51 protein-coding genes and 1 riboswitch (1 of these 52 only partly in view) are annotated in these 57,671 nt (G+C 45.4%); of the genes, 49 read left to right on the top strand and 2 right to left on the bottom strand.

From position 1 onward, the window contains the following. The first annotated feature begins 107 nt into the window (after positions 1-107). From BLW49_RS08215 to glnA, 20 genes are all read left to right on the top strand, one after another. Complete coding sequence (locus tag BLW49_RS08215) at positions 108-1,625, top strand: carboxypeptidase M32 (protein ID WP_090724517.1); 1,518 nt, start codon at positions 108-110, stop codon at positions 1,623-1,625. 188 nt (positions 1,626-1,813) lie between these two features. Continuing rightward, complete coding sequence (locus tag BLW49_RS08220; RefSeq protein ID WP_076312813.1) at positions 1,814-2,818, top strand: ABC transporter substrate-binding protein; 1,005 nt, start codon at positions 1,814-1,816, stop codon at positions 2,816-2,818. 31 nt (positions 2,819-2,849) lie between these two features. Further along, complete coding sequence (locus tag BLW49_RS08225; protein WP_090724019.1) at positions 2,850-3,623, top strand: ABC transporter ATP-binding protein; 774 nt, start codon at positions 2,850-2,852, stop codon at positions 3,621-3,623. 9 nt (positions 3,624-3,632) lie between these two features. Next, positions 3,633-4,484: an ABC transporter permease gene (locus BLW49_RS08230; protein WP_090724021.1), complete on the top strand. Its 852-nt coding sequence runs from the start codon at positions 3,633-3,635 to the stop codon at positions 4,482-4,484. A 179-nt stretch (positions 4,485-4,663) separates the two neighbouring features. Beyond that, positions 4,664-5,629: an aromatic acid exporter family protein gene (locus BLW49_RS08235; protein WP_076312810.1), complete on the top strand. Its 966-nt coding sequence runs from the start codon at positions 4,664-4,666 to the stop codon at positions 5,627-5,629. A 129-nt stretch (positions 5,630-5,758) separates the two neighbouring features. Further along, positions 5,759-6,319, top strand: coding sequence for an outer spore coat protein CotE (locus BLW49_RS08240; protein WP_090724023.1), 561 nt, complete (start codon positions 5,759-5,761; stop codon positions 6,317-6,319). Between the two features lie 109 nt (positions 6,320-6,428). After that, positions 6,429-7,664: a putative amidoligase domain-containing protein gene (locus BLW49_RS08245; protein WP_076312808.1), complete on the top strand. Its 1,236-nt coding sequence runs from the start codon at positions 6,429-6,431 to the stop codon at positions 7,662-7,664. Positions 7,665-7,821: 157 nt separating this feature from the next. After that, a complete protein-coding gene (mutS, locus tag BLW49_RS08250) occupies positions 7,822-10,572 on the top strand; it encodes a DNA mismatch repair protein MutS (protein ID WP_090724024.1) in 2,751 nt (916 codons plus the stop codon). A gap of 36 nt (positions 10,573-10,608) precedes the next feature. Then, positions 10,609-12,681 carry a DNA mismatch repair endonuclease MutL gene (gene mutL / locus BLW49_RS08255; RefSeq protein WP_076312806.1) on the top strand — a complete coding sequence of 691 codons (2,073 nt, stop codon included), beginning with the start codon at positions 10,609-10,611 and terminating at the stop codon, positions 12,679-12,681. Between the two features lie 58 nt (positions 12,682-12,739). Continuing rightward, positions 12,740-13,531 carry a class I SAM-dependent methyltransferase gene (locus BLW49_RS08260; protein WP_090724026.1) on the top strand — a complete coding sequence of 264 codons (792 nt, stop codon included), beginning with the start codon at positions 12,740-12,742 and terminating at the stop codon, positions 13,529-13,531. Further along, on the top strand, positions 13,509-14,489 hold the full coding sequence (gene miaA, locus BLW49_RS08265; RefSeq protein ID WP_076312804.1) for a tRNA (adenosine(37)-N6)-dimethylallyltransferase MiaA: 981 nt from the start codon (positions 13,509-13,511) through the stop codon (positions 14,487-14,489). Before BLW49_RS08260 ends, miaA begins: the two co-directional genes overlap by 23 nt. Before the next feature lie 20 nt (positions 14,490-14,509). Continuing rightward, entirely contained in the window at positions 14,510-14,749 is a 240-nt protein-coding gene (gene hfq / locus BLW49_RS08270) for an RNA chaperone Hfq (protein WP_047910668.1), read from the top strand. Between the two features lie 185 nt (positions 14,750-14,934). Next, complete coding sequence (locus BLW49_RS08275) at positions 14,935-17,592, top strand: transglycosylase domain-containing protein (RefSeq protein WP_090724028.1); 2,658 nt, start codon at positions 14,935-14,937, stop codon at positions 17,590-17,592. A 159-nt stretch (positions 17,593-17,751) separates the two neighbouring features. Further along, entirely contained in the window at positions 17,752-18,303 is a 552-nt protein-coding gene (locus BLW49_RS08280; RefSeq protein ID WP_076312802.1) for a ribonuclease FAU-1 family protein, read from the top strand. Between the two features lie 57 nt (positions 18,304-18,360). Continuing rightward, the gene (locus BLW49_RS08285; RefSeq protein ID WP_256209663.1) at positions 18,361-18,957 is read left to right on the top strand and encodes a YdcF family protein; all 597 of its coding nucleotides are present in this window, start codon (positions 18,361-18,363) and stop codon (positions 18,955-18,957) included. Positions 18,958-19,051: 94 nt separating this feature from the next. Then, positions 19,052-20,038 (top strand): AAA family ATPase, encoded by a 987-nt coding sequence (locus BLW49_RS08290; RefSeq protein ID WP_076312800.1) that lies wholly within the window; start codon positions 19,052-19,054, stop codon positions 20,036-20,038. A gap of 76 nt (positions 20,039-20,114) precedes the next feature. Further along, complete coding sequence (hflX, locus tag BLW49_RS08295) at positions 20,115-21,407, top strand: GTPase HflX (RefSeq protein WP_090724032.1); 1,293 nt, start codon at positions 20,115-20,117, stop codon at positions 21,405-21,407. Between the two features lie 76 nt (positions 21,408-21,483). Continuing rightward, positions 21,484-22,737, top strand: a complete 1,254-nt coding sequence (locus BLW49_RS08300; protein WP_090724033.1) for a methionine gamma-lyase family protein — start codon at positions 21,484-21,486, stop codon at positions 22,735-22,737. A gap of 85 nt (positions 22,738-22,822) precedes the next feature. After that, positions 22,823-23,239 (top strand): MerR family transcriptional regulator, encoded by a 417-nt coding sequence (locus BLW49_RS08305; protein WP_047910662.1) that lies wholly within the window; start codon positions 22,823-22,825, stop codon positions 23,237-23,239. Between the two features lie 218 nt (positions 23,240-23,457). After that, entirely contained in the window at positions 23,458-24,786 is a 1,329-nt protein-coding gene (glnA, locus tag BLW49_RS08310; protein ID WP_076312797.1) for a type I glutamate--ammonia ligase, read from the top strand. 266 nt (positions 24,787-25,052) lie between these two features. On the opposite strand, the gene lexA is transcribed toward glnA, so the two are convergent. After that, positions 25,053-25,685, bottom strand: a complete 633-nt coding sequence (lexA, locus tag BLW49_RS08315) for a transcriptional repressor LexA (protein WP_076312796.1) — start codon at positions 25,683-25,685, stop codon at positions 25,053-25,055. A gap of 179 nt (positions 25,686-25,864) precedes the next feature. On the opposite strand from lexA, the gene BLW49_RS08320 reads away from it, so the two are divergent. From BLW49_RS08320 to BLW49_RS08340, 5 genes are all read left to right on the top strand, one after another. Further along, the gene (locus BLW49_RS08320) at positions 25,865-26,233 is read left to right on the top strand and encodes a LysM peptidoglycan-binding domain-containing protein (RefSeq protein ID WP_090724035.1); all 369 of its coding nucleotides are present in this window, start codon (positions 25,865-25,867) and stop codon (positions 26,231-26,233) included. A gap of 161 nt (positions 26,234-26,394) precedes the next feature. Then, positions 26,395-26,598, top strand: a complete 204-nt coding sequence (locus tag BLW49_RS08325) for a DUF896 domain-containing protein (RefSeq protein ID WP_090724036.1) — start codon at positions 26,395-26,397, stop codon at positions 26,596-26,598. Positions 26,599-26,646: 48 nt separating this feature from the next. Next, entirely contained in the window at positions 26,647-27,162 is a 516-nt protein-coding gene (locus BLW49_RS08330; protein ID WP_090724038.1) for a hypothetical protein, read from the top strand. A 43-nt stretch (positions 27,163-27,205) separates the two neighbouring features. After that, complete coding sequence (locus BLW49_RS08335) at positions 27,206-27,988, top strand: HAD family hydrolase (RefSeq protein WP_090724040.1); 783 nt, start codon at positions 27,206-27,208, stop codon at positions 27,986-27,988. A 68-nt stretch (positions 27,989-28,056) separates the two neighbouring features. Next, complete coding sequence (locus tag BLW49_RS08340; protein ID WP_090724041.1) at positions 28,057-28,497, top strand: FixH family protein; 441 nt, start codon at positions 28,057-28,059, stop codon at positions 28,495-28,497. 43 nt (positions 28,498-28,540) lie between these two features. Here the strand turns inward: BLW49_RS08340 and BLW49_RS08345 are convergent, their stop codons facing one another. Then, positions 28,541-29,095: an acireductone dioxygenase gene (locus BLW49_RS08345; protein WP_090724043.1), complete on the bottom strand. Its 555-nt coding sequence runs from the start codon at positions 29,093-29,095 to the stop codon at positions 28,541-28,543. A 259-nt stretch (positions 29,096-29,354) separates the two neighbouring features. On the opposite strand from BLW49_RS08345, the gene metH reads away from it, so the two are divergent. From metH to thiO, 24 genes are all read left to right on the top strand, one after another. Continuing rightward, positions 29,355-32,735, top strand: coding sequence for a methionine synthase (metH, locus tag BLW49_RS08350; RefSeq protein WP_371264546.1), 3,381 nt, complete (start codon positions 29,355-29,357; stop codon positions 32,733-32,735). A gap of 262 nt (positions 32,736-32,997) precedes the next feature. Further along, on the top strand, positions 32,998-33,915 hold the full coding sequence (gene rnz / locus BLW49_RS08355) for a ribonuclease Z (RefSeq protein ID WP_076312789.1): 918 nt from the start codon (positions 32,998-33,000) through the stop codon (positions 33,913-33,915). Positions 33,916-34,044: 129 nt separating this feature from the next. Further along, the gene (locus BLW49_RS08360; protein ID WP_076312788.1) at positions 34,045-34,827 is read left to right on the top strand and encodes a TIGR01457 family HAD-type hydrolase; all 783 of its coding nucleotides are present in this window, start codon (positions 34,045-34,047) and stop codon (positions 34,825-34,827) included. 54 nt (positions 34,828-34,881) lie between these two features. Continuing rightward, positions 34,882-35,709, top strand: a complete 828-nt coding sequence (locus tag BLW49_RS08365; RefSeq protein WP_090724046.1) for an Fpg/Nei family DNA glycosylase — start codon at positions 34,882-34,884, stop codon at positions 35,707-35,709. Position 35,710: 1 nt separating this feature from the next. After that, positions 35,711-36,553, top strand: coding sequence for a deoxyribonuclease IV (locus BLW49_RS08370; protein WP_090724048.1), 843 nt, complete (start codon positions 35,711-35,713; stop codon positions 36,551-36,553). Positions 36,554-36,573: 20 nt separating this feature from the next. Next, positions 36,574-36,915 (top strand): cyclic-phosphate processing receiver domain-containing protein, encoded by a 342-nt coding sequence (locus tag BLW49_RS08375; RefSeq protein ID WP_076312785.1) that lies wholly within the window; start codon positions 36,574-36,576, stop codon positions 36,913-36,915. Between the two features lies 1 nt (position 36,916). After that, positions 36,917-37,231: a thioredoxin family protein gene (locus BLW49_RS08380; protein ID WP_090724050.1), complete on the top strand. Its 315-nt coding sequence runs from the start codon at positions 36,917-36,919 to the stop codon at positions 37,229-37,231. After that, positions 37,228-38,001 carry an ABC transporter ATP-binding protein gene (locus BLW49_RS08385; protein WP_090724052.1) on the top strand — a complete coding sequence of 258 codons (774 nt, stop codon included), beginning with the start codon at positions 37,228-37,230 and terminating at the stop codon, positions 37,999-38,001. Before BLW49_RS08380 ends, BLW49_RS08385 begins: the two co-directional genes overlap by 4 nt. 3 nt (positions 38,002-38,004) lie before the next feature. Continuing rightward, a complete protein-coding gene (locus BLW49_RS08390; RefSeq protein WP_090724053.1) occupies positions 38,005-39,057 on the top strand; it encodes a 23S rRNA (cytidine(2498)-2'-O)-methyltransferase RlmM in 1,053 nt (350 codons plus the stop codon). Between the two features lie 220 nt (positions 39,058-39,277). Next, entirely contained in the window at positions 39,278-40,750 is a 1,473-nt protein-coding gene (locus BLW49_RS08395) for a serine/threonine protein kinase (protein ID WP_090724055.1), read from the top strand. Positions 40,751-40,778: 28 nt separating this feature from the next. Further along, on the top strand, positions 40,779-41,783 hold the full coding sequence (locus tag BLW49_RS08400) for an SAF domain-containing protein (RefSeq protein WP_090724056.1): 1,005 nt from the start codon (positions 40,779-40,781) through the stop codon (positions 41,781-41,783). Continuing rightward, on the top strand, positions 41,780-42,487 hold the full coding sequence (locus tag BLW49_RS08405; RefSeq protein ID WP_076312779.1) for a hypothetical protein: 708 nt from the start codon (positions 41,780-41,782) through the stop codon (positions 42,485-42,487). Before BLW49_RS08400 ends, BLW49_RS08405 begins: the two co-directional genes overlap by 4 nt. Next, the gene (locus BLW49_RS08410; protein WP_090724058.1) at positions 42,484-43,317 is read left to right on the top strand and encodes a hypothetical protein; all 834 of its coding nucleotides are present in this window, start codon (positions 42,484-42,486) and stop codon (positions 43,315-43,317) included. The genes BLW49_RS08405 and BLW49_RS08410 overlap by 4 nt, the downstream gene beginning before the upstream one ends. Further along, positions 43,318-45,141: an ATPase, T2SS/T4P/T4SS family gene (locus BLW49_RS08415; protein WP_076312777.1), complete on the top strand. Its 1,824-nt coding sequence runs from the start codon at positions 43,318-43,320 to the stop codon at positions 45,139-45,141. Next, a complete protein-coding gene (locus tag BLW49_RS08420; RefSeq protein ID WP_256209665.1) occupies positions 45,083-47,206 on the top strand; it encodes a hypothetical protein in 2,124 nt (707 codons plus the stop codon). Before BLW49_RS08415 ends, BLW49_RS08420 begins: the two co-directional genes overlap by 59 nt. Before the next feature lie 86 nt (positions 47,207-47,292). After that, entirely contained in the window at positions 47,293-47,778 is a 486-nt protein-coding gene (locus BLW49_RS08425; protein ID WP_076312775.1) for an ABC transporter permease, read from the top strand. A 91-nt stretch (positions 47,779-47,869) separates the two neighbouring features. After that, positions 47,870-48,217, top strand: coding sequence for a hypothetical protein (locus tag BLW49_RS08430; protein ID WP_090724061.1), 348 nt, complete (start codon positions 47,870-47,872; stop codon positions 48,215-48,217). After that, positions 48,217-48,768, top strand: coding sequence for a hypothetical protein (locus BLW49_RS08435; protein WP_090724062.1), 552 nt, complete (start codon positions 48,217-48,219; stop codon positions 48,766-48,768). Before BLW49_RS08430 ends, BLW49_RS08435 begins: the two co-directional genes overlap by 1 nt. Then, the gene (locus BLW49_RS08440; RefSeq protein WP_090724064.1) at positions 48,755-49,744 is read left to right on the top strand and encodes a hypothetical protein; all 990 of its coding nucleotides are present in this window, start codon (positions 48,755-48,757) and stop codon (positions 49,742-49,744) included. Before BLW49_RS08435 ends, BLW49_RS08440 begins: the two co-directional genes overlap by 14 nt. 136 nt (positions 49,745-49,880) lie before the next feature. Then, on the top strand, positions 49,881-51,083 hold the full coding sequence (locus BLW49_RS08445; protein ID WP_090724066.1) for an S-layer homology domain-containing protein: 1,203 nt from the start codon (positions 49,881-49,883) through the stop codon (positions 51,081-51,083). Positions 51,084-51,102: 19 nt separating this feature from the next. Beyond that, the gene (locus BLW49_RS08450; RefSeq protein WP_090724068.1) at positions 51,103-54,543 is read left to right on the top strand and encodes a DUF5704 domain-containing protein; all 3,441 of its coding nucleotides are present in this window, start codon (positions 51,103-51,105) and stop codon (positions 54,541-54,543) included. A 322-nt stretch (positions 54,544-54,865) separates the two neighbouring features. Beyond that, positions 54,866-56,416, top strand: coding sequence for an ABC-F family ATP-binding cassette domain-containing protein (locus BLW49_RS08455; RefSeq protein ID WP_090724070.1), 1,551 nt, complete (start codon positions 54,866-54,868; stop codon positions 56,414-56,416). A 76-nt stretch (positions 56,417-56,492) separates the two neighbouring features. Then, positions 56,493-56,603, top strand: a riboswitch (TPP riboswitch). A gap of 197 nt (positions 56,604-56,800) precedes the next feature. After that, positions 56,801-57,445 carry a thiamine phosphate synthase gene (locus tag BLW49_RS08460; protein WP_090724072.1) on the top strand — a complete coding sequence of 215 codons (645 nt, stop codon included), beginning with the start codon at positions 56,801-56,803 and terminating at the stop codon, positions 57,443-57,445. Between the two features lie 14 nt (positions 57,446-57,459). After that, a protein-coding gene (gene thiO, locus BLW49_RS08465; protein ID WP_090724074.1) for a glycine oxidase ThiO crosses the window boundary here: on the top strand, positions 57,460-57,671 show its 5' end (the start). Its footprint extends 928 nt past the window's final position; the window shows 212 of its 1,140 coding nt (coding positions 1-212); the start codon lies at positions 57,460-57,462; the stop codon falls past the right edge of the window.

The following is a 57,671-nucleotide window of genomic DNA, read 5'->3' on the forward strand; positions in this document are numbered from 1 at the left end:
AGGGCTTATGTTATAACCCTAGTTAACGCTCTTAAATGTTGATTATAATCTTAGCTAAAAGTATGATCAATAGGTAGGCGAATTAAAATATGGATGGGGTGACACTGATGAGTCAGCAATTACAGGCTAAATTAGAGCAATTTCTGGATCTGAACAAAAAAATTAAAAGCTACAATGAAGCCATTGGACTCCTGCACTGGGACATGAGCACGGGGGCACCGCGTAAAGGAATTGATACCCGTTCAGAAACGATAGGGATGCTGTCATCGGAAGCTTTTAAACTGCAGACATCAGAAGAAATGAAAGATTTGCTCTCTTTTTTGAAACAGGAGAATGAATTTGCCGCTCTGTCTGATGTACAACAGCGATTGATTAATGATTGTAAGAAAGAGCTCGACCGCACACAATCTGTTCCAGCAGAGAAGGTTCGCGAATTCAGTGTTCTTACCGCCCAGGCTCAAGCCAAATGGGAAGTAGCCAAGGAGAAGGCTGACTTTGCGTCGTTTGAACCCTACTTATCTCGAATTGTTGCTATGCAGAGTGAATTTATTGACTATTACGGTGTGAAAGATACACGTTATGACACACTTCTGGATATGTATGAGCCGGATTTGACGGTAGAGAAGCTGGATGAAGTATTTAGCCGACTAAAAGCCCGAATTGTTCCCTTACAGGAAGCAATTAGTCAATCCGTACATAAACCGGACACTTCCTTCCTCAAACAATCCTTTGATATTAAGCAGCAGTCCGAGTTCAGTAAATATATATTAAAGGAAATGGGATATGATTTTGAGGCAGGGCGATTGGACGAGAGTGTACATCCTTTTGCTATGGGATTGAATCCCGGTGATGTTCGTATTACCACTCATTATTATGATACAGATGTGGCGAGCGCCATCTTTAGCTCTCTTCATGAAGGCGGTCATGCCCTCTATGAGCAGAATATTGATTCAAATCTGGCAGGGACTCTTCTTGCCGAGGGAACATCCATGGGAATCCATGAGTCTCAGTCAAGATTATGGGAGAATATGATCGGCAGAAGCCGGGCTTTCTGGGAGCATTATTATCCGGTATTACGGAGCTATTTTCCCAATCAGCTGGAGAACATTTCTCTGGATCAATTCTATGAAGCCATCAATAAAGTAGAGAGCTCGCTGATCCGCATTGAAGCCGATGAGCTCACTTATAATCTTCATATTATTATCCGCTATGAGATCGAGAAAATGCTCTTTAATGAACAGCTGGACGTAAAGGACCTTCCGCAGGTATGGAACGAGAAATATAAACAATATTTAGGCGTTACTCCTCCTGATGACGGAGCTGGTGTGCTTCAGGATGTACATTGGTCAGGCGGAGACTTTGGTTATTTTGCCTCCTACTCGCTTGGTAATATGTATGCAGCCCAAATGATGAACACACTGGCCAAGGAGCTCCCGGAATACGAGAATTATATAAAGGAAGGGAAGCTTGCTCCACTCAAAGAGTGGCTGACGGAGAAGGTTTATCAATATGGCAAGTCCCGCAAGCCTTCCGAATTGATAGTTGCTATTACAGGGGAAGAGCTGAATCCGGATTACCTTGCTGATTATCTGGAGAACAAATATAAAGAAATCTATAAACTATAAAGAGATAACAGATAACCGAAAAGTTCAACATATCTTGTCAAGCTGAAGGATTCTACAAGAGTCCTTCAGCTTTTTTTGTGTGAATATGAGCTTAGTTTAAGAGAGCCTGTACCGGGCTGATTAACCAAATGGGAATGGACTGCATAATTATGGTTCATACATTCTTTATTTCAAGGGAGGGCTATTCAATGAAAGGAAAAGCTTGGTGGAAGCCTGCTGCAATTCTGCTGCTCTTATTCACCGTCGTCCTAAGCGGCTGCAGTTCAAGCAGCAGCGGTAACGTTAAAGTTAACGTTGGCGAAGTAACCCGCTCTGTTTTTTATGCACCAGAGTATGTCGCTCACGCGCAGGGCTTCTTCGAGGAAGAGGGTCTGGATGTTGAGATCCAAACCACGGCGGGGGGAGACAAGACGATGGCGGCACTGCTTGCAGGCTCCATCGACATTGCGCTGGTAGGTTCAGAAACGTCAATCTATGTGTATCAGCAGGGAGCGGAGGACCCGGTCATTAACTTCGCACAGCTGACACAAACGGACGGCACCTTCTTATTTGCGAGAGATCAAACGGCGGAATTTGATTGGGATCAGCTGAAGGGGAGTGAGTTCCTCGGCCAAAGAAAGGGCGGGATGCCGCAAATGGCCGGTGAGTTTGCCCTAGGTAAGAAAGGGATCGATCCACATCAGGATCTGACACTGATTCAGAACATTGATTTTGCCAATATCACGTCTGCGTTTGCATCAGGAACAGGCGATTATGTACAGCTGTTCGAGCCGCAAGCATCCATCTTCGAAAAAGAAGGAAGAGGCAAGGTCGTTGCTTCCTTTGGAGTTGAGAGCGGCAAGCTTCCGTATACCGTATTTATGACCAAACAGAGCTTCATCAAAGACAACAAAGACGTGGTCGGCAAATTTACGAAAAGTATTCACAAGGCTCAATTGTGGGTGGAAGAGCATACGGCAGAAGAAATAGCCGATGTCATCATGCCATATTTCAAAGACGCGGATCGTGACATTATTGTGAGCAGTGTACAGCGCTATAAGGATCAAGGCACGTATGCTTTGGACCCGATTATTGACGATACCGAATGGAATAACCTGCTTGATGTAATGGAGAATGCTGGCGAGCTGCAGGAGAGAGTACCAGCGTCTGCGATAGTAGACAATACTTTTGCTGAAGAAGCTGCTGGAAAGTAAGGTTCGCCGTTCATAAAAAGGATGTGAATAAATGACACGGATAGAACTGGATCAAATTACACATGTGTACGTAACGGAACGGGAGGCAAAGATGGCTCTGGATTCCATTAGTATGGAGGTCGAGGCTGGCGAATTCGTCAGCCTGGTAGGTCCAAGCGGATGCGGTAAAACAACCATTCTGTCCATGATTGCAGGCCTGCTGCAGCCAACGAAGGGGGAGGTGCGTCTGGCCGGAGAAAAGGTCACTTCACCTTCTTCCCAAGTGGGCTATATGCTGCAGCAGGACTATTTGTATCCATGGCGCACAATTTTGGCAAATGCCTCGATTGGACTTGAGCTTACCGGACAGCTCAGCGAAGCTTCGCTTCTAGCAACGCGTGATCTGCTCGCTGAGATGGGGCTTGCAGGTACAGAGGACGCATATCCGCAGGCATTGTCAGGCGGAATGCGTCAGCGTGTGGCTCTGGTAAGAACGCTAGCAACGAACCCTGATCTGCTGCTGCTCGATGAGCCCTTCTCGGCTCTGGATTATCAGACCAAATTGCAGCTGGAGGACCTGATCTCAGATACGCTGAAGAAGCAGGGCAAGACGGCCATTTTGGTTACACATGATCTATCTGAAGCCATTGCCGTAAGTGACAGAGTCATCGTGCTGGACAAAAATCCGGGACGAATCCGCAAGACCTTTGAGGTTCCTGCATCTATCAGGGATGCCCAGCCGTTCCATGCTAGGGAGCAGCAAGGCTTTAACGATCTGTTTAACGAAATTTGGGGAGAGCTTGATGACTCCGGAGGAAAGAGGTGATCATGCCTAATGGAAGCAAAACCGTTGGAAGCAGCACCTCATGAAAAAGCGCAGGAAGAGCAATGGCTTCACAGCATTCATCTCCAGCACAAGAAACGGAGAAGAAGATGGAGAAGATATGTCAGTCTGACGCAGATTGCGATTCTTATTATGATGTTCCTGTATTGGGAGATCGCGGGCAGATTAAGATGGATTGACGTGCTCCTGTTCAGCTATCCTTCCAAGATTGGCGCACAGCTGTGGAAGGATGTAGTCAGCGGCGAAATTTGGCTCCATACCTCAGTCACGGTGTTTGAAACGATTGTCGGTTTCCTGCTGGGCACACTGCTCGGCACGCTCATCGCTGTACTTATCTGGTGGTCCCCTTTCTTATCGAAGGTGCTTGATCCTTACTTGGTAGTACTGAACAGTATGCCGAAGGTAGCCCTTGGACCCATCTTTATCGTCATGTTTGGCGCTGGCTTTACTGCAATTGTCATGACGACCATATCTATTACAGTTATTATTACAACGCTTGTTGTGTATAACAGCTTTAATGAAGTAGACCCAAACTATGTAAAGGTTGTACGCACATTTGGAGGAAACCGAAAGCATATTTTTCGCAAAGTAATCTTTCCTGCATCCTTTCCTGCGATCGTCTCCACACTTAAGGTAAATGTAGGTTTGGCCTGGATCGGAGTTATTGTGGGAGAATTTCTTGTCGCGAAGGAAGGCTTGGGATATTTAATTATATATGGTTTTCAAGTGTTTAATTTCACCCTCGTTATGTCGAGTCTCATTGTAATTGCTGTAGTGGCGACGGTAATGTATCAGCTGGTAGCGTGGCTCGAGCGTAAGCTGATGAATGGCAGGGAGTATTAATCCGCTCTTGACTGAACTATGGATTCTATCTCACATCCGTAAATATGTCTGTGACATGTCACATTGTTCCAGAAGGAAAAATCGTGTACGATTGATACCTACGATCTGATTGGGTACTAATATAATGGAATCATTATTTAATGTACTCGCCTTATAGAGAGAAGAGAGGGTTATCATACATGGGTTTCCGCGTTATCAAAACAGCGATTGCTGCCTTAATGGCTGTGCTGCTGGCTGATGCTATGCAGTTAAAAGGACCAACGTCGGCAGGATTGCTGGCCATTCTGGGTGTCGATGTTACTCGTAAAAGAAGCCTGAAGACGATCTCGGCGCGATTTTTTGCGTCCGTAGTAGGGCTTCTTTTTGCTTCAGTACTTTTTTTCCTGTTTGGATTTCATTATTGGGTGCTGGCCATTTATATCCTGACGGCATTTCCTGCCATTGTGCGGTTTGGCTTTAAAGAAGGCATAGTCACAGGGTCCGTCGTCGTCTTCCGTGTGTTTAGCGGAGGAGAGATGAGCCTCGAAGTCATCTGGACACAAATACTACTGCTCATTGTTGGGCTTGGCTCGGCGATGGTCGTTAATTTAGCTTATATGCCAAAATCGGATAACATGCTCTTCAACATCCGTTCAGAGATCGATGAGCTGTTTTCGGTAATTTTCACCCAGTTTGGCCGCACACTAAGAGATCCCTCATACGTGTGGACGGGTGCTGAATTGATGGAAGCTGAGAAGGCAATAGATAAGGGAGTCGCAGCCTCCAAGCTGTATCTTGAGAATCAAGTGATCCATCCGAACGAGGAATGGACTGCATACTTTTATATGCGCAAGACCCAGCTGGATTCCATTCAGCATATGATGCATTTAATATCACAGGTATATACGACCATGCCGCATGCGGAAATGGTAGCTGAATTGTTCGAGCAGTTAAGCGATGATGTGTGCAATGAGTTCTATACTGGAAGGACCGAGAAACTTCTAAGCATGGTAGAGCAAGAGTTTAGAACGATGGATCTGCCCACAACAAGAGAAGAATTCGAGATTCGTTCGTCGATCCGTCAGCTGTGCCGGGAACTCGCTTTGTACTTGAAGATTGCGAAAAAGGACAAGGCACCGTTCCCTGTCCCTGCAAAAGGAAATTAGCTTATTCAACATCTAAGCCGCTATAAATTAAAAGTTATCTTTTTCAATTATATTTATCTGTAAATTGGTAACAAACGCCCATGTCCTGCATACATATAAATGGAATGATTGTATGGAGGAGGTTCAAAGATGTCATTGAGTCATAAACATCAATGTAGAGAGATTATAACGAAGGCGATCTGCGGCAAGGGTCGTAAGTTCTCTACCGTAACACATACCGTGACTCCGCCACATAATCCTACCAGTATTTTGGGGGCATGGATTATTAACCACGAGTACGAATCGGTCCCGGCAGGAGACGGAATTGAAGTTATTGGTACTTACGATATCAACATTTGGTATTCCTATGACCAAAACTCTCAAACCGATGTAGCGAAGAAGACAGTATCCTATGTAGAGAACATTCCACTATCCTATCTGGATCCTAAGCATCGTGCCTCCACTGTTGAGGTCTCTGCGGATGCAACGCAGGAACCGAGCTGTGTAGAGGCGACGGTAGCTTCGGGCGGAGGCAGTGTTGTCATCCGCGTGGAACGTGAATTTGCAGCCGAAATGGTTGCTGAAACCAAGGTTCGTGTTGTCGTGTGCACGAACAACTGCAATGAAGAAGCAGACAAAGATTATGATTTCGGCTCACTTGATGGTGATTTTGACGAGCTTGATCCTGACTTGCTGGATGATGAGATCTAATTGGTGCTGCAACACCTATATGGCAATATATGCGCCGAACCCTTCGGCGTAGAGGGCGGCAGCCCTCCTTTTTTTATTTCTTTTTTAGGGGAAGGACGGTCTAGGTGCCATGTTAGTAATTCGAAATTCGGAACATTACGAGTCGATGACAATGGAGGAGCGTGAGGCAAGATTAACCCGCTCAGGACTTCGTTCTTCCCTGATTCATCCTAAAGAGAATAAGCTGCAGTTTCTTGTGACTTATGAAGTCTTGATCAGTCAGCTTCATGCGTTAAGAATCGTGAAAAAGAGTTATACCGGAATTCGGGAAGGCAACAGGACGGTGCTGCATAGGGAGGACAACATTTCGCTCTACAATCGAATTGAACGTGCTGCTGTTCGAGCGGCATATGCTCTGAATCTGGAGCATGCAGAGGTTGTGCTGCAGGCTGGAGGACAGCAAGGCATTAGCGTAAGCAGCGTTCATTCACAGCCATGGTTAATTAGAGAAGGGATAGCAGAGTTGTACGAACAGGCGATGATGGAGAAGCAGCTTGCTCTTGAGGCAGAGAGAAATTTACATACGTCTCCGGTACTCGGTATGGATCCGGAATTTCTGCTGATTAGCCAACAGGAGGAGCGAGTTGTGCCTGCTTCCTTATTTCTAGAACGAACGGGCGAAGCCGGGTGTGACGCGGTAACTCGAGGCGGACGAAGATCTTACCCTGTCGCGGAGCTTAGACCTATGCCAAGCTCAGAGCCTCGGGAGCTCCTCGCTCATTTGATGCACGCGTTCTTAACTGCTTCAACGCTGATTACGGATCACACGCTGTTATGGAGAGCAGGCGGGCTTCCGGTAAGCGGTCTTCCGCTGGGTGGACATGTGCATTTTAGCAGAGTGGTGCTAACCTATGATCTGCTCCGTGCTCTCGACAATTACTTGGCGCTTCCGATCGCCATATTGGAGGATCCTCGCAGCAGCGGCCGAAGACCGAAATACGGCTACTTGGGTGATTTTAGAACTCAGCCCTATGGCGGCTTCGAGTACAGGACACTTCCGAGCTTCTTGGTATCTCCAATGATTGCCAAAGGGGTGGTATCCATTGCTTATCTGGTCGCTGCCAATTACCGGCTGCTTCAGCGAAGACCGCTTGATCTTACTGAGAATCATGAAGCATTTTATAAGGGGAATAAACAAGTTCTTCGCGGGCTGGTTCATCCCTTGCTGCAGGAATTAACAGCTCTGCCCGATTACAATCGGCATCATAAATATGTGAATCCCTTGATTACGGCACTCTATCAAGGGAAGACATGGGATGAATCCAAGGATATAAGACCTCTCTGGAATATTCAGCAAAAGCCATGAATAAGAGGTCTCTTTTTGATATAATAAGCGGATGAATCCGTATCATCGTTTTGATGAGCTATAACATTCATTTGGATAACCTAATATATGTGTTACCAGATGTATGATAGGACTCGAAATTATCGATGCAAATTGTGTGGCAGGAGTGGTATAATTCATGGCTCAATACACGCCAATGATTGAACAATATTTGAAGGTAAAAGAACAGGCGCAGGATGCGTTTCTTTTTTTTAGACTTGGTGATTTTTATGAGATGTTTTTTGAGGATGCAACCCTTGCTGCGAAGGAACTCGAGATTACGTTAACCGGTCGTGAAGGTGGTGGCGGAGAACGTATTCCCATGTGCGGCGTGCCTTATCATTCCGCCGATAATTATATTCAGCGATTGATTGAGAAAGGGTACAAAGTTGCGGTATGTGAACAAATGGAAGATCCGGCCGCAACCAAAGGAATGGTACGCCGTGAAATCGTGAGAGTGATTACGCCGGGCACCGTCATGGAAGGCAAGACGATTGGCGAGAAGTCAAACAATTATATGATCTGCTTGACACAAACCAGCGGTGTTTTGGCGATTGCTGCCTGCGATTTATCTACAGGAGAGCTGTATGTTACCTCTGCTCCATATTCTGAAAAGTGGCTTAAGGATGAAATTGGCATCTATGAGCCCTCTGAGCTGATCGGAGATGCTGAGCTGCTGCAGACGGTGCAGTCCGAGATGCTGGCAGGAAACCGGAAGATCACCTACACGGCTTGTGACAAGAGCAAAGCTGAGCTTGTTATAACCCAATTCGGTGAAGCTGCATGGGCCCGTCTGGGGGAAGAACGCAGGCATTGTCTTGCGACGTTGTTTGCCTACCTGAATGAGACCCAGAAGCGCTCATTGGGGCAATTGACTCAAATCCAGACGTATGAACCCGATCATTATATGATTCTGGATCCATTTACGCGAAGAAATCTGGAGCTTGTGGAAACGGTGCGTGACCGCTCCAAGAAGGGCTCCCTTCTATCCCTGATAGATAAGACAGAGACCTCCATGGGAGCGAGAATGCTCAGACGCTGGATTGATAAGCCGCTTCTCCAACGACAGAAGATCGAAGAGCGTCTTGAAGCGGTGGACAAGCTGTACAACCAGTTTATTCTGCGAAGCGACATTCGTGAGCAGCTGAAGGAAATTTATGATCTGGAACGACTGGTTGGACGAATTGCATTCGGCAATGCCAATGGACGGGATTTGAATGCGCTCAAGGTGTCTCTTGAAATGATACCTGCGCTTGCCAAGCTGTGTGCAGATTCTCCTTCTAGCACCTTGCGCCGTATTGCAGAAACGATGGATGATTGCTCCGATTTGCGCGAGATGATTCATCATGCCATCGTGGACGAGCCGCCCGTCTCTGTCAGAGAAGGCGGAATGATACGCGAAGGATATCATGAGCATTTGGATGAGCTGCGTTATGCAAGCGTGAATGGTAAGCGCTGGATCGCCGAATTAGAAGCACAGGAACGCGAAATTACGGGGATCCGCTCACTTAAGATCGGTTATAACAAAGTGTTCGGCTACTATATAGAAGTGACCAAATCGAATATTTCATCCCTGCCTGAGGGCAGATATGAGCGCAAACAAACATTGGCTAATGCAGAGAGATATATTACACCTGAGCTGAAAGAGAAGGAATCTCTCATTCTGGAAGCTGAAGATAAGATGGTAGGGCTTGAATATTCATTATTTATCGAGATTCGTGATCAGCTTAGCAAGGAGATTAAAAGATTGCAGAAGTTGGCTGAGCAGGTCGCAGAGATTGATGTGTACCATTCACTTGCTGCCGTCAGTGCAGAACGCGGTTTTGTTAAACCGAGCATCACGGATGGATTTGACATGAAGCTTATTGGAGGACGGCATCCTGTTGTAGAATCGGTCATGCGTGATGGTGCATTTATGGCAAATGATACGGTGTTAACACAGGAGGATCCACGAATTCTGTTGATTACTGGGCCAAATATGGCGGGGAAGAGTACGTATATGCGTCAAGTGGCGCTCATCTCTATTCTGGCTCAAATTGGCTGCTTCGTTCCTGCTGTGGAGGCTGAGGTTCCGATCATGGATCGAATATTTACGAGAATTGGCGCAGGTGATGATTTGATCGGCGGTCAGAGTACCTTCATGGTAGAAATGGCTGACATTCAGGTGATGACGGAAAAGGCAACTCCGCGAAGCCTGATTATTATCGACGAGCTGGGGCGCGGGACCTCAACGAGCGAAGGTATGGCGATTGCTCAGTCGGTCATTGAATATGTGCATGATCACATCGGGTGCAAAGCTCTGGTCTCTACTCATTTTCATGAGCTTGCCCATCTGGAGGATAGTCTTCCTTCCCTTCGAAATTATTCAATGGCCGTGCAGGAGAAGGAAAATGAAGTGCAGTTTCTACGCAAACTGATCCCTGGTGCGGCAAGCAGCAGCTATGGGATTTATGTCGCAAGACTGGCTGGGCTGCCGAGTTCGATTATTGATCGTGCGAGCAGGCTGATCCACACCATTGAAGAGCACTCATTTGATATCGTTGCTGAAGGGCATAAGGAGCCGTTCCAGAACGATTACCGTCAAGCCGAGAAGGAAGCGGCAGCTTCGTCAGATCAAATGATTCTGAAGGAGACGAAATTAGCTGCGAAGACGTTTGCAAATGAAGAAACGGAAGAGCCCGCTGCTATGTCTAATGAAGTTGTGCAGCTGTCGATATTTGGAGATGAATGGCCTGAGCCGAAGAAGAAAGGTGCGCAGGAAGCTCATGAGCTGGACCCTGTTGTCAAGCAGCTGATAAAACGGATTAGGAACGCGGATTTAATGAACATGACGCCGCTTCAAGCGATGCAGCTTGTAAATGAATTGAAAATGAAAGTAACAGATATGTAAGGTTATGAACCTATAAATAAAAGGGAGGGGTAAAAGGTGGCTAGAATTCATGTGCTGGACGAGCATATTGCCAATCAGATCGCTGCCGGTGAAGTGGTGGAGAGACCCGCTTCTGTCGTTAAGGAGCTTGTGGAAAATTCCATTGATGCAGGAAGCACCCGTATCGATGTATCCGTACATGAAGGAGGGCTCCAAAGCATCCGGATCACCGATAATGGAGGCGGAATTGATGCAGAGGATATGGAAACCGCCTTTTACCGCCATGCGACGAGTAAAATTGCCAACGGTCGGGATTTATTTGAGATCACGAGTCTTGGTTTTCGGGGCGAGGCCTTACCGAGTATTGCTGCCGTATCCAAAGTAAGGCTGATCAGTGCGACTGAATCCGACGGACGTGGGCGTGAGATTGTCATCGAGGGCGGCAAGCTGATCAAGCATGACGATATTACTGCCTCTCGCGGGACCGATTTTTTGGTTGAGGAGCTGTTCTACAATACCCCAGCCAGATTGAAATATATGAAGACGATTCAGACGGAGCTTGGGCATATTTCGGATGTCTTGTACAGAATGGCGTTATCTCACGCCGATATCGCATTCACGCTAAGACATAATGGCAACCTGCTCTTGCAGACCCTAGGCAATGGAGATCTGCTTCAGGTCATTGCTGCGGTATACGGAACCTCCGCTGCCAAAGCGATGCTCCCGATCAGCGGCGAGAGTCTGGATTATCGAATCAGCGGTTATGTAAGCAGGCCAGATCTTACAAGGGCTAATCGCAATGGCATATCGACCATCATTAATGGCCGTTATATTAAAAATTATGGGCTGAACCAAGCTCTGCTTAAAGCCTATCATACGCTGCTTCCGATTAATCGGTTTCCGCTTGCCGTACTGCAGCTGGACATGCATCCGTCATTAGTGGATGTTAACGTCCATCCGGCCAAATTGGAGGTTCGATTCAGCAAGGAGCCTGAGCTGTATACTTTTGTGGAGGAGCACACTCGCGCTGCACTTAAGCAGGAAGTGCTCATTCCCCAAGTAATTAAACAGAGTATTGGAAAGCCGGAGAGTAAATCGTTTATACAGGAGCAATTTCATTTTACAAAATCGAAGCCGCATGAAGTGCATGCAAGTGCAACGAATAAGGAGATATCTGGAACCTCATCCTTATCAAGCCCTGTGAAGAAGATGTACAATCCGACGGATAAGCAGGGCATTAGCCCACCTATTTATGAGAGGGATATGACCCGTTCCCAGCCTCAGCCAAGCAATGCTGAGAAAAGGGAACGTTTAAGCACAGCCAATACTGATCGTGCAGCAGGGAGTTCTTCTGCTGCACCGATTGAAGATATAGATGACAATTACACTGTGCGCGATTCGTTCAAGCAGCAGGTCATCAGAGAAACGAGAATGAATCGTGCGAATGGGGATTATTACCGGGACAGTGCTGCGCTTAAGTCAAAGAATGTACAAGGAATGATCAAAGATCATTATGGACAGCTAGCGGGTACAAAGGCAGAGCTGCCACAGTTTCCTGAGCTGGAGCTGATCGGTCAGCATCACGGAACTTATTTGATCGCACAAAATGAGAACGGGCTGTATCTGATTGACCAACATGCTGCACATGAGAGAATTAACTATGAATTCTACTACAACCAATTCGGCAATCCGGTTGAGGCATCTCAGGAGCTCCTGCTCCCGATCACTTTGGAGTTCACACCCTCGGAGACAGAGCAGCTAAAGGACAAGCTTCATTGGTTTGAACAGGCTGGAGTTTACCTGGAGCATTTCGGTGGACAAACCTTCCGTGTTACATCCTATCCTTATTGGCTGCCCAAAGGCGATGAAGAGTCAATCATTCTGGAGATGGCGGAATGGGTGCTGTCAGAGCGGGGAATTGATCTGTCTAAGCTCCGTGAAGCCGCGTCCATTATGTGCTCATGCAAGGCATCAATTAAAGCCAATCAGAAGCTGACAGATCAGGAAGCGGTCGTGCTGCTGGAGCGGCTCGCGGGCTGCAAGCAGCCGTATACTTGTCCACATGGAAGACCTATAGTCGTCTCGTTCTCAACCTATGATCTGGAAAAGATGTTTAAAAGAGTGATGTAATGTGGAACAACATGAAGTAGTTGAACTAAATCAGATGATAATGACTAGGAGAAAATAAATGATAATTACAACAGGCGATACGAATGCAAAGACGCTTGCGGAGCGTGCGGTTCGTCTTGCCGAGGTTACCCATTCAAGCTATGTTCAGCGAAATAAAGCTTCCCTGGCCAAGCTATCGGAACAATATGGCGATGAAGATATTATCGTTGTTGTAACCAATGGTGTTCGTTTGATCAGTCCGGGGGAGCCTGTGCTCGAATTTCATCCAAGCATGGGATTCGTTCGGGCGAAGCGCGTACTAAAAGGAGAGAGCGATCCTATGCTGGAAGCTGCGAAGTTCCAGAAGGGTGACTCTGTGCTGGACTGTACGGCAGGTCTTGGTACGGATTCGCTGGTCTTCGCCGTCGCTGCAGGAGGAGAAGGGCATGTCACCGCTTGTGAGAGTTCACATACTTTGTACACCGTACTGCTAGAGGGCATGAAGTATTATCGGAGCGGCAACAGCCGTGTGGATGAGGCGCTAAGATCCATTCAGGTGAAGCACAGCAACCATCTAGAGCTGCTCCGCGGCATGGGTGACAATAGTGTCGATGTCGTATATTTTGACCCGATGTTCCGTAAGCCTGTTATGGATTCAAATGCGATTCGTCCTTTGCGAAGATATGCGAATAGTTCGCCCTTGGCGCTGGAGAGCATCACAGAGGCCAAGAGAGTGGCTAGAAAGACAGTGGTTATGAAAGAAAAAAGGGACAGTGGTGAATTTGCGAGACTCGGTTTTAGTGCCGTGAATCGTGCCCATTCAAAAACAGTGTACGGAGTGATTGAACTTGACAGAAACTCGAAAGCCTAAGCTGCTTGTGCTGGTGGGACCTACCGCAGTAGGCAAGACAAAAATGAGCATCGAACTGGCTAAGACCTTTCAATGCGAAATTATCTCAGGCGATTCCATGCAGGTCTACAGACGGATGGACATCGGGACGGCGAAGATCAAGCCAGAGGAAATGGGAGGTATCCCACACCATCTTATCGACATTCATGAGCCGGATTACCCATATTCTGTCGCGGAATTTCAAGAGGAGAGCCGCAGGCTGATTCGAGAGATACATGAGCGGGGCAAGCTGCCTTTTATCGTAGGAGGGACCGGGCTGTATGTTGAATCGGTATGCTATGATTTTCAATTCTCTGAAGCAGGCTCTGATGAACAATTTAGAAAAGCCCAGTTTGATTATGCGGAAGCAAACGGAGCGGAGGCATTGCACCAGAAACTACAAGAGGTAGATGCAGACAGTGCCTCAAGACTTCATCCAAACGATGTGCGCAGGGTGGTGCGATCCCTTGAAATATATCACATGACCGGAGTCAAACAATCCGAACAGCTGGCTGCCCAGAATAAGCAGTCTCCCTACGAACTCTGTATCGTCGGTTTGACAATGGATAGAGAAATGCTATATAACCGTATTGAAGACCGAATTGACGAAATGATGAAGGAGGGGCTGGTAGAGGAGGTTGCTTCACTTCTCAGCCAAGGTGTGGGTCCCGGCTTTATTTCCATGCAAGGCCTCGGTTACAAAGAAATCGCTGCCTACCTGCGTGGAGAAGTACCACTGGATACAGCAGTAAGTGAACTGAAGAGGGATACGCGTCGCTTCGCCAAACGACAGCTGTCCTGGTTCCGTCATATGAAGGATATTCAATGGGTGGATATGACGGACACAGCAAATTTTTCTACGAACTTCGCTACTATACGTGATATAATAGCAGATAAGCTGAATTTGGAGCATGATTATTCTTCAAATCAATCTAATTGAACTTATTGGGGGTACGGCTAATGACCAAGTCCATCAACATCCAAGATACGTTCTTGAATCAAATGCGCAAAGAAAATATTCCAGCTACCATTTTTCTCGTCAACGGTTTTCAAATTCGCGGGACTGTCAAGGCATTTGATAACTATACCATTGTTGTCGACAGTGACGGACGCCAGCAAATGATTTACAAACATGCCATATCCACCTTTACACCACAACGGAATATTTCTCTTATGCAAAATGGCAGTGGTGAAGAATAAAATCAATCATTGAAACTTTTAAATTGTCCATTTCGTTTAATACGTATAGGATTGAGGCGGAGCAACCTGTAAAGGTTGTTCTTTTACTTCTCAGGAGAAAGTTTACAAATTGGTTTCAATTCTATGAAAAAAGATTTAAAGACTAGCATGAAGATGCTACACCTACAAGGGAGTCAGGAGGTACCATGTCAAACGATACATTGTCTAGGTCCGGGAATCGTAAGAATAATCAAAAAAAAGAGAAGAAACCAGGACCTCAGAAAAAGAAAAAAATATCGGGTAAACGTGTAGCCTGGACATTGTTTTTTACAGCTGCTTTTGCTATCTTTGTTGCGCTTGCCGGCTATCTGTTTATTATGGTGAGCGGAGAACGGATCTTACAGGCCAACTTTGACAAAATGACGGTGAATGAAACATCCAAGGTATATGACCGAAATGGTGAGGAGATCAGTGAGCTCTCTATTGAGAAGCGTGATCCTGTAGAAGGTGAGGAGATTCCTCAGATCTTAAAAGATGCCTTTATTGCGACAGAGGATAGAAGGTTCTACGAACACAATGGTGTTGACCTATGGGCGATCGGTCGGGCAGCAGTAACGGACATTATGGCCCGTTCTCTGGTTGAGGGCGGAAGTACAATCTCTCAGCAGCTTGCCAAGAACGTGTTTCTGACACGAGACAAGACGTTCTTCCGTAAGGCGACAGAGATGTCCATTGCGCTCGCGATCGAACGGAACTATTCAAAAGATGAAATCTTGACGATGTATTTAAACCGTACCTGGTTCGGATACCAGAATTATGGGATTCAAACCGCTTCGGAGTTTTATTTCGGCAAGAGTGACCTGAATGAGCTGGAGATTTGGGAAGTTGCAACGCTGGCGGCGATCCCTAAGGGTCCTTCTGCTTATAATCCAGCAGGTAATCCTAACGACTCCAAAGAAAGAAGAGGGGTTGTCCTTCAGTTAATGTATGATCAAGGATACATTTCGAAGGAAGAGATGGATGAGGCCAAAGCAGTGGATTACGCTTATGAGCGCCCGGAAGAGGAGAAGAAATACGTTGCTTATGTCGATTACGTGCTGAAAGAGGCTGAGCGTGTAACAGGTAAAACAACCGATGATCTGAACATCGGTGGTTATAAGATCTATACAGCGATGGCTCCTGAGGCTCAAGAAGCTGTAGAAGCCGCTTTTAAGAATGATGAATTGTTCGAAGAAAGTGCATCGGACCAGAAGGTGCAGGGTTCCATGGTCATCATGGACCATGCAACGGGCGGTATCGTTGCGATGCAGGGAGGCCGAGATTATCAGCGTCAAGGCTGGAATCGGGCGACAAGCAGTTATCGTCAGCCAGGCTCTGCGTTTAAGCCGATTGCTTCCTATGCACCGGCACTTGAAACCGGTGATTTTACAATGAATACACCACTCAGTAACTCGGAGCAATGTTTTGGTGATTATTGCCCTCGAAATCTGCACGGTTATTCAAATACGATTGGAATGGCGGATGCCATTACGACGTCTGAGAATATTCCTGCTGTATGGCTGCTGAATGAAATCGGCGTAAATACGGGATATGAATTTGCCGAGAAGCTGGGTATTACGATGACGGATGGTGATCGCAATCTATCCATGGCGCTTGGCGGCTTGGATAAAGGAACGAATACACTTGAGATGGCTGCGGCATACAGTGCTTTTGCGAATCGAGGTCAATATCAGGAAGGTCACGCCATTACACGGATTGAGAACAGCGATGGCAAGGTGATTTATGAATATGAATCAAACGCGGAGCAAGTGATGAGTGAGCAAACGGCGTATCAAATGACAGAAATGATGCAAGAAGTTGTCAATAGCGGTACAGGAACAAGCGCGAAGCTGGATCGTCCTGTGGCAGGTAAAACAGGAACGACACAGAGCGGTTACGAAGGAAACAGCTCGAACCGTGATGTATGGTTCGTCGGCTATACGCCTGAATATACCGCCGCAGTCTGGATGGGATATGATAATCCGGATCAGCAGCATTTGCTGAAGAACAGCAGCCGGCTTGCAGCTACTTTCTTCAAGACAGTGATGGAAAAAGCACTTGAAGGAGTAGAACGCAAGGAATTCTTTGTGCCGGATAGTGAAATTCCAGAAGTGACTGAACCGCCAGTTGAAGAGGAAGAGCCCGAAACGGATCTGACGGTTAGTGGACTGAGTGCTTCTTACGATAAAGAAGCTCAAGCCGTATCACTGAGCTGGAGTGGGTCATCAACTGAAGGTTTACAATACCGAATCTATCGTAAAGAGACGTCAGAAGGAAGCTTCAGTCGAATCCAGGATCAGATCTCGGGAACATCGGCAACGGACACGGGAGCTCTACCGGGTCTGACCTACGAATATTATGTCACCGTTATTAATCCGGAGAACGGGGAGGACGCAAGTGAGTCCAACCATGTGTCACTGTTTATCGAACCGGAAGAGGAAGCTCCTGTTACTCCGGAGCAGCCGGAAGTACCAGAGAATCCAGGTACAGATCCAGGTCAAGGTGAAGAAAACCCGGATAATAACGGCAACGGTAATGGAGAAGGGACCGGAGCTGAGACCGGTGAAGGAAACGGCCCAGGTAATGAGGGTAACGGTGGAAATGGTTCCGGCAATGGCAATGCGGGTAATGGCGAGGGTCAAGGAGGAAATGACACTGGCAATGCTGGTAATGGTACAACAGAGCCTCCTTCTAATGGAGGGGGAGGTAATAACGAAGGTGGAGAAACTCCACCGGAGGAAACTACACCTCCATCTGGTGAAATCTCACCTCCAGGTGAAGATAGCCCGCCAACCACTACAGTTCCCGGTACAACGACACCTTAATAATATTAGCGAAAAGACCTGCTGTCACAGTGACGGCAGGTCTTTTTTTCGCTCAAGGGTACTGATTTTATTGGATACGAGTAAATTTTGAGTGTATAACTTAAATATGGTAAGCTGTTTTTATTAAAGCGGATATTGGATGAGTAAAGAGGGATGAGGATGAAGAGAAAATTTGGAGACAGGGCGAACTGGCGCCGGATTACGAATCGGCAATTCACCTGTCGATATGTAGAGAGCGAGGAGTTTACTGGCTATTTATCCCTTTATACCATCCATGAGTTAAAGGAACCACTATGGAAAACATATGGAGGGTATACGTTCTGCACAGCGGATAAAGGGTATTCCTGGCTTCAGTATTTTCCAAAGGATGAGCACTTTGTTGTGACGGCGATGTTTGATGACCAGGAACGGATTATTGAGTGGTATATTGATACTTGCCGCAGTCAGGGAGTCACAGATCAGGGTGTTCCGTGGTTTGATGACTTGTATTTGGATGTTATTGTTCTCAAGGATGGTGAAGTATTCCTACTGGATGAGGATGAACTCGACGACGCTTTGGATAAGGGACATATTACGACCACAGATTACGAATTGTCCATGCGGACAGCGCAGTACTTGCTGCATTCAATTGATGCGCATTCGTTCCCTTATTTCCAGATGTCATTGGAACACCGTTCTACTTTGTTCGAGAATGGGGAATTCAAGGAGTGAGCTATGGCATTTGAGCAAGCAAAATCTATAAATAAAAAACCCAGGAACACGAAATTTTTGCAACATGCATTTAGGATATTAGCAGCACTCGTGATTATCGGACTGATCTGGGTTGTTTATGTACAATGGAAGATTTTTAATCCGAATGAGACAACGGAATTTGCGGATCCTGTTGATGTGGGCATTGTGCTGGGGGCGTCGCTGTGGGGCGACGAGCCCAGCCCGGGTCTCGCTGAACGGTTGGACAAGGCACTTGAGCTATATGAAGCAGGAAGCTTCCGATACTTTATCGTTACCGGCGGATTGGACAGTCCAGAGCATCGACTTACCGAGGCCGAGGGCATGCAGCGCTATCTTGTAGAGCACGGGGTAAATGCCTCTCATATTTTCCTAGAGAACGAAGCGACCAGTACTTACGAGAATTTACTGTTCAGCCAGAACATTATGACGGATCAGGGCTTCACTTCATCGATCATAATTACACATGATTTTCACGGTATGCGATCACTTGAAATCGCTGAGTTTCTTGACTATGAAGCACCTGAGGTCGCACTCGCTGATTCTGTGGTTATGCCATTTTTGCCAAGCCAAATACGGGAAACGCTTGCTTATACGAAATGGAAGCTGGATGCCGCTCTCCTGAGCTTACAGTAACAATTTTTTAAGGGAAACTTCTAATAACATTGAACTAACTAGAATACTTTAGATAGAGAAGTTAGCCCCTTATGGAGTTGAGGTGAGCGTGTATATGAACGGAAGAGCGATGGCAGCAGGAGAGCGGCCGGAAGGCAGACCTTCCCGGCAAATTAATGTTGTTTTGCGGAATCAGACAGAAGGCTATGGTCTGAACAAAGAGTCCATATCAGATCCGGAAGAGACTGCCGCCTCTTTAAAGAACAATCCGCAGTTTGCGATGTATCAGGATATACAGAAGGAATTGGATCAGCTGGTGGGCCTCGAGAGTATTAAGGATTTTGTGTTTGAAATTTATGCATTTCTGCAAATTGCGCAGATGAGATCTGATGCGGGACTCATGAGCGGTTCTCATGTGTATCATATGGTGTTTAAAGGCAATCCCGGTACCGGCAAGACCACGGTTGCTCGTATCGTCGCCAAGCTTTTTCAGAAGATGGGAGTCCTGACCAAAGGGCATCTTATTGAAGTCGAGAGAGCTGATTTGGTCGGCGAGTATATTGGTCACACGGCTCAAAAAACGAGAGATTTGGTGAAAAAGTCGTTAGGCGGCATTTTATTTATTGATGAAGCCTACAGCTTGGCACGCGGCGGTGAGAAGGATTTTGGCAAAGAGGCGATTGATACGCTTGTAAAAGCAATGGAAGACCACAAGAATCAATTTATATTGATACTTGCAGGTTATTCTGACGAAATTGATTTCTTCATGCAGACGAATCCTGGACTGCCGTCCAGATTTCCGATTCAGATTGAATTTCCTGACTATTCAATTGATCAGTTGATTCAGATTTCGGAGCTTATGGCTAAGGATCGAGATTATATTTTGATGCCTCAGACCATACTCAAGTTAAAGCAGCATCTGCTTGATGAGAAAAATGAAACGTCACAAGCGTTCAGCAACGCACGGTATGTTCGCAATTTGATTGAGAAGTCAATCAGGCATCAAGCGGTCCGGCTGCTGAATCAGTACTCCTCAGGAAACCCAGGCAAGCTGGAGCTGATGACGCTACGGGTTGAGGATTTGAAGCTAGACAAGAAATGAGCGATAATAGACATTCACTTACATTCCATAGGGACTGAAATTGTAGACGTTACCTATATTTGAAGGAGCTTAAGAAATGAATAACTCCACACATGAAACATCCACGGAGATAAAAGATAAGGCTGTATTAGTCAGCTTAGTTACCGATGAAGTTAAGCGGTCAGGCATTAACCCTGAGTATTCGCTGGAAGAGCTTGTTAAGCTTGCTGAAACAGCAGGCGTTGAAGTGCTAAGCGTTATATCTCAGAATCGGGAGACTCCGGACTCCAAGTGGTTTATCGGTAAAGGTAAGGTGGAAGAGCTTCGTGCAGCAGCAGAAGAGCTTGGTGCAACGACCGCCATTTTTGACCAAGAGCTGTCTGGAGCACAGGTTCGTAATCTTGAAGAAAGCCTTGATCTCAAAATTATAGATCGAACCCAGCTCATCCTGGATATTTTTGCACAGCGTGCTCATACGAGAGAGGGCATTATTCAGGTAGAGCTGGCACAGCATTCTTACCTTCTGCCAAGACTGTCTGGACACGGTAAGAACCTGTCACGCCTTGGCGGGGGGATTGGCACAAGAGGACCGGGTGAGAGCAAGCTGGAGACGGACCGCAGACATATTCGCGGACGGATTACCGACTTGAAGCGGCAATTAGAAGAGGTGACTCGTCACCGCAAGCTGCACCGGGAACGCCGTAAGAAGAGCGGTGTAATTCAAGTGGCATTGGTTGGCTATACGAATGCAGGTAAGTCTACACTTCTTAAACAGCTGACTTCTGCTGATGTATATATTGAGAACCAGTTGTTCGCAACCCTTGATCCTACCTCCCGAACGATGGAGCTGCCAAGCGGTAAAGAAATTGTGTTAACGGATACAGTAGGGTTTATACAGAACCTTCCGCATGAGCTGGTTGCTGCATTTAGGGCAACGCTCGAAGAAGTTAATGAGGCAGACCTGATCCTGCATGTTGTTGATGCTTCTTCTACGATGAGAGAGGAACAAATGAATGTCGTTGAACAGCTGCTGCAGGAGCTGGGTGCTTCCGATAAACCACAAATTGTGCTGTTTAATAAGAAGGATGCTTGTTCTCCCGAGCAGCTGCAAATGCTTCCGTCTGGCAAAGGCTATAGAAAAATCAGTGCATTTGATGAGCAGGACCTGCTGAGCATTCGTGAATTAATACAGGATGAACTGACTGGAGATACGGTGAAGTTTAGAATTCCTGCGGAGCGTGGAGATATCACTTCTGTCGTCTATCGAGTCGGCGATGTAATCGAAACGACATATGATGAGAATGATGTTATCTATGAGGTTCAGGTCCAAAAAGGCGAATATGAGAAGCATGGATATTTGTTAAAGGATTTTATTGATTCGTCAAATTGATGTGATTTTGTATACTAATAATGTAACGCACTAAAGTAATGTTGGTGTTAGTTTTGTGAGGAGAGAATAAAGAGGAATGGGTGTTTTTTCAGCAGATATTGTTAAGCTACAGCAAACGATTGAGCACAAGATAGAATCACGGCTGCGAGAAGTAGACCTAATCATCGACAGCAACCAATGGAAGGTAATAGATGCATTTCAGAAGCATCAAGTAAGTGACTTCCATTTTGCAGGCTCTACGGGCTACGCATATAACGATCGCGGCCGAGAAGTATTAGACGAAGTATACGCCGACGTGTTTGGAGCGGAGGCGGCTTTGGTGCGTCCGCATTTTGCATCCGGGACGCATACGATTGCCACCGCTCTTTTTGGTGTGCTAAGACCTGGAGATGAGCTCCTGTACATTACGGGCAAGCCTTACGACACGCTTCATAAGGTGATCGGCAAGCCAGGCGATGGCACAGGATCTCTGTATGATTTTGGGATTACATATCGCGAAACAGATTTGACTCCTGAAGGGCTGGTGGACTTCGCAGCAGTAGAACAGTCGATTCATTCAAATACCAAGGTCATCGGCATTCAACGTTCACGAGGATATGACTGGCGCTCCTCCTTTACAGTTCAGCAGATCAAAGAAATGATTGAGAAAGTAAAAGCGATCAAGCCGGATGTCATTGTATTCGTCGATAATTGTTACGGAGAATTTACAGAGGAGCAGGAGCCGACGGAGGTAGGGGCTGACTTAATAGCGGGTTCTCTGATCAAAAATCCAGGTGGAGGTATTGCCGAGACAGGGGGGTACATTTGCGGAAAAGCAGAGTACGTTCAGCTGGCTGCATACCGCTTAACTGCACCTGGCATTGGGGGAGAAGTGGGTGCAATGCTGGGTACCACCAGAGGGATATATCAGGGATTGTATCTAGCTCCATCTACCGTTGGACAAGCCATCAAGGGGAGTATCTTTGCCTCAGCCATGTTCGAAGCGGTCGGCTTTGAAACGAAGCCGGCATGGAATGAAGTGCGAACCGATTTGATTCAGGCGGTTTCCTTTAGTGGACCAGAGCATCTCATTGCGTTCGTACAAGGTATTCAGCGTGCCGCTGCAGTGGACAGTCATGTCGTGCCGGAGCCATGGGATATGCCGGGATATGAACATCCGGTAATTATGGCTGCGGGAACCTTTATTCAAGGAGGCAGTCTCGAGCTCTCGGCTGATGCGCCGATTCGCGAGCCTTATATTGGCTACATGCAAGGCGGACTTACTTATTCTCATGTGAAATACGGTGTGCTCATGGCGTTACAAACGATGAAAAATCGTAATTTACTGTAAGTTTACCTAACACATCATTGACACTTGGTATCATAAAAATGTACAATGATGATATCTTAGAATACTTGGAAGGTAGATGAACGAGATGGGTGACGAAATACGCAGAAACATGGCCTTATTTCCAATTGGTATTGTGATGAAGCTTACTGATTTGTCTGCACGCCAGATCCGCTACTATGAACAGCATAATTTGATCGTACCTGCACGTACCTCGGGCAATCAAAGAATGTTTTCTTTTAATGATGTTGAACGATTGCTTGAGATTAAAGCCCTCATTGAGAAGGGTGTAAACATAGCTGGAATCAAACAAGTGATGAATCCTGTCACGAAAGAGTCAGAGGAAGCAACGATCATCACAGCGGACACCGAAGTGAAGCGCAGAGAGCTGTCTGATTCACAGCTCCACCGTTTACTCAAGCAGCAGCTGGTGTCTGGCGGTAAACGCCCAGGGCAGGTATCCCTGATTCAAGGCGAGCTGTCAAGATTTTTTAATAAGAAGTGATGTTAGTTAACGAAGGGGAACGGGTATAAGGATAACAGGATAAGAAGGCTTAAGCGATCGTAATCGCTTTCTTGACATCTTATCCTTTGCCTGTGACAATGAATGGGACCCATCATTTCTTGCAGCTCTGTAGTGGCGTTATCTGCGGTATATCATCAATCTGCAATAGCAATACTTGTTGTAGCTGATACTTTTAAGAAGAAGAGGGAGAGGATATAGTGAGTTATACAAAAGATGACATTCTCCGCATAGCGAAAGAAGAAAATGTACGTTTTATTCGTTTGCAGTTTACCGATTTGCTCGGAACAATTAAGAACGTTGAAATTCCCGTAAGCCAGCTGGAGAAAGCACTCGACAACAAGATGATGTTCGACGGCTCCTCCATTGAAGGCTACGTTCGTATTGAAGAATCAGATATGTACTTGTACCCGGATCTGGACACATGGGTTATTTTCCCGTGGGTAACAGAGAATCGTGTTGCGCGTCTTATTTGTGATGTGTATATGCCGGACGGAACTCCGTTTGCGGGGGACCCACGCGGTATTCTGAAGCGTGTGCTGACAGAAGCAGAGCAAATGGGCTACACTTCGATGAATGTAGGTCCAGAACCTGAATTCTTCCTGTTCCGTACGGATGCTAATGGTAATCCAACGGAAGAGCTGAATGACCAAGGTGGTTATTTTGACCTTGCTCCTACCGATCTTGGAGAGAACTGCCGTCGTGAAATCGTGCTGACACTTGAGGAAATGGGCTTTGAAATTGAAGCTTCACACCATGAGGTTGCTCCTGGGCAGCATGAGATTGACTTTAAATACGCCGATGCCATTAAGGCTGCTGACCAAATCCAAACCTTTAAGCTGGTTGTCAAAACGATTGCTCGTCAGCATGGTCTGCATGCGACATTTATGCCTAAGCCGCTGTTCGGTATGAATGGTTCGGGTATGCACTGTCACCAATCTCTATTCAAAGACAATGTGAATACATTCTATGATGAATCCGATACTTTGGGACTCAGCAAGACAGCTCGCCACTATATGGCTGGTATTCTCAAGCATGCACGTGCTATGGCGGCAATTACGAATCCGACAGTGAACTCTTACAAACGTTTGGTTCCTGGTTATGAAGCACCTTGCTATGTAGCATGGTCTGCAAGTAACCGTAGTCCGATGATCCGTATTCCGGCTTCCCGCGGGCTGAGTACTCGTGTTGAAGTACGTAATCCAGACCCTGCTGCGAACCCTTATCTGGCACTGGCTGTTATGCTCAAAGCCGGATTGGATGGAATTAACCGTGAGCTGAGTCTACCTGCTCCAATCGACCGCAACATTTACATCATGTCTGAAGAAGAGCGTATTGAAGAAGGTATTCCTTCACTCCCAGCCGATCTGAAGGAAGCATTGCATGAGCTGATCCGCAGCGAAGTTATCACTGAGGCGCTTGGAGACCATGCCTTGGCTCACTTCTATGAACTGAAAGAAATCGAGTGGGACATGTATAGAACACAAGTACATCAATGGGAACGCGATCAATATTTGACGCTTTACTAAAACCGGAAACCCTTGGCGCTCTAAGCGCTCAAGGGTTTTTCTTTTTTTGGTGAGAAAACAATTTAAACAATATTATGACTAGTAGGCTTCAAATTCTTGCTCGTAACGACTGAATGCAGTGCTTAATCACCCGAGTAGGCGAGTAGAGAGCATGCTGGATATTAGTATTTCAGAAACTACTTACATCTTACTACAAAATAAGCCGAGATCTTCTCAAGAAGATCTCGGCTTTGTACATACTATACTAGAAATAAAAGAATGGCAAATTAATGAAGGAAGTCACGGAACAAGCCAATAACCTTACCCAAAATGGTTACTTTCGTAAGCCGGAGAGGTTCGTATGTAGGATTCTCTGGCTGCAAGCGAATATGGTCCTTCTCTTTATAGAACGTCTTAACGGTTGCTTCATCATCTTCCGTCATCGCGACGACGATATCTCCGTTATTCGCTGTTTGCTGCTGGCGGACGATAACATAGTCACCGTTCGAAATCCCCGCCTCAATCATACTGTCCCCGACAACAGATAGCATGAATACCTTCTCCTCGCCAACATATTGCATCGGCAGTGGGAAATAATCTTCAATATTCTCTGTAGCTGTGATCGGAATACCAGCAGTGACTTTACCAACGACAGGAACACGAGCAACTGTCTGCGTAAATTGAAGAACATTATCATCACTATCATCTTGACCAAGCAATTCAATAGCCCGTGGTTTAGTAGGGTCTCTACGAATTAACCCCTTCTTCTCCAGACGATCCAGGTGTCCGTGAACGGTTGAACTGGAGGCCAGACCAACAGCTTCACCAATCTCTCTTACGGACGGCGGATATCCTTTCAATCGGACTTCATTGCGTATAAACTCCAGAATTGCTAACTGCCTGCTGGATACCTTCGACATACCGTATCAACTCCACATAATAACGTTTGGGAAAATTATAGCATAGAACCTCCGTTCGTACAAACATTAGTTCTAAAAAAATACAGAACAATTGTTCTCAAAAACTATTGCCCAAAACACATGTTCGTGTTATAGTGAGTTCTGTAAGGAATGAGAACAAACGTTTGGAGGTTGGAATAATGCTTAAATACAGCACTTATCACAGCATACATTCTAGAACAGATGAATCGACTAATAATAATTTGGGTGAGACAATACATATTATAATGAAGAAGAACAAGCACAGAATAATCCGTTTGATATTGATAGCTTCAATCCTTCTTCTGAGCTTAACGGGTTTCATGACGGTATTTGCAGACGCGGGTCAAGAGGTAGCATACGAGAAGATTGTTGTGGAGCCTGGCGATACTTTATGGGCGATCGGTACAGAGCATAAGCCGGAAGGTATGGATATAAGAGATTATGTTAATCAAATTCAGCATATTAATGGTTTATCCAGCTCTCATATACAAACAGGACAGCTGTTAAAGCTCCCATATTTTGATTGATATGCATAATTCGTTTATGATTTATTACATGCTAAGGACGCGGCTTGATCTGCGTCTTTTTTTATTCTGTATCAAATGCTGACTATACAGGTATTTACCTTGACAACCTTTTCTAATCATGTCAAAGTTAAAGAGACTATGCATTTTGGAGGGGAAGAAAGTTGGATATTGAAAGTCTAGTTGCGCGGATTAATGAGCTTGCCCGCAAGCAGAAGGAATCCGGGCTTAATGATGCAGAATTGACTGAACGGGCTGAGCTTAGAGAGATCTATTTGAACAACATCCGCAGCAACTTCCGTCAGCAGCTGGAATCCATTGAAATTGTGGACGATGTAAGCGGCGACACTTATTCAAAAGGAAAATGATTCAATAAATAGGTACATGCTTTTGTTATAGATTGAAGGAGGATACTCATGGCGAGTTCATTTGAAAGATCAGTGAAGAAAAACCAGCAGAAAATTAATAAAGATCGTAAAAAAAGAGGCCAGCCATCCATCGGATCTGGTGTTGAACAAGAGGATGTATTTAAAGGAAGAGCCTTTTTGTTCCCATTTGTACTCGTTGTCCTTTCATTTATGTTCCTGACCCTTAGCGGCTTGACTACAGGTGGAGTAGGGGCATTTGATTGGGTCGTATTTGCGCTTTATCTTGGACTTGCTCTGATGTACTTTATGCGCCGGCCGTATCTCAAAGTCGGTAAGAAGCGGATTAAGACGATTAAGCTAAGCAGAGAACGTTCCATGGGTGCAGAGGATATTAAGAAAATTGTGTTGGAAAAAGGTTCTGTCATTGTTGAGCGCAACGGTAAAGGCGGTCCTTGGGTGTTCAGCAAACTGCTTAATCTATACGATGTAGAAGCGATGGGAGCACGACTTGTGCAATACGCACAGAATCATCAAATACCTGTCGAAGATAAGAGAGTGAAGTAAGAAGCCTAACATACGATACCATACTTTCGGGGGAGAGAGAAGCATGTCTATCAAAGCAGTGCTATTCGATTTGGATGATACACTCTTATGGGATGAGCGGAGTGTAGAGGAAGCTTTTTATGAAACATGTCTAGTTGCATCGAAGCAAACAGGCGTTGATCCTCATGAACTGGAGACTTCTGTCCGCAATGAAGCAAGGAAGCTGTATGAATCGTATGAAACGTTTGCTTTTACAAAAATGATTGGCATTAACCCTTTTGAAGGATTGTGGGCTAATTTTAATGGAAGTGACAGAGCTGAATTCAAGCAGCTTGAAGAAATTGCTCCTACTTACCGTAGAGATGCTTGGACCAAGGGTCTTCTTGCTCTGGGTATTAATCAGCCGGAACTCGGAGCGGAGCTAGCCGAGCATTTCGGTAAAGAACGCCGAAACCGTCCTTACATGTATGATGAGACGTTAGAGACGCTGGCTGAACTGCAAGGTAAAGTGAAGCTTCTCTTGTTAACCAATGGTTGCCCTGCTCTTCAGCAAGAGAAGCTGGATGGGGTTCCTGATCTGGTTCCTTACTTTGATCATATCGTGATCTCAGGTACATTTGGCAAAGGAAAGCCGGATCCTTCTATTTTCAAGCATGCTTTGGAATTGCTGGATGTATCTCCGGAGGAAGCGCTGATGGTTGGCGATAAGCTCACTACAGATATTAAGGGAGCTCTTGCGTCTGGAATCAGAGCGGTTTGGATTAATCGTAATAACAAGCTGAACGAGGAAGCCTTCACTCCAGACGTAGAAATAAAGCATTTATCTGAAATAAAACAAATGATATAATCTTCCAAGTAACCGCATCTGCTGCAGAGCAGCGGCGGTTTTCTTTTTACTAGAATACAGGAAGGAAGATGAAAATATTGAAACTCTTCTTGCCATCGAACAACTTCAATCCTATCCAGCGTCAAATCTCGACGGGTTTCATTATATTAACTCTATGTCTTCTAATCTCAGGATGCTCATTTGAAGCTTCTTCGGAGCCGGCTGCTCTCATGGAACCGATTGATGTCAAGCTGAGTGCGTCGAGTCAACAGATAAGCCTGAATGAAACCGTACATATGGAGGCTGTGGTGACTCAGCAAGCAGATGTCATAGATGATGCGGACGAAGTCATGTTCGAGGTTGCTACATCGGATGGTGTTAGTATGGAGTTTGAGGCGGAGCACCAAGGGGAAGGAGTCTATGTATTTGACTATCAGTTTAAAACTGCGGGAGAATACAAGGTTACTTCTCATGTTACAGCAAGAGGCTTCCACGCTATGCCATCTGTGCAGATTGTGGTGGAAGAATAGTGTCAACTAGAAGTAGGACAAGCAAGGAAAAACTAGGACAACCTCATTGAGGTTGTCCATTTTTAATGTAAGCGGGATCAGGGTAAGGAGATAGGGTCCAACCGTTTTCTTTGATAGTTAACCGTACGGCAATGACCTCCTTGTTCTTCATTAGAGCGAATGAGTGTGGAGTGTTCTCAGGAATAACAATGACATCCCCTGCGGTTAGCTCTATATCGAAATAACCTGAATCATCATCAGCCTTCATACTTAAAATACCGTTGCCTGACAGAATGGCATGAGCTCCTTCATCTCCATGTGCATGCATTTCATCGAGCTCAGCAAGCTCCCCTTCGAGATTGGCAGTGGCATTTGACAAGGAAATGACTTCCCATTGTTGATAGCCGTGACGTCCAGCCAATTCAGAAATTTCTTCTTTATAGAGGTCCAAGACCTGCTGTTGTTCTTCGTCAGACAGCAGCTTGTGGCCCTTGAGTTCTGCAGGCAGCTTGGTTGAATCCCATTGCTCATAGAGTACATTACAGTCTTTCAAATAATTACGAACATTCTCCACTCCGCTAATTCTTTCATTCGTGTTTTTGATCAATAGTTCTGGCATGATTATTCCCTCTTTTCAAATTGGTTTAATGAATTATTTATTCTGCCTTTGCTAAGTGTTGTTCGTGGATAATATGAATTGTAACTAGGCTTGAAGCCGATAACGCTGACATGACGCTGATTTTCTGTCGATGATTTACCTTCCCAACAGGTGGTGTTTCTGCTAAACTAAGATTTAACGTTTTGCGGGAGGTATGACAGTGATCAAGAGTGACTTAAAGGATGCGTTGAATAAACGAATATTAATTCTAGATGGCGCCATGGGCACCATGATCCAGCAAGAAAACCTGACTGCCGAGGACTTTGGCGGTGAAGAGCTGGATGGCTGTAATGAAATACTTGTGCTGACTAAACCGGAATTGATTCAAAATATACACGAACGTTATCTTGAAGCTGGCGCTCATCTTATTGAAACGAACACCTTTGGAGCCACTTCTGTCGTGCTAGCAGAATACGATATACAGCATCAAGCAAGAGAAATTAATCTCGCTGCGGCAAAACTGGCTAGAGCAGCTGTGGATAAATATAATTCACCAGAATCTCCACGATATGTCGTAGGAGCTATGGGCCCAACGACAAAGACCTTGTCCGTTACAGGAGGGGTTACTTTTCAAGAGCTGATTGACAGCTATGAAGAGCAGGCTATCGCATTGATCGACGGCGGTGTCGATGTGCTTCTGCTGGAAACCTCTCAGGACACACTCAATGTCAAAGCTGGCAGCATCGGTATCCGGCAGGCGTTCGCCAAACGGAGCATCGAGCTTCCCATTATGATATCAGGGACAATTGAGCCAATGGGTACAACGCTAGCAGGTCAGAACATTGAAGCGTTTTATATTTCCTTAGAACACCTTAACCCGATATCGGTCGGGCTAAACTGTGCAACGGGTCCTGAATTTATGAGAGATCATATTCGTTCATTATCGTCCATGGCAGGAACAGCGGTCAGCTGTTATCCCAATGCTGGCTTGCCGGATGAGAATGGACAATATCATGAATCGCCTGATTCGCTGGCAACCAAGATTGCAGCTTTTGCAGAACAAGGATGGATCAATATTGCAGGGGGATGCTGTGGTACGACACCGGATCATATCAGGGCTCTTGCTGATAAGCTGGGAACGATGAAGCCACGTCCGCTAACTGGAGAACATCCTCCAGCTATTTCGGGTATAGATCCTGTGTATGTAGAACAGGATAATCGTCCTTATATGGTTGGTGAACGAACAAATGTACTCGGTTCCCGTAAATTTAAACGCCTGATTGTAGAAGGCAAGTATGAAGAGGCCTCTGAAATTGCGCGTGCTCAAGTTAAGAATGGAGCGCAGGTTGTTGATATTTGTGTGCAGGACCCTGATCGAGATGAAGCCGAGGATATGCGTAATTTCCTTGAGCTTGTTGTTAAGAAAGTCAAAGTACCTCTAATGATAGATACAACAGATAGTGAAGTCATTGATCTAGCCCTTCAATATTCCCAAGGAAAAGCGATTATCAATTCTATTAATTTGGAAGATGGCGAGGATAAATTTGAGAATGTAACGCCGATCATCCATAAATATGGAGCAGCTGTCGTTGTGGGAACGATTGATGAGCGAGGGCAGGCAATTAGCAGGGAAGACAAGCTTGACGTTGCCAAACGATCGTATGATCTTCTCGTGAATAAATATGGTCTTAAACCGGAAGACATTATATTTGATACCCTTGTGTTTCCTGTAGGTACAGGAGACGAGCAGTATATTGGATCTGCGGCCGAAACGATTGAAGCCATTCGGTTGATCAAGTCCGCATTACCAGGAACACATACGATCCTTGGAGTAAGTAATGTTTCCTTTGGACTGCCTGAGGCAGGGCGTGAAGTGCTGAATTCTGTCTTTTTGTATGAATGCACCAAGGCAGGACTTGATTATGCGATCGTTAACACGGAAAAAGTAGAGCGTTACGCCTCTATTCCAATTGAAGAACGTAAACTTGCCGAAGATTTAATCTACCGTACAAATGATGAAACCTTAGCTGCTTTTGTAGCCGCATTCCGTAATAAAAAAGTAGAGAAGAAAGTCCAAATCTCTAATCTGACCTTGGAAGAACGTTTAGCTGCTTACGTCGTTGAAGGCAGTAAGGAAGGACTCATCCCTGATCTGGAGCTGGCAAGAGCGAAATACAGTCCACTTGAGATCATCAACGGACCTCTGATGAAAGGGATGGAGGAGGTTGGAAGACTGTTCAACAACAATGAACTCATTGTTGCTGAGGTACTGCAAAGTGCAGAGGTAATGAAAGCGTCTGTTGCTCATCTAGAGCAATTCATGGAGAAGAACGAAACCTCGGTTAAAGGTAAAATCATGCTCGCCACGGTGAAAGGTGATGTGCATGATATCGGTAAGAACCTTGTCGAGATCATTCTCGCGAACAATGGTTACCAGATCGTCAATTTGGGTATAAAAGTACCACCAGAACGTATCATTGAGTCTTATCGTGCAGAGAAAGTAGATGCGATTGGCTTATCGGGTCTGTTAGTTAAATCGGCACAGCAAATGGTGCTCACTGCACAGGACTTAAGGAATGCAGGAATTGACGTACCCATTATGGTAGGTGGAGCAGCACTGACTCGAAAATTTACCAAAACTCGGATCAGACCTGAATACAGCGGAATGGTTGTATATGCGAAGGATGCCATGGACGGACTTGACATCGCTAACAAGCTGATGAATCCGCAATCCAGAGAGCTGATGCTGAAGGAAATGGAGCTTGAGAAGGAGAAGGATGCCGCAGCTGTTAGTAATGTGATCCCCTTACCCGAGCTGACGAGAGTGGAACGCTCCAAAGTTTCTCAAGAGGCACCTGTATATTTGCCGCCTGATCTAGCTAGACATACCATACGGAATTATCCGATTAGTCATATTCTTCCTTATGTTAACATGCAGATGCTGCTGGGGCATCATCTGGGATTAAAAGGCAACGTGGAGCAGCTGCTTAAATCAGGTGATTCCAAGGCAATTCAGCTTAAAGAAACCGTCGATCAAATTATGGATGAGGCGGTCAAGGACGGAATCATTAAGGCCAATGCAATGTATCGGTTCTTCCCAGCGCAGTCTCAAGGAAATGATATCATCATCTATGATCCGGAAGATCATTCAAAGGTATTGCACACCTTTACTTTCCCAAGACAAAAAGTCGATCCATACCTTTGTTTGGCCGATTTCCTAAAGCCGGTTGAATCGGGTGTTATGGATTATGTAGGATTTTTAGTGGTAACCGCAGGACATGGCATTTCAGAGCTGGCTGCGGAGTGGAAAGAAAAAGGGGACTATCTCCGGTTCCATGCTCTTCAGTCCATTGCGCTGGAAGTGGCTGAAGGCTTGGCGGAACGTGTTCATCATATGATGAGAGATACATGGGGATTCCCTGATTCGGCAGATATGACCATGAAGCAGCGTCTTGGAGCAAGATATCAAGGAATACGAGTTTCTTTTGGCTATCCTGCCTGCCCAGATTTGGAAGACCAGGAACCGCTATTCCGCTTGATGCGTCCTGAAGATATCGGCGTAGAGCTGACAGAAGGGTATATGATGGAGCCTGAGGCATCCGTATCGGCAATGGTGTTCAGTCATCCGGAGGCTCAATATTTTAATGTAGAGAAGGCGTAACAAGTGAAATGCTTGAGCTGATCTTTTCCTCCGATTCCACAATCGGAGGATTTTCATTTATAATCATATAATTAACCTTGATGGCCTATCATTATAAGCTGATTGTAATCCTTGCATGGTTCCGGCCTTATCTTTCTATACTAGAATCAATTTCATATCCCATTAAAAAGGGGAATTAAAAACTATATATACTTTTGATTTAAGCAGCTAAAGGTATTATGAAATTGATTCTCTAATCCAAATATAACGAGGTGATACAATCGTGGAACTATATTTTTTGGGGACCAATGCGGGTGTTCCATCTTTACAGAGAAACGTTACGGCTGTTGCACTTCGCATGCTGGAGGAACGTCGTTCCATCTGGCTGTTTGATTGCGGAGAAGGTACACAGCATCAATTCTTGAAATCTCCACTCAAACTAAGCAAACTCGAAAAAATATTCATTACTCATCTGCATGGCGACCATCTCTTCGGACTTCCGGGTCTGTTATCCAGCCGTGCTTATCAGGGAGGAACGACACCTCTTACATTGTACGGGCCCCCGGGAATTAAAAAATATGTGGAAACATCGCTTGAGCTTAGTCAATCTCGAATCAATTATGAGCTGAGCATTATAGAGCATGAGGGCGGCATGATCTTCGAGGATGATACGTTTATCGTGGAATCGGCTCTTCTAGAGCATAGAATCGACAGTTATGGCTATCGAGTGATGGAGAAGGATCGTCCTGGCAGTCTTGACCCCAATAAGCTCGCAGTTCATGGCTTGAAGCCAGGTCCGTTATTTGGCAAGCTGAAGCGTGGTGAAAGTGTGGATCTTGGAGATGGTCTTGTGCTTCATGCCCAGGATTTTTTGGGTGCTCCAAAACGAGGGAAGATCGTTACGATTCTCGGGGACACTAGGCCGACCGCTCATGTAGTGCCTTTATCGGCTGGAGCGGACGTCGTCGTTCATGAAGCGACTTTTCTGCATGAATTGGCCTCTACAGCGCATGAATACTATCATAGTACTGCCAGACAAGCAGCGGAAGCGGCAAAAGAGGCAGGTGCGAAGAAGCTGATTATGACGCATTTCAGTTCAAGGTATAAGGATGAGGAGCAGCTTCAGCCGCTATTAAGCGAGGCGAGTGAAATATTTTCAAATACGATACTGGCAGCTGAGCACGAGCTGATTCAGGTCTAATCAGGGTAGGCAGAGGCCCTGCTATTCACGTTTTGCAATCGATTTAAAAAGGATGTACGATGGGCATAATGCTTATCTAACAGCGTACATACTGCGGTTTTATTCTTTTTTTGTAAGGAGTGAAATGAATTGTCACAACCGAAAGCCTACTTGCTCGACTTGGACGGAACTATATATCATGGGAAGCACCGGATTGATGGAGCAGATGTGCTCATTCAGCATTTGCGGAATTCAGGCATTCCGTACTTATATGTAACAAACAATTCTTCAAGAACTCCGGAAGGAGTGGCTGAGCATCTGAGGTCCTTGGGCATTGAGGCAGCCGGGGAAGAAGTATGTACGTCGGCAGTGGCCGCGGCTGAGTATGTAGCTAAGGAATCACCAGGTGCCAGAGTAGCGTATATCGGAGAGGATGGATTGTATCAAGCCATTCAAGCTGCGGGACTTGAAATAACGGAAACGTCTCCCGAGTATGTGATCCAAGGAATTGATCGTGAATTTACATACCATAAGCTCACTCAGGCTCTGCGCTGGATTAACGGTGGAGCTCAGTTTATCATGACGAATCCTGACTTGCAGCTTCCTGCAGATGACGGTCTGACGCCGGGAGCTGGAACCATAGGGGCTGCAATTGAGGCAGCTACGCAGGTGAAGCCAGTCGTCATTGGCAAGCCTTCAAGCATTTTGATGAAGCATGCAATTGACAGATTAGGACTGCCGGCGGCTGAGGTTGCCGTCATTGGAGATAATATGCGTACAGATATTGCAGCTGGGGCAGCAGCAGGCTGTTCATCGATACTAGTGCTGACGGGTGTAACGACGAGAGAGAATATGGATGCCCATGTTCGTGCGACAGGCATTAAGCCAGATGAAATTTATGAAGATTTACACAAATTGGTGAGCAGCATCTAGTGAATGGCGTATAATGTAACATGGACAGCAACAAGTGAAAGGAAGAATGCAAAGATGCCGGAACTACCGGAAATGGAGAATTACAAGAAGCTATTATCTGATCGAATATTAGATATTCCGATAACTAAAGTGACCCTTAATCGTGAAAAATCTATAAATGTCACTTCAGACGAATTCACATCTTCACTACTAAATACACGAATCGTATATATCGAGCGCCGGGCAAAGCATTTGATATTTCACCTGAGCACAGGCCGCAGATTGGTATTGCATTTGATGCTTGGCGGTATTTTATATTTAGGAACAGAAGATCAGCGTCCAGATCGTAGTACTCAGATTGAGATTCAATTCGGCGATATAACTTTATATTTTATTGGACTAAGATTAGGATACTTGCATCTGCTGAGTGCGAAGGAAACAGATGAGGCTATGTCAGAATTAGGGCCAGAACCGCTTGATTACCGATTCACTGAGGATAAGCTCAGAGCTGTGCTGAAAGGTAGAAGAGGAACAATCAAATCGACGCTCGTTAATCAGGAGGTCATTGCGGGAATTGGTAACTGTTATTCAGATGAGATCGCATTCGCAGCAAGTCTCACACCAAGCACGAAGATCCAAAAGATATTGGAATCTGGTGAATTAACAAGCAGGCTGTACCGATCGATTCAATCTGTCTTGCGAGAAGCCACGGCAGGTGGAGGATATATGGAAATGCCGCTGTATGAAGGTGATGAACTCACCGGTAAATACAACGAACAATGCAGAGTATACGATCGTGAAGGGGAAACCTGCACGCGCTGCAATAAGGGGATCATTACCAAGACGCTGATTACGGGCAAGAAAGCTTTTTACTGTCCAGAATGTCAGAAGGAAGAAGCCTGATTTGTACATTGGGGGACATGTAAGCACGAGGGGCGGATATAAACAGGCTGCAATGAGGGCGTATGACATGGGAGGAACCTCATTTCAGTATTTTCCAAAGAACCCTCGTGGTCTCGGGACCAAGGCCTATGATCAGACGGAGGCTGCAAGATGTAAATTGTATTGTACTGACCATCATATCCAGTCTATTGCACATTCGCCTTATCCTACGAATCCCGCTGTAGGGAAGTTAAAAGGAACGGATCTGTACGAGTCGATGGTTGCCTCACTCAAAAATGATCTGGAGATTGCAGAGGCATGTGGCTCAGCAGGTGTGGTTGTCCATTTTGGACATGCGAAGACAGAAGATCCGCTGCAGTCCTATCGCAATGTGATCCAGTTTATGGATGAAGTATTATCCGGTTGGTCTGGTAAGGCCAAGCTCCTGATTGAGAATCAGGCAGGGGATCATGGTCCAATGGGCACAACGATGGAAGAAATCGTTCAGATTCGAAGCTTGTCGAGTCATGCGAAAGCGATCGGATTCTGTCTCGATACATGCCATGCTTTTGCAAGCGGGTTATGGAATGGGACGACAGATGACCATATGATACAAAAGGGACATGAGACGGGGTATTGGGCTCAGCTCGTTGCCGTCCATGTCAATGACTCCAAATATGGCTTCCGTTCGTTTAAAGATCGGCATGAACGGGTCGGCAGAGGACAAATCGGGGCGGAAGGACTGTCATGGCTGTTACATCGTCAGGAGCTCGCAGACTGCATTTGGGTTCTCGAAAGTGAAAAAGGTGACGATGGCAGTCACAAGGACGATATCGAGCAAATTCGCTCCTGGCTAATGAACTAACGAGGAGAGGAGAGCGGTTCATGAATATATTTATGGATGATTACCGGGCTTGCCCTCCAGGATTTACACTCGCACGAGATGCAGATGAATGTAAGCTGCTGCTAAATGAATATGGTGTAAGCATTTTGTCATTAGACTACGATCTGGGTTATGGCAAGCCGACAGGGCTTGAGATCGCTTCTTTTATTGTAGAACACAAGGTGTATCCCGAGAAAATATACCTGCATACCTCCAGTGACTATGGCAGAAGAGCCATGTATGAATTGCTGTATTCAAACAAGCCTGAAGATGTGGAAGTGCATAACGGTCCCATTCCTTATGAATTGCTTGAGAGCATTGCACGGACAGTGGGGCAGGATTAGCATGATTGAAGCTACTGAACAGGAAATTTTGAAGATGGCTTGGGAGGGACAAGCTTTTGCCTTGTATGTCTACACTCCCTTATGCGGTACATGTCATGCAGCTCGGCGTATGCTGGAGGTATGTGAGCACTTACTACCTTCAGGCATTCTATATGAAGCGAATATAACCCAGATTCAAAGTCTCGTGCAGCAATATCAGATCAGGAGTGTCCCTGCCGTGTTGCTGTTTAGCGGTGCAAAAGAACTCCCTAAATCGATATATCGAATGGAATCCGTAGAGCATCTGCTCTCTCAAATCAGGAGGGTAATCATATGATCGAAATGGAGCACGTCAGTCTTCGCCGGGGAGACAAGGATATATTGAAGGATGTCAACCTTGAGATGAGGAAGGGAGAGAACTGGGTCATTCTTGGTAGAAATGGCAGCGGTAAAACGACCATACTTGAGATGATCATGGGCTATATGTTTCCCTCTGAGGGCAAGGTGAAAGTACTGGATTATTTATATGGTGAATGTGATGTGCGCGAGGTACGCAAGGAGATTGGCTATATCAGTCAAACACTGATAGAAAAGCTCGCATTGAAGGATCCCGTATGGGAGGTTGTAGCCACGGGTGCTTTTGCGTTTTTACGCTTCTATCAGCATATTCCTGACGAAGTGAAGGAGCAGGCGTATGCCCGGCTGGCCGAGATTGGATTCGCTCATTTGGCGGAGCAGCCATTTGGGACATTGTCTCAAGGTGAAAGAAAAAAGGTGCTCCTGGCCCGCTCGCTCATGGCACAGCCTAAGTTGTTGATTATGGACGAGCCGTGCTCGGGTCTTGATTTATTCGAGAGAGAAAAAATGCTGTCAGCGGTTGATGAGATCGGGAAGAAAGATATTTCGGTCGTATATGTTACTCATCATATTGAAGAAATTATGCCCTTATTTACTCATATTGCGCTTATTAAGGATGGCATGGTTGCGGCCGCAGGGCCTAAGAAGGAAGTATTGACAAAAGAAACAATAATGCATACCTATGGTATTGCTGTAGAGCTGGATTGGTTCGAGGACAGACCATGGATACGGGTATGCAGTGGAGGTTAACCTATTTTGACTAATCAAGAACAATACGCAGAAGCACATTCTGCAAGATTCATTTGTACCGCAAATCATGGGTTTGCCCCGTATGCGCAAGAAGAGCTGCGAAGAGTATTTGGGAGTGTGAAAAGCTCAGTTATAGTACAGAGCGAAGTCTTCCTGGCGACCCTGCCGAGAGAGCAGGCAGCAGTTAACGAGCTGCTCACGAGGGAGCCGCTCATATTCTTAAGACATGTGTTCCCGGTTCAGTTTGAAGAGAATGTAGAGGATCAAGAGGCTTCATTTGCCCGCCTGTATCGCTATTTACTGGCACATCCTGCTCTTCAAGAAGGGACATTTGCCTTGCAAGTGCGTAAGACCGAAGAAAGCGCATGGACGGAAACCTCGGGTGCATTAAAGCAGCATATTCTTGCCGGCATTGATGAATTGCATGCAGAACATACGGTTCAAGAGGCCGACAGGGTTGTTTCTGTTTATCTTACAGGAGAACGTTTATATGCCGGTGTTTCTGCTCCTGCGGATAACTTGTCCGATTGGAATGGAGGTGCAGTTCGTTTTCAGAAGGAAGAGGGACAAATCTCAAGAGCGAAGTTCAAGCTGCTGGAGGCCGAAAAAACGCTGGGAATCCCTTTCTCGTCCTTTCATCGTGCACTCGATATCGGCGCGGCTCCGGGGGGCTGGACTTCATTCCTTCTGGAAAGAGGCCTTCATGTCACAGCGGTAGATCCGGCGAAAATGAACCCTTCCCTGCTGGACCATCCGAATCTGAAGTACCTCTCCAAGAATGCGGGTGATGTCAAATTCAGAGATAATGAATTTGATCTGCTCGTATGTGATATGAGCTGGAGTCCGAAGCTTATGGCCAAACTGGTTACAGGCTTACTGGATAGTCTTCAATCAGGAGGAACAGCGGTCGTAACGGTTAAACTTATGCATAAGAAGCCGATGGCCCTAATTCGGGAAGTCATCGAAGTATTCGAGAATTCCCGAATGCAGGTGCAGAGAGCTAAGCAGCTGTTCCATAACCGTGATGAAATCACGCTTTATATGATTAAGTACTAAGCCGCATGATCTTATATAGAGGGTCCGTCTATTATAGCCGTGATCCTCTTTTGCTATATAAAGTAAAAAAACACTTTACATATCCCTGTCTATGTCATATAATTAACCCAAAATTAACCAGTACGGAAATGGGAAAGCATCCCTATAGCAAAGGTTCAGCAGGACACTGCAGACCGCTATAGGGGCTTTCCTTTTTTTTGTGCCTGTTAGGGGGTTTTGGATGAAGCAGCCTTCCCGTTTGGAACGAGGCTCTGTCCTCGGAGGGAGATATCATGTGATTCGAAAAATTGGAACTGGCGGCATGAGCCATGTTTATCTAGCTGAGGATTTGAAGCTGCCCGGCAAGAAATGGGCTGTCAAGGAAAATGTAAGCCGTCCAGAGTTCCATGGGAGTATCGTGTCAGAAGCGGAGACCTTAATTACATTGCAGCATTCCAGACTGCCGCACATTGTAGATTTTTTTGCACCGGATGAGGAAGGATACAGTTATTTGGTCATGGACTTCATTGACGGAATAACACTCCAGGAGTACCTGCATCAGAAGAAATTTCAGATACCGGTGAATACGATAACTAGAATCATTCATCAAATTATGGAGGTGCTGGATTATTTACATGGGCTCACTCCGCCGATGATCTATCGTGATTTGAAGCCCAGTAATATTATGATCGCCCAGCATGATGAGATTCGATTGATTGATTTTGGAATCGCAAGGAAGTACAAGCTCTCTGGTAATGAAGATACCGTGAAGCTTGGTACGATCGGATTCGCAGCTCCTGAACAATTTGGTTCAGGGCAGACGGATGCAAGGAGCGATTTATACAGTCTGGGGGCATTATTTCTGTACATGTCAACCAGAGGCGCACATAGTGAATGGATCGCTGGTGTGGAGCAGCTGCTTAGGAACGATAGCGTTCGTAAATATATACCCGTTATGAGACGTCTATTAAGGTATGAACCACAGGCCCGATATCAATCGATCAAAGAGCTTAGAGAGGAAATGTACAGATTATCTGAACACTATGAGCACGGGAATGTGATTAGAGCGTCTGGCGGTATGATGCAAGGTACTCGAATTATCGCGCTCATCGGTACAGCAGCTGGAGCAGGTGTAACACACACCGCAATTGCGATAAGCCATTATTTAGCCAGACTGGGCAGCAAGGTGGCCGTAATTGAGATGTCGAAGAGGTCCGTTGCTTTTTCCAGGATTAAGGCGATTGCATACCGTGATGCTGAACTTATGCAAGCCAAGAGCTTCGATATTGAAGGAGTCCATTACGTCCAGAGGAGCAGCAAATATGAGATGGTTGAGCTGCTGGGAGGCAGCTATCAATATGTCGTCCTAGATCTGGGGAGCGAGAGGGACTATAGCCAGATGGAAGAGTTCTTCAGAAGTGATCTTCCTATAGTTGTAAATGCTGCTGCCGAATGGAAGCAGGATGACATAGCATCGTTTTTGCAATCGTATCCTAATCAGCCCAAATTAAAATGGACGTATCTGCTGCCCCTTGCCTCCAAGGAGACGGTGAACAGAATGAGAAAAAGGATAGATACACCTAGAGTATATAGTATTCCACCACATGTTGATCCTTTTGACCGTACAGAGCATATGGATGAGGTATTGCAGGAGCTGTTAGACACGATTAAACCTATTAGCAAGAGAAGAAGGTTCCTATTCAAAAAAGCATAAGAAGAGTTTAGTAAAGGAGACCCCACGAGTGTCTAAACTTCGTAAACAGAGCAAGAAAAAAATAGTTGCCGGATTAATCGGAGCGGGAGCAGCAAGTATTTTATTTAGTGGATTACTGTTGTACGACTGGAAAATGGACAAGAACACCGCAGATTCACTTGAATCGAAGCATGAACAGGAACTTCTGGAGATCAAAAAGCAGCTCGTAGCCGAACAGAAGGATAGCAGGACAGGTTATGTCATGGTACATGATATTCCGGCTGGTGCTTTAATCAAAGATACAGATGTAAGGGCCGTGAAGGTGCCGCAAGGACAAGCGCCAGTCAATTTAATAAGCGAGCTGGATGATATTGCAGGAAGTGTATCGAAGATTGAGCTCAAGGCCGGGACTTCGCTGACTGCGGCAATGCTATATGAGGAGGAGCCGACACCCGATGACTTGAGGAATCGTGAAATTTCAGTTATAGCTCGTCCCTCACTATTGAATGCAGGAGATCGGATTGATGTGCGAATTCAGTTCCCGACAGGTCAGGATTACATTGTACTATCCAAGAAGAAGGTTCACGATCTGGATGGAGCTACGATGTGGATGACTTTAACAGAAGCAGAGATACTCACCTTATCCAGTGCCATGGTAGACGCCTATCTTCACAAAGCCTCATTATATTCTCTTACATATGTAGAACCTGAACTCCAAGAACGTGCAATACCAACCTATCCGGCCAATGAGGAAGTGCTGACGCTGATTGAATCTAATCCTAATATCGTAGATCTCGCCGAGCAGGCACTTGCTACGCAGCTACGCAGTTCCTTGGAAAGGGCATTAAATGAATCTTCCTCATCCAACTACATGGTGTCAGAATCCATTGAAGATGGACTCGCTCGGGCGAATGACGACAGAACGTCGAACTGGAATAACAACATGAACGAGCAATCAGACAATGGCAATAGTCTATTAAATGCATCAAATGATGAGGAGACCCTATGGAAGGATACGAATATGGATGCGGCACCGGAAGGGGGATCTGAGTGAAAAGCTATGTATTTGCCGGGCCGAGCAACAAAACCGACTTGCTGCTAAATTTTAGCAAAATATTATCTGTCAGCGGATATCGGGTCATTCTAGTCGATGGTACTGTAGATGGGCGATATCGATATTGTATTGAGGAAGGTCATTCCACTCCAGCCGTTACAGAATATGAAGGCTTTGATGTAGCCACGGGGTATCGGCAATTTAACGAGGTTGAGCAGGCGTTACTCGAGATGAATGAAGATGTCCTCTATGACTTTATGATCTTAGACATCGAGCTTGCGGAGTTCCTGAACACGGATCAATGGTTATCTGCTACTGCAAGAGTATGGGCGACGGATTATTCACGCAAGACCCTGGAGTGTGGCAAAGCATGGATTAAAGAGCTGTGCAGTCAGCTGTCTGCAGATCGGCTTCCTCCGTTCTATAGGCTGTATTTAGACGCAGTAGATACGCACATCGAGTCTTATATCTGGGCCTACTACGAGGACAGTCCGATTGATTTTCAGGGCAGCCCGGTATCGTTCCGCTTAGATGAACTGGATACAGCGGTTCGGCTCGAGAACGAGCATCATCGAAGACGCAGCTTTAGGCATTACTCCAGACATTACAAGAAATCGCTTGCTGAATTAATGGAAATGGTGGCTGGCTTTGAGCCTGCCGAAACGAGGCGGGCAATACAAATGAGAGAGAGGAAGAGAGCATGAGCACTGTAGTATTTTGGAGTCCGGTAAACGGAAGAGGGACGTCTTCTCACCTTATTTTATCCGCACTGATGATTACTCTCACGCACCATGTTCGTGTCTTGTCCATGCATATGCAACGAGCGGGAGATAGTATAGAGGCAGCGCTGCCGGTCAGAGAGGACACCATGGACCATATGACGAACATTTTTGCAACCACTGGGTGGAACGCGCTGCTACGGCTCTATTTAAGCTGTAACCTTACGAGAGATAAATTCAGAGATTATACGGTGCCTTTGTCCAGACAGCTGGATTTACTGCCGGGAGCTAGAGTGCAGAATGGGGTAGATGTAATCGAAGAGTATTCAAAATATATGCCTTCGGTATTAAAGACGGCAAGTGAGGTGTACGATCTTGTCATGCTGGATGCCGGAAATAGAGACAGGATGGAGCGAGAAGTGTTGAAGGATGCTGATGTGGTAGTCATTAACCTGGATCAAAACTTGAGGGTGCTAGAACATTATTTTGGCGATACAGAATTAAAAAAAGACCTGGAAAACAAAAAGGTTATTGTGACAGTTGGGCAATACGACGCAGATTCCCATTGTTCCATAAACAATATGAAGCGGCGCTTTAATTACAAACATCCGGTCATTGCTGTGCCTTACTGCACTGAATTCAAGGATGCGTGGAATCGGCGGGATGTGCCTTCTTATTTGCAGCAGAACATGAATCAGGACAAGAAAAACGGTCAACGGGGTGAGCATGCTTCGAGCATTAGGGAGCTGGCCAAATGTATTATGGACAATGCAGGTTTACGTACGATCTTGAAGCAGCTGGAGAGGGGAGCATAGATGCGAGGAGAGGCTGCGGTGAATGCTCTTCTCATCTGCCTGGTTTGCATCTGTATGATATTGATCATGTTACGGATAAGAACGAGGACCAAAGCTTATTCTGGAATATCCTTAGGAGTTCATCATGAACCCAGTACGATCGAGAATTTGACGGAGTATATCAAGCAGTCGCTGCATGAACTCAGTCATAGCCAGCTTGCAGATGCAGGATTGCACGAAGAGGAATACAAACGAAAATTAAATCAGCGGGCCGAGATGAGACGCGCCCTCAAAGATTGTATCTCTGGAAGTGTCAGTGATAAGGCATTTGTCAAAAATTTAATCAAGGATTTATTGCTTCATAGCTATGGACTAAATGAGAAGAGCATTGACGAAGCAATTCCGTTTAATCACACCCTAAACTTAACCGTTCAGGATCAGTTTGAAATCGTATTTTATTTGTATAAACAACAATATGGAACAGAGGCACTTTCAAGCCTAATTGATACCTATGATTTGGCTGAACTGAGATGGGATCAGGAGGATGCTGCAGGCTATTATGCGATAACAGAGGAGGATATAAGACACATCTTCGCATGCGAGTATAGAGAGCTCCATTTTGCCGATAAGCTGAACATTGTCGTTCAACGGATCTATCAGCAATACAAGGGATTTTCTGTCGTTGACGAAATTCGTGACCAGCGAATCGATGGAGTCAGTGGAGGTGTAAGCGGGATGCTGGGTACAGATTTGTCTGCGTTTCCCCGTGATGGATTTAACAGAGATATTCCTATAACAACGGATAGTGAAGATGACATTCCTTCGAAATCCATAGAGAGTGTCTGGATATTTTACAAAGGCAAGTCCATCCATCTTTCCTTTTTGTCTTTTGGAACAGAGCGGGAGCTGAGAAGAGTCTGCCAAAATATTTATAAATATAATCATCCCGGACAGTTGTCGGAATCAAAAGGCTACAAAGTAAACGAGATGAAGGACGGCTCAAGGGTGGTCGTGGTTCGTCCTCCGTTCTCCGAGTCCTGGGCATTCTTTGTTCGTAAGTTTGATCTGCAGAATACAGCTCTATCTAAATTAATTATTGGTGAGAATGCAGGGCCGGTCATTGAATTCATCGAGTATCTCATGAAGGGCAGCCGTATTACCGCCGTTACGGGAGCACAGGGATCAGGTAAAACAACACTATTAATGGCGATGATCAAGCATATCTATCCTTATCATACGCTTCGGGTACAGGAAATGGCCTTTGAATTGCATCTAAGGAAGCTATACAGCAGGCGTAACATATTAACATTCCGGGAAACAGATCATATCTCAGGACAAGAAGGTCTGGATCTACAGAAGAAGACCGATGGAACGGTCAATATTCTTGGTGAAGTCGCAAGCGACGAGGTAGCCGCATGGATGATACAGATGTCACAGGTTGCCAGCTTGTTTACGGTCTTTACGCATCATGCCAAGACATTTCCGGATCTTATCTTCTCCTTAAGAAATTCGCTCCTAAAGGCGGGAATGTTCAGCCAGGAGTCTATAGCCGAGGAACAGGTAGCAAGTGTAATCAATTTTGATATTCATCTGAGAAAGGACGCAGACGGCAGAAGGTATATCGAACGGATCACAGAATGTGTGCTGGTTCCAGGCCATTTGAGATCAGGGCATCCCGCTTTTACATATAGAAATATTGTTGAGTATAGGGCAGGGAGATACTACATCGCTTCTGAGATATCTGAGGCCAACAGAGTAGAAATGCTATCGCATATGAACAAGGAAGATGCCGAGTCGTTTGAACGCTGGCTTCTGGCACATCGGGGTGAAGCTCATGTCTCTTAAAGAATGGCTGCTGATTCTCTTGTTTATCTCTCTGGCCGCATTTATAGCTGTAATCGGATTGATATCTCGCGTCAAGCGTCAGCAAGAGCAGCGAGTAGGAGCGGTTCCATACAATTCCAATGCAATAAGTACATCTGCGCAGCTAGCGGCATTCCTTCATGTTTTTTTTATGAGATCTTATTTGGTAGGAATCAAGATTCCTGTGCTGTCGGGTTACATCTTGCTGGTGAGGAAAAAATTAAGCTATCAGCAGGGGATGAGCGAGTACTCGCTCCGATGTCAGACGATGAAGCTTACATGGTCCATCTGGATTTCTTTTCTCACCGCAGGAGGCATCCTGTTCTCCCTACAGCCAGGGATCAGCTTCCTTATACTGTCCTGTCTTGTTGGAGTGATCATTAACAGCCTATTCCTGGATATGACGGTAGCAAGGCAAGAGAGGAAGCTATTGTCTGAAATGATTGAATTGTTCGCCGATGTACGTCACAGGTACCATCAGCACGGTATGGTGGAAGAAGCGCTGTATGAAGCTGCGGAGTTCGCTAATGGGGAGGCTGCCCGGCATGCAATGCATATTTATGCGGCCTTAACCTCTGTTAACCCGGATGAAGCACTTGAGCGATATTATGAGACAGCTCCCAATCGCTTCCTGAAAGCCTTTGCCGGAATCTCCTATATGGTCATGGAATTCGGTGATCAGCATCCGGATCAGAGCTCCATATATTTAACAGGGATCAGCAGCCTGACTCAAGAGATCCATCTTGAAATACTGCGGCTGGATAAGCTTGATTATCTATTAAAAGGACTGAATTTGATCAGTCTCATTCCGGTCTTCTTTACGAAGCCGATCGAGAGCTGGGCCAGAAGCAGCTTTCCGACCATGAATGAATTTTATGACAGCAAGATGGGGTTCATCATTCTATTATCCATCTACGTCATCATTATTGGTTGTTATCTCATGCTTCAGCAGCTGCAGCGTAATCAGGAGACGACATTTCGGATTACTAAGCAAAAAAGAATCCTTGAAAAAAAGATTTATCGCTGGAAATGGATACAACCATTCGTTTCAAGCTTTGTGCCCCAGCCAGGTACCAAACGATATCATTCAATGGTCAAGCTGCTCCGTGATACGAATACGCATTTGAAAGTGGAGTGGTTTGTGGTAAGGCGGCTTCTATGTGCCAGTATTTGCTTTTTCGTCGCATTTGGAAGTGTGCTGTACTTGCATTATGTTGAGAAGCAGCACATTCTGACGAAGCCGGTGACCCAGACGACAATCTTTGGAAAGCTGCCTGATGATGAGCTCGAGGAAGCACGCGCATGGAGTGAGCTGGACGAGAAGGTAATGCGTGATCTGAATATGAATGCTCACAGCTCTTATGAAGAAGTTGAACGATCACTCCTTGCGGTATCTGCAAAGTCGCCGGATCAAGAAACAGTGCTTGCGTCCGTACCCCGAATTATGGACAAGCTCCAAGCTTGGAATGATGAATTCCTTAAGTGGTGGGAGCTGGCTCTCTGCTTCGGAATCGGGTATGTAGGGTTTCAACTACCGTTATTGCTGCTATACATGCAGCGTAAAGTTCGGAGTATGGATATGAAGCATGAAATTTATCAATATCAGACAGTGATTTCTATATTAAGAGAGATGGACCGAATGTCAGTTGAGGAAATTTTGGAATGGCTGAACCGTTTTGCTGTCATTTTCAAAACACCGCTTCAAAAATGTCTGCTTCATTTCGAACAGGGACCAGAAGCAGCACTGGAGCTGCTTAAAGAAGAAGTGACATTGCCTGAATTTCAAAGAATGATAGATAAGCTTATGCTGTCTCTTGGTGCAATTACGATCAAGGAAGCCTTTGATGATCTGGAAGGGCAGATGTCGTTTTATTTCGAACAGCGAAGGCAGGAGTATGCCCAAATGATTGACAAGAAAGCGGAATGGGGAAAAATGATCGGATTCACGCCGATGTACTCTCTAATCTTCCTTTATCTAGTTATTCCGCTGATTACGGTGAGCTTCGCACAAATGAATATCTATTATGAGCAAATACAGAAGCTTTGAGCCAGACTCTCGTGAAACCAATCATAATTTTTAAATGAGTTATAAAATGCATTCCTAATATATCAAATTATATCGGAGGTATAACCATGCAAAATGCATCATCTGCTCTTAAAGTAGCTGCAGGTATTTTTCTTACTATTGCGCTGATCACGATCGTCGTTATTTTATTTATTTCCGCTCAGGAGGCAACGAAGACAGCACAGAACAATTTTGCCGATATTCAGACCGAGCTGTCACAGGCTGCTTTTACTGTGTATGACGGAACAACAATCAGTGGATCCCAAGTGACGAATGCGCTACGAAAATTTGCAGGTAAAGATCAGTTCGGGATTTATATCAAAACAGGCAAGAATCCAGAAGGTCAGTGGTACGGATACCCGTTGAATACCAGCTCCGACACGAATAATGGATATGGGGAAGTCATTAATCCGGAAGGCGGTACTAGTGGAGTCCTGAACGATACGTTGAATGAGCGTTTGAACGAATACGTTAATCCTAGCGGCAGATTTAAAGCAACCGTGGTAAAGGACAACTCCAACGTAGTGAGAGGTTTACTATTTGTACAATCCTAAGCAGCTGCATTAATAGTGAGAGCAAGTAATGAGAGCTGATTAATTCTGGAAAGAGAGAAGGGGTTGTGATCTGGGAGAACACACTAGATCCATGCTGCTTATCGCTGTAGCTGTAACGACCTGGGTTTGCGCATGTTTATTAGCTGTATCTCTAGTATCTGCGATGGAAACTGCATCATCTGCAAGACATATCCATCAATCAGAACAGGATGGCCGTATACGGACCATCCTTGGAGAAGCAGTAAGACCTACGGTCAGCAGTGCTTATGTACGCAGCATGATAGAGTTTCCACAGGAGGACATTATCATATATGTTGACGGAAGCATAGCGGCTGACAACATTGAACTTCAAGCCGGAGCTGAATACAGCGTGGAATATATAAGAGGACCCGCTCGCGAGCTCAAGCAAATTCATTATCGAAAGGCGGCAGATGCTTAGTGACGAACAGTGTATCCAAAATACTTGCAGCTCTGCTTGCCGTCCTGCTCCTCTATGTGTACCCGGCAGTTGAAGCTGCTGGAAGGCAGGATGATCTATCCCGGCTGACGACATATAACACTGTGACTAAGTTTGTAGATGCGGTGCGGACGAAAGGGTATATTACACCGACTATGTACGAGCAGTTCCAAGAAGAATTGGCACTTACCGGTAACACGTTTGACGTTAAACTTGAGCATATGCACAAGAAGTATGTCCCTGAATATACAGACCCGATGAATCAAGCGACGTTTACAGGAAAGTTCGAAGCCGTGCTGGATGGTTATTACGATGAACAGATCATGGGGGTTTTGTTTCCGGATAATGAAATGTCCAGAGATGATCAAGCCCGAGTATACAAGCTTACTGCAGGAGATTTTTTTCGTGTAACTTGTATGAATACCAACAAAACTCCAGCTGATCTATTCAAGGAATGGTTACTGCTCGATCAGGGAAATGGAAGCTCGATTCATGTGAACTACGGAGGAATGGTCATTAATGAGGATTACTGATTATGCCATCCTCTTCGTCCTCATCTTCTTTCCTGTATTCTGGTTCTATAGCATGGACATGAAGGATGAAGCCGAGGCTGTAAGGCTTGAGCAGCAGTATACGCAGGCTGTTCAAACAGCGGTTCAGGACGCAAGCAGTGTGATGAATTTGAATGAAGATCCTCTGCTCGAAACAAGCTATGCCTCGTCCAAATTTACAAGGGTAGATAAGGATCTTCTGCTGGATACCTTTATGCATACGATCTCCATTAACTTTGGTTTGGATGAAGATCGATCGGCTCAGTTAGCTTTTATGACATACCTGCCCGCACTTCTAGTCATTGACTATGATGGCTATTACATCTATCAGAGTACTCCCTATACGAATCAGGAAGGCCGGAATGCAGAAGAGCATCTATGGACTGAGAAAAAAATGTACATCTATGCGGATGAGCTGGGGAATACGGTCCGATTTACTTTGGATGATTATGTATATGCATATGAGCACAGGACGGGTCAATGGGTGGAAGGGTATTTGGATGAAATACGATCTCTTACCCGTATCCCACTCCTACAAGATGCTGATACTTTTGATCAAGTAAGAAGACAAACGATTGTTAGTGAGATTCAGGATGATCTCGCGTACGCTATCCACGTTCATAATGAGAAAGCCTTGCGTAATGGCTATGCCTATCAATTTACTCTTCCAGTAATTCCACAGGAGGAATGGTACAACACCATTGATGATGTGGGAGTGATGGCATTCATCCAAGGCATTCCGGTTGGAGCCGGATACTATAACAATTATGCATTTTCGGGAGGCAGGCTCGTGAAGACAACGCCTGTTGTAGGTGGAATTGATGCAGAGACAGGGATTAAATACTATTACCCAAGCACCTGTAATCTTGCATTTGTGCCGATGGAACGTTTTACAACATCTAAGGAAGCGGCAGCTGCGGGCTATTTTGAATATGGATGCATCAATAATGCACATTGATAGACAAGTAGAAAAATGGATTTTTTTATAAAATATGTATAGTGATTTTCCGATAAAATACTAGAATTATAGCTAATTTTAATTAGTAGGCAGCTGGAGCAAGAAAACAACTATACATAACAGGAGTGATAGGAAAATGAAAAAACAGATGAGCTCAATATTAGCAGGAGCCCTTATATCCGTTAGCATTCTAGGGAGCTCACTGCCTGTCAGTGCAGCTAACAGTAAGTTTAGGGATGTTCCTTCTACTCATTGGGCCAATCAATCCATTTCCACTGCAGTGGAGAAAGGATATTTCAAAGGCTATTCAGATGGAACTTTTCGTCCTAAAGCCAATATTACACGTGCTGAGTTTGCAGCGTTAATTGCAAGAGTTGCTGATTATGAAGCGGTTCAGGGTACTGCTGGTTTTTCAGACATGAGAGGTCACTGGGCAGAATCCGCGGTAAATGCAGCGGTAGGTATGGGTTTCATCAAGGCGACAGACTATCCTAACGGATTTCAACCCGGAAAAGCCTTGACCAGGGAAGAAATGGCAAAATGGCTGAGCTCTGGACTTGCAGCAAATGATGCCGAGTATAAGCAGGCTTGGTCAGATACCAAAACTACCGTTCTTCCAGTGAAAGAATATTTCCAAGGTAAGATCAGTCAGACGAAGGCTCCATTTATTGCGATTGTGATGGGGACAGGCCTAATGAAAGGTTACACGGATGGGACCTTTGGACTTACCCAAACGACAACCAGGGCGGAAGTCTCCGCCATTGTCCTTCGATTGGAGAGCGTGCTTAGCAAATCCGCAAATTCGTTTGCAGATTTAACAGAGCTGCGCGCCGTAGGTACGGAAAAATCGAATTTGGAATTAGTAACTCCGTTTACTTTTACAAAAAGAACTTTTGCAGATATCTCTGGTAAGAAGTTTACTTTCCGAAATGGAGCTGGTAGCTTAGTGTTCCATAGAGCTATAGCAGTCAATACCAATGCTAAACAAAGCATCTTTTCAGACATCTTTGTGTCAGAAAATGACGAGTCTTTTCTTAATACATTTAACGGAAAATTATATCCTCTGCATATGCAAATTACGATTTATCCTAAAGCAAGTAATTTTAGTTCTAGTCATTATAGTAATTCAGGAGCTAAGTTATTGAATGGTACTACAATAGCAAATGAATTGCCGGACAAGTATGGCTATGAAACATTACCAAACAACGAAACAGCTAAATATTTTGCAAATAAGAAAGAGGGAACCACATTTTGGGTTAGAAGTTACTTATCAAAAGAAGCTCTTTTCGATGTAGTAATGGATGATGGGACTTTTGTTAGATTAGTAAATAAAAAATAAATCGTGAGGATGCAAGAAAATGAGGAAAATTCTACTCACTTTATCATCACTTATGATTTTCTATTTTCTATTTACTAGTATATCTACGGTGTCCGCACTTTGGAATGAAGGATATCCCCCTGTTGGTGAACAACATGGGGTTACCCTAGCCCCTGATAATGGGGGGAACCCCGCTTTTAGAAAACAAACTCTAAAAGTCGAAGTAACAGGAGTAAGCAATCCGAATCCCGCTACAACTTGGACACAGGGAGATGAAGATCAATGGGTTGCGGTTAGGAATGAGGGAGCCGATCGAGAGACTACTAGTACGTATGTAGATAGAAATGGAGATAAATGGCCAGTTGCTAAGTATGTAACAGATAAGATAAATACTAGAGAATATGCACCTGAATCAATGACAGATGATGTAGGAAATTCATATAAACAGGAATTTATAGAAGGACTTGATCTCTTAAATGTATCTTACGTTGCGGGTAGTACATTCGCTTTTACAGAAAATCCACAATGGACAAGAGGTAATGTTTTTTCAATATTGAGCACCAAGACAGGTAAAGAGCCCACTAATGATGACTTATATGAGCATGTAGATCGTAGGGTATATAATATGAAACCGAATGGTGAACCTAAATATCAGGTGAAGTATGAGGTTCACTTAAAAATCGATTACACCGGCTTCATCAAAGAAATTAAAGAACTAAAAGTCGAAGAAGACATGACTATGGCCGTCGATGAGAAGAAGCCACTGTACGCAAAAGTTAAAACGACCCAGTATGATGGGACGGAATCAAGCTGGGTGGATGTTTCTTATCGGGACAGCGTAAAGTGGAGCTCGGATAACAAAGGGGTAGCCACTGTAGATGCTGCAGGCAGAGTGACGGCCGTTGGAGAAGGAACTGCTCGAATTACGGCGATCTGGGATAGTGAAGAAGGTCCATATCATCTATATGATTATGCCACGGTAACGGTTGGTGGTGATCCGGATGAAGAGCCGGAGCAACCAGGAGGAAAGGCTGCGTGTACTCCTACGATTAATCCACCTTCTCAAGGCTCCACTCCTGCAACGACTTTTATGGATCCTGGGGCTCAAGGACATATTCTAGCGGATGACGCCGCGAATGGTATTCATTTCGATGCGACGATCGGAATTCCCACCTCAGAGCACTTGTACGCCAACGCTTGGGCGTATCCATATCTGTACCAGCATACGTTTGGTCAGCAGAGAGGTACGATTACTTACGATTGTAACGCCGAGATCACCTATGTTCTGAAATGGGAGGAGGCACAGGATCCCGTACCTGATGAGGATGGGAATATGGTTGAAGTACCTCCAGAACCGAAGTCCGTATCTGAAAAGGTCAATTATCAATTTTCATTCGAAAGAGATTACTCTTATTGGACTGTGAATAACCTCGAGGTTTATGGTATTGAACAAGGAACGATGTCAAATTATGCGCTGCCCGGAAAGTCGGTAACGTTAAGGCCTAATGGATATACACCTCCTTCTGTGCAGCTCGCCAAGTCTGAGAATGTGGAGGAACATGTCATACCAAAAAACAGCGGCGCAATTAGCTTTACTCCAGATGAAGTCGATGGAGGAGACAGTAAGCCTTCACCGCCTGATGATACTTCGATATTGCTCGGAATGGCTGAAGCTCAGACTGGACCACCCGAAGTGAAGAATGATTCGCTCGATTTTACTTGGAAAGGGACAACCACCACTGTAATGGATGGGAGTACTGTAATTCAGAATGGACCTAGTCCGACGAAAATACCTCAAGCACCCAAGATCAGGTCCTATAAGGATAGCGGAGAGACCCTATTGTACGAGGATCAGCTTCTAATTAGCCAGAGCTTGCTGAATGAATCGGATGCCCCATCGACTGGAACTATTAATTATACAGTTATTCAGCCTGCGGTGGGGGGTGGAGGAACTCGTAGCTATCCAATAACCCCCATCAATGAGGTTACCGTACATACGCCTGTGGTGAACTACTCACTCGTCTCCGACGATCAGGCTCATAACCAGAAGACGAATCCGAACATGAATCGTTCAGCCTTAATTTTGGAGCGTCCGTTTAAAGTAAGAATTCCGACGGAAGGACAGCATACGAGCTATCCTGGATATGGAAACCGAGATTATGCGAAGTATTATCGGATCAAGCAGGTGAAATTCCCTTTTGATGTGTTCAGCCATGACAAATTACATTTCTATCCGCAAGGGACATGGATTAATGTACCGGCAGCCCAGCTCGATACGACCTTTTATCTTCCTGTATGGGTGGATGAAGGTGATTATCAGGTAGAATTCAGGAATATCGCGGAAAATGCACCTTCGGATTATAATGCTCAAGATGAGCAGGATGCTAACCTGAATCTTATACATCATATCGCAAGTGATGAGGTATCTGTTGAGGTCATTGGCCGGCTGTACGATTTTCGAATAACCGATATTGCGGACTACAGCTGGGAAAATGTATTCCGGACAACTGAGGGCAGCAGTGCTCCAACAGGCGTATCATATTGGGTAGGAACCTTGGGTATTGACGGTGATCCGAGAGGAATCGATGAGAAATTTACGACGCCGATCCGTCCGGGAAGCCATCCTGCCGAAGGGTACAAGAATGTAGCCATTAAGACAGGCTATCATTTCAAATTTGATTTCAAGACCAAAGGAAATATGTTTGGTCCCCAGGATGGAATTCGGATTACACCTAGCTTTTATTTCGTCACGAAGGATGGACAGACCCGAGTTCCTGTAGATCTCTATTACCATACGAAGGAGCAGAACTTTGTCCGGATCGGATCAGAAGAAGATCAGGTTCAGCGATATGTCGTTCTAAATGAACGACTGCGGAATGTGCCGGCAGGACAGCTTCAGGATACGGCAAGGTACAAATATCATCACGATGGCACCCTTCATACAGGCATGATTACCGAGAGTGCATACCAGAGCTATTATCAAGCGGTGTTTACCAAAATGAAAACCCCTGTAGGTGGATGGGATCTTCTAATGATTCCAGAGCAGTTGCGTACCTTTATTGGACCGAAGACAAATATACCGGCAACGGCAAGCAGTGATGTTCTTCGTGCGAACGCCTCAATCCAGCAGTGGTACGGTGAATATAGTCTGCCAGCCGAGCCTTATGTGGTGAGGCAAGGAACGAATATCGCAGAATATGCTAGGACGAATAGAGGAATTGACGAGAAGTCACCTATCTTCCTGAAGAACGGTTATATTATCGTAAACTTCAATCTGGAATCCATTCAGGAAGGAAAGGTTAATGCTCCGCATTTGCAGTATATCCATGCTCCTTTAATGAATCAGTGGAAGATGGAAGGATATCAAAACAGAGTCTTCGATGCATACGGTCAAGCCTTTAGCTTACTGGATGGAGATGTTGTGTTCTATCATGCCGATCAATCGAGCCGGGATGATTTCAGTCCACAGGTTCCACATTAATAACAACAGGAGAAGACCCGGCTTCGGGTCTTTTTTTCATTACATCATTAATCGCCCGCCTCCGGCTGTTCCCGATTGACTTCAATCCTAACATTGGGAGGCGGCCAAAATGGAATAGCGGATGCTATTTTTGCATTGACTCCCAAAATCTTAGTATCAGTGAGCCTTCAAATTATGCTAATATATCATATTAGATGGATTGAGCTTTAGAGATTTCAGCAAGCTTGAAAAGTTTGCATACATCTCTAATCTTCAATGAATATTCGATTAAATATCAGAGACTAAAGGCGAATGCCATACAAGATAGGAGTAACTGCATTATATGAGTTTATTGACTGTAGAAAATGTCAGCCACAATTTTGGAGATCGCACATTATTTAAAAACGTTTCTTTCCGCTTACTGGCGGGCGAGCATGTGGGATTGGTCGGTGCGAACGGCGTAGGTAAATCAACGCTGATGAATATTTTGACAGGACAGCTGCTGAAGGACAGCGGCAAAGTAGAGTGGACACCGAAAGTCCGCTACGGATACCTGGATCAGCATACCAAGCTGACACCGGGCAAAACCATTCGTGACGTATTGAAGGATGCCTTCCTGCCTTTACTTGAACTGGAAAAAGAAATGATGGTCATTACCGAGAAAATGGCGGATGCCTCTCCAGAGGAATTAGAGCTGCTGCTTGAAGAAATGGGCGAGATTCAAGAGCAGCTGGATATTGGTGATTTTTATTTGATTGATGTCAAAGTAGAAGAGATGGCGAATGGGCTTGGCCTGAATGCGATAGGACTTGACCGGGATGTATCAGCCCTAAGTGGTGGACAGCGGACGAAGGTGCTACTAGCCAAGCTGCTTCTTGAGAAGCCTAACGTTCTTCTCCTGGACGAGCCTACGAACTATTTGGATGTTGAGCATATTGAATGGCTGACTCGTTATTTGAAGGACTATCCATATGCCTTCATGCTGATCTCACATGATACAGAGTTTATGAATCAGGTCGTGAATGTCATTTATCATCTTGAATTTGCGAAGCTGACCCGTTATTCGGCGAACTATAACAAGTTCCTTGAGATGGCTGATATCAACAAGAATCAGCATATTGATGCTTACGAGAAGCAGCAGGAATATATTAAGAAGCAGGAAGATTTTATTCAGCGAAATAAGGCTCGATATTCAACCTCAGGACGGGCGAAGAGCCGTGAGAAGCAGCTGGATCGTATTGAACGCATTGATCGTCCTGAAGAAGCGGCCAAGCCGGTGTTTGGTTTCAAGGATGCCCGCGCAAGCGGCAAGACCGTATTTGAAGGCATCGATTTTGAGATTGGGTATGACTACCCACTGCTTCCCAAAATGACCATGACGATTGAGCGGGGAGATAAGATTGCCATTGTCGGATGTAACGGAGTTGGTAAATCCACGCTTCTCAAGACAATTCTCGGAAAAATTCCTGCGCTGAGCGGGAAGACTTATCTGGGGGATTTCCTATTCCCGGCTTATTTCGAACAAGAAGTACGTCCTGGCAAAATTACACCAATTGATGATGTATGGAATGAATTCTCTCATTTGAATCAGCATGAAGTACGTGCGCATCTTGCGCGCTGTGGTCTTAAGAATGAACATATTACAAGACCGCTGAACATGCTGAGCGGGGGAGAACAGGCCAAGGTACGTCTATGTAAGCTCATGATGCGCGAGACGAATTGGATTCTATTCGATGAGCCGACCAATCACTTGGATGTGGTAGCCAAGGAAGAGCTGAAGCGTGCACTCAAAGAATTCAAAGGCACGGTATTGCTCGTTTCCCACGAACCGGATTTTTATGAGGATTGGGTAACCAAGACCTGGAATGTAGAAGAATGGTCAACTAAAGTTTAAAATCCTAGTCAAGTTAAGACTTTCCAAATCCTTGCTTATGTGTTAACATATTCAACGTAATTCTACAACTGTATAGTAATTTCACTAGGGGGGCTGCACGTGAGCGGCTGAGATGGAATGAATCGATTCCGGACTCTTTGTACCTGATCTGGGTTATACCAGCGTAGGGAAGTGGGAACTGATAGGATGCTAGAGCGCAGGCTTCATGATTCATCGATAGTGATACGCTCTGTAGATTTCATGTATCAGTCTTTGTTGCATTTTATCAATGTAAACTTAACCACTTCCATTAGGAAGTGGTTTTTTTGTTGCTGCGATGGCTTGCGGGACATGCGGGGATTTACCCACAGGCTTGTTTTCTCAATAAGGAGGTGATCTATCATATTGAAGCCCGAATTTGAACTAGAACTACATGTGATCTCTCCCTCCTCATCCCCATCTGACTGGATTCCCATATTCTCTACCCTATGGCCTTATACGACGGCTGTACATATCCGGGATAAAATCAGCAACGTGAAGGAAATCGAACAGTTCATAAATACCCTGATCCTTCATCACATTCCAGTGAGTAAGATAGGGCTTAATCGTCAAGAGGATCTGGTATACGAGTATGAGCCAGCCATTCTCCAAATCGGGATGAAGGAGCTTTATCAGATCGAGTCTCTCAAGAGCTCTATGACAAGACGTGGGATCACAAAGACACGTATTGGCGTATCTGTCCATTCCCTCCAGGAGGCAAAGCAGGCTGAGCACCTGGGAGCTGATTTTTTATTGTACGGTCATATTTATCCTTCCTCTAGTAAGCCGGGTGCTGCTCCGAGAGGAGTCGTCTCATTACAGCGGGTTTGTATGGAGGTGCATATTCCGGTTATTGCGATAGGAGGAATTAAGCCGACAGATATTGATGAACTCGTTAATGCAGGAGCATCAGGTATCGCTGTGATATCCGGAGTGATGAATGCAGCAGATCCGCTTGGTGCAGTGCAAGAATATCATCAAGCACTTTGTCGTTATGGAACGATCAAGTAAGGAGGAAGACGGATATGCAAGATTACGAGCAAAACGTGGATACCGCTCGCAGGTCAGAGTTTATCGTGGTTGGCGGAGGGATTATCGGTTCAGCCATTGCTTATTTCTTGGCAAGGGATGGTAAGGATGTTCTGCTGTTGGAGGGAGAGGGGATGGCATCGGGAGCTTCAGGAGCTGCTGCAGGTATGCTGGCGCCGCATTTAGAATCATTCGCAGTTCCTGCGCT

Origin of the sequence: Paenibacillus sp. PDC88, assembly GCF_900106725.1 — a bacterium.
GTDB lineage: Bacteria > Bacillota > Bacilli > Paenibacillales > Paenibacillaceae > Paenibacillus > Paenibacillus shunpengii.

Excerpts from the sequence above, each read along its gene's own strand:
- BLW49_RS08215 (WP_090724517.1), top strand. The coding sequence starts at position 108 with ATGAGTCAGCAATTACAGGCTAAATTAGAGCAATTTCTGGATCTGAAC.
- BLW49_RS08220 (WP_076312813.1), top strand. The coding sequence starts at position 1,814 with ATGAAAGGAAAAGCTTGGTGGAAGCCTGCTGCAATTCTGCTGCTCTTA.
- BLW49_RS08225 (WP_090724019.1), top strand. The coding sequence starts at position 2,850 with ATGACACGGATAGAACTGGATCAAATTACACATGTGTACGTAACGGAA.
- BLW49_RS08230 (WP_090724021.1), top strand. The coding sequence starts at position 3,633 with ATGGAAGCAAAACCGTTGGAAGCAGCACCTCATGAAAAAGCGCAGGAA.
- BLW49_RS08235 (WP_076312810.1), top strand. The coding sequence starts at position 4,664 with ATGGGTTTCCGCGTTATCAAAACAGCGATTGCTGCCTTAATGGCTGTG.
- BLW49_RS08240 (WP_090724023.1), top strand. The coding sequence starts at position 5,759 with ATGTCATTGAGTCATAAACATCAATGTAGAGAGATTATAACGAAGGCG.
- BLW49_RS08245 (WP_076312808.1), top strand. The coding sequence starts at position 6,429 with ATGTTAGTAATTCGAAATTCGGAACATTACGAGTCGATGACAATGGAG.
- mutS (WP_090724024.1), top strand. The coding sequence starts at position 7,822 with ATGGCTCAATACACGCCAATGATTGAACAATATTTGAAGGTAAAAGAA.
- BLW49_RS08260 (WP_090724026.1), top strand. The coding sequence starts at position 12,740 with ATGATAATTACAACAGGCGATACGAATGCAAAGACGCTTGCGGAGCGT.
- hfq (WP_047910668.1), top strand. The coding sequence starts at position 14,510 with ATGACCAAGTCCATCAACATCCAAGATACGTTCTTGAATCAAATGCGC.
- BLW49_RS08275 (WP_090724028.1), top strand. The coding sequence starts at position 14,935 with ATGTCAAACGATACATTGTCTAGGTCCGGGAATCGTAAGAATAATCAA.
- BLW49_RS08280 (WP_076312802.1), top strand. The coding sequence starts at position 17,752 with ATGAAGAGAAAATTTGGAGACAGGGCGAACTGGCGCCGGATTACGAAT.
- BLW49_RS08290 (WP_076312800.1), top strand. The coding sequence starts at position 19,052 with ATGAACGGAAGAGCGATGGCAGCAGGAGAGCGGCCGGAAGGCAGACCT.
- hflX (WP_090724032.1), top strand. The coding sequence starts at position 20,115 with ATGAATAACTCCACACATGAAACATCCACGGAGATAAAAGATAAGGCT.
- BLW49_RS08300 (WP_090724033.1), top strand. The coding sequence starts at position 21,484 with ATGGGTGTTTTTTCAGCAGATATTGTTAAGCTACAGCAAACGATTGAG.
- BLW49_RS08305 (WP_047910662.1), top strand. The coding sequence starts at position 22,823 with ATGGGTGACGAAATACGCAGAAACATGGCCTTATTTCCAATTGGTATT.
- lexA (WP_076312796.1), bottom strand. The coding sequence starts at position 25,685 with ATGTCGAAGGTATCCAGCAGGCAGTTAGCAATTCTGGAGTTTATACGC.
- BLW49_RS08320 (WP_090724035.1), top strand. The coding sequence starts at position 25,865 with ATGCTTAAATACAGCACTTATCACAGCATACATTCTAGAACAGATGAA.
- BLW49_RS08330 (WP_090724038.1), top strand. The coding sequence starts at position 26,647 with ATGGCGAGTTCATTTGAAAGATCAGTGAAGAAAAACCAGCAGAAAATT.
- BLW49_RS08335 (WP_090724040.1), top strand. The coding sequence starts at position 27,206 with ATGTCTATCAAAGCAGTGCTATTCGATTTGGATGATACACTCTTATGG.
- BLW49_RS08340 (WP_090724041.1), top strand. The coding sequence starts at position 28,057 with ATGAAAATATTGAAACTCTTCTTGCCATCGAACAACTTCAATCCTATC.
- BLW49_RS08345 (WP_090724043.1), bottom strand. The coding sequence starts at position 29,095 with ATGCCAGAACTATTGATCAAAAACACGAATGAAAGAATTAGCGGAGTG.
- metH (WP_371264546.1), top strand. The coding sequence starts at position 29,355 with ATGGGCACCATGATCCAGCAAGAAAACCTGACTGCCGAGGACTTTGGC.
- BLW49_RS08365 (WP_090724046.1), top strand. The coding sequence starts at position 34,882 with ATGCCGGAACTACCGGAAATGGAGAATTACAAGAAGCTATTATCTGAT.
- BLW49_RS08375 (WP_076312785.1), top strand. The coding sequence starts at position 36,574 with ATGAATATATTTATGGATGATTACCGGGCTTGCCCTCCAGGATTTACA.
- BLW49_RS08380 (WP_090724050.1), top strand. The coding sequence starts at position 36,917 with ATGATTGAAGCTACTGAACAGGAAATTTTGAAGATGGCTTGGGAGGGA.
- BLW49_RS08385 (WP_090724052.1), top strand. The coding sequence starts at position 37,228 with ATGATCGAAATGGAGCACGTCAGTCTTCGCCGGGGAGACAAGGATATA.
- BLW49_RS08395 (WP_090724055.1), top strand. The coding sequence starts at position 39,278 with ATGAAGCAGCCTTCCCGTTTGGAACGAGGCTCTGTCCTCGGAGGGAGA.
- BLW49_RS08410 (WP_090724058.1), top strand. The coding sequence starts at position 42,484 with ATGAGCACTGTAGTATTTTGGAGTCCGGTAAACGGAAGAGGGACGTCT.
- BLW49_RS08415 (WP_076312777.1), top strand. The coding sequence starts at position 43,318 with ATGCGAGGAGAGGCTGCGGTGAATGCTCTTCTCATCTGCCTGGTTTGC.
- BLW49_RS08420 (WP_256209665.1), top strand. The coding sequence starts at position 45,083 with ATGCCGAGTCGTTTGAACGCTGGCTTCTGGCACATCGGGGTGAAGCTC.
- BLW49_RS08425 (WP_076312775.1), top strand. The coding sequence starts at position 47,293 with ATGCAAAATGCATCATCTGCTCTTAAAGTAGCTGCAGGTATTTTTCTT.
- BLW49_RS08430 (WP_090724061.1), top strand. The coding sequence starts at position 47,870 with ATGCTGCTTATCGCTGTAGCTGTAACGACCTGGGTTTGCGCATGTTTA.
- BLW49_RS08440 (WP_090724064.1), top strand. The coding sequence starts at position 48,755 with ATGAGGATTACTGATTATGCCATCCTCTTCGTCCTCATCTTCTTTCCT.
- BLW49_RS08445 (WP_090724066.1), top strand. The coding sequence starts at position 49,881 with ATGAAAAAACAGATGAGCTCAATATTAGCAGGAGCCCTTATATCCGTT.
- BLW49_RS08450 (WP_090724068.1), top strand. The coding sequence starts at position 51,103 with ATGAGGAAAATTCTACTCACTTTATCATCACTTATGATTTTCTATTTT.
- BLW49_RS08455 (WP_090724070.1), top strand. The coding sequence starts at position 54,866 with ATGAGTTTATTGACTGTAGAAAATGTCAGCCACAATTTTGGAGATCGC.